Origin of the sequence: Synechococcus sp. SynAce01 (assembly GCF_001885215.1) — a bacterium.
GTDB classification, from domain to species: domain Bacteria; phylum Cyanobacteriota; class Cyanobacteriia; order PCC-6307; family Cyanobiaceae; genus Regnicoccus; species Regnicoccus frigidus.
On the sequence record NZ_CP018091.1, the window covers coordinates 555,860 to 611,268 of the forward strand.

The 55,409-nt window shown below is 65.4% G+C and carries 57 protein-coding genes, 2 tRNA genes and 1 pseudogene (1 of these 60 cut by a window edge); 33 read left to right on the plus strand and 27 right to left on the minus strand.

Going from position 1 to position 55,409, the window contains the following annotated elements:
* The 4 genes from BM449_RS02900 to murA form a co-directional block, all read right to left on the minus strand.
* A protein-coding gene (locus BM449_RS02900; protein ID WP_071799996.1) for a Mur ligase family protein crosses the window boundary here: on the minus strand, window positions 1–961 show its 5' portion. It extends 347 nt beyond the left edge of the window; the window shows 961 of its 1,308 coding nt (coding positions 1–961); the start codon lies at window positions 959–961; the stop codon falls past the left edge of the window.
* On the minus strand, window positions 962–2,146 hold the full coding sequence (locus BM449_RS02905; RefSeq protein ID WP_071799997.1) for an aspartate aminotransferase family protein: 1,185 nt from the start codon (window positions 2,144–2,146) through the stop codon (window positions 962–964).
* A gap of 65 nt (window positions 2,147–2,211) precedes the next feature.
* Window positions 2,212–2,293, minus strand: a tRNA-Leu gene (locus tag BM449_RS02910).
* 28 nt (window positions 2,294–2,321) lie between these two features.
* Complete coding sequence (gene murA, locus BM449_RS02915) at window positions 2,322–3,623, minus strand: UDP-N-acetylglucosamine 1-carboxyvinyltransferase (RefSeq protein ID WP_071799998.1); 1,302 nt, start codon at window positions 3,621–3,623, stop codon at window positions 2,322–2,324.
* A gap of 221 nt (window positions 3,624–3,844) precedes the next feature.
* On the opposite strand from murA, the gene BM449_RS02920 reads away from it, so the two are divergent.
* From BM449_RS02920 to BM449_RS02945, 6 genes and pseudogenes are all read left to right on the plus strand, one after another.
* Window positions 3,845–3,928 (plus strand) — tRNA-Leu (locus BM449_RS02920).
* 77 nt (window positions 3,929–4,005) lie between these two features.
* The gene (locus BM449_RS02925; protein WP_071799999.1) at window positions 4,006–4,254 is read left to right on the plus strand and encodes a hypothetical protein; all 249 of its coding nucleotides are present in this window, start codon (window positions 4,006–4,008) and stop codon (window positions 4,252–4,254) included.
* A gap of 49 nt (window positions 4,255–4,303) precedes the next feature.
* Window positions 4,304–5,077, plus strand: a complete 774-nt coding sequence (locus BM449_RS02930) for an RNA methyltransferase (RefSeq protein WP_233831010.1) — start codon at window positions 4,304–4,306, stop codon at window positions 5,075–5,077.
* Complete coding sequence (locus tag BM449_RS02935; protein WP_071800001.1) at window positions 5,074–6,501, plus strand: dihydrolipoyl dehydrogenase; 1,428 nt, start codon at window positions 5,074–5,076, stop codon at window positions 6,499–6,501. The genes BM449_RS02930 and BM449_RS02935 overlap by 4 nt, the downstream gene beginning before the upstream one ends.
* A gap of 51 nt (window positions 6,502–6,552) precedes the next feature.
* A complete protein-coding gene (trpC, locus tag BM449_RS02940) occupies window positions 6,553–7,437 on the plus strand; it encodes an indole-3-glycerol phosphate synthase TrpC (protein ID WP_071800002.1) in 885 nt (294 codons plus the stop codon).
* Window positions 7,438–7,651: 214 nt separating this feature from the next.
* Window positions 7,652–8,464, plus strand: a pseudogene (locus tag BM449_RS02945) (amidohydrolase family protein).
* A gap of 129 nt (window positions 8,465–8,593) precedes the next feature.
* On the opposite strand, the gene rpsD reads toward BM449_RS02945, so the two are convergent.
* Window positions 8,594–9,202 carry a 30S ribosomal protein S4 gene (rpsD, locus tag BM449_RS02950; RefSeq protein WP_071800003.1) on the minus strand — a complete coding sequence of 203 codons (609 nt, stop codon included), beginning with the start codon at window positions 9,200–9,202 and terminating at the stop codon, window positions 8,594–8,596.
* 49 nt (window positions 9,203–9,251) lie between these two features.
* Here rpsD and yidD point away from each other — a divergent pair, with 49 nt between their 5' ends.
* The 4 genes from yidD to aqpZ all read left to right on the plus strand — a co-directional run bounded on the left by yidD (window position 9,252) and on the right by aqpZ (window position 12,343).
* Entirely contained in the window at window positions 9,252–9,566 is a 315-nt protein-coding gene (yidD, locus tag BM449_RS02955; RefSeq protein WP_083544360.1) for a membrane protein insertion efficiency factor YidD, read from the plus strand.
* A gap of 76 nt (window positions 9,567–9,642) precedes the next feature.
* Complete coding sequence (locus tag BM449_RS02960) at window positions 9,643–9,930, plus strand: glutaredoxin family protein (protein WP_071800004.1); 288 nt, start codon at window positions 9,643–9,645, stop codon at window positions 9,928–9,930.
* Between the two features lie 87 nt (window positions 9,931–10,017).
* Window positions 10,018–11,532 carry a UDP-N-acetylmuramoyl-L-alanyl-D-glutamate--2,6-diaminopimelate ligase gene (locus BM449_RS02965; RefSeq protein ID WP_071800005.1) on the plus strand — a complete coding sequence of 505 codons (1,515 nt, stop codon included), beginning with the start codon at window positions 10,018–10,020 and terminating at the stop codon, window positions 11,530–11,532.
* 70 nt (window positions 11,533–11,602) lie between these two features.
* Window positions 11,603–12,343 carry an aquaporin Z gene (gene aqpZ, locus BM449_RS02970; protein ID WP_255448074.1) on the plus strand — a complete coding sequence of 247 codons (741 nt, stop codon included), beginning with the start codon at window positions 11,603–11,605 and terminating at the stop codon, window positions 12,341–12,343.
* Between the two features lie 34 nt (window positions 12,344–12,377).
* Here the strand turns inward: aqpZ and BM449_RS02975 are convergent, their stop codons facing one another.
* Complete coding sequence (locus BM449_RS02975) at window positions 12,378–13,640, minus strand: aminotransferase class V-fold PLP-dependent enzyme (RefSeq protein WP_083544361.1); 1,263 nt, start codon at window positions 13,638–13,640, stop codon at window positions 12,378–12,380.
* A gap of 57 nt (window positions 13,641–13,697) precedes the next feature.
* On the opposite strand from BM449_RS02975, the gene BM449_RS02980 reads away from it, so the two are divergent.
* Window positions 13,698–14,114 carry a hypothetical protein gene (locus tag BM449_RS02980; RefSeq protein WP_071800006.1) on the plus strand — a complete coding sequence of 139 codons (417 nt, stop codon included), beginning with the start codon at window positions 13,698–13,700 and terminating at the stop codon, window positions 14,112–14,114.
* Window positions 14,115–14,939: 825 nt separating this feature from the next.
* Here the strand turns inward: BM449_RS02980 and BM449_RS14905 are convergent.
* The 10 genes from BM449_RS14905 to sppA all read right to left on the minus strand — a co-directional run bounded on the left by BM449_RS14905 (window position 14,940) and on the right by sppA (window position 21,614).
* Window positions 14,940–15,098, minus strand: a complete 159-nt coding sequence (locus tag BM449_RS14905; RefSeq protein ID WP_162922835.1) for a hypothetical protein — start codon at window positions 15,096–15,098, stop codon at window positions 14,940–14,942.
* Between the two features lie 88 nt (window positions 15,099–15,186).
* Window positions 15,187–16,689: an AAA family ATPase gene (locus tag BM449_RS02985; RefSeq protein ID WP_071800007.1), complete on the minus strand. Its 1,503-nt coding sequence runs from the start codon at window positions 16,687–16,689 to the stop codon at window positions 15,187–15,189.
* Between the two features lie 24 nt (window positions 16,690–16,713).
* A complete protein-coding gene (locus BM449_RS02990; RefSeq protein ID WP_071800008.1) occupies window positions 16,714–17,346 on the minus strand; it encodes a DUF177 domain-containing protein in 633 nt (210 codons plus the stop codon).
* Window positions 17,346–18,485: a membrane protein insertase YidC gene (gene yidC, locus BM449_RS02995; protein ID WP_071800009.1), complete on the minus strand. Its 1,140-nt coding sequence runs from the start codon at window positions 18,483–18,485 to the stop codon at window positions 17,346–17,348. The genes BM449_RS02990 and yidC overlap by 1 nt, the downstream gene beginning before the upstream one ends.
* A gap of 78 nt (window positions 18,486–18,563) precedes the next feature.
* Window positions 18,564–19,007, minus strand: a complete 444-nt coding sequence (locus BM449_RS03000; RefSeq protein ID WP_071801904.1) for a PH domain-containing protein — start codon at window positions 19,005–19,007, stop codon at window positions 18,564–18,566.
* Window positions 19,008–19,066: 59 nt separating this feature from the next.
* Window positions 19,067–19,456 (minus strand): ribonuclease P protein component, encoded by a 390-nt coding sequence (locus BM449_RS03005; RefSeq protein ID WP_071800010.1) that lies wholly within the window; start codon window positions 19,454–19,456, stop codon window positions 19,067–19,069.
* A 19-nt stretch (window positions 19,457–19,475) separates the two neighbouring features.
* Window positions 19,476–19,613 (minus strand): 50S ribosomal protein L34, encoded by a 138-nt coding sequence (gene rpmH / locus BM449_RS03010; protein WP_006170261.1) that lies wholly within the window; start codon window positions 19,611–19,613, stop codon window positions 19,476–19,478.
* Window positions 19,614–19,674: 61 nt separating this feature from the next.
* Complete coding sequence (locus tag BM449_RS03015; RefSeq protein ID WP_083544362.1) at window positions 19,675–20,331, minus strand: DUF2808 domain-containing protein; 657 nt, start codon at window positions 20,329–20,331, stop codon at window positions 19,675–19,677.
* Between the two features lie 93 nt (window positions 20,332–20,424).
* The gene (gene aroH / locus BM449_RS03020; protein WP_071801906.1) at window positions 20,425–20,805 is read right to left on the minus strand and encodes a chorismate mutase; all 381 of its coding nucleotides are present in this window, start codon (window positions 20,803–20,805) and stop codon (window positions 20,425–20,427) included.
* Window positions 20,802–21,614, minus strand: a complete 813-nt coding sequence (sppA, locus tag BM449_RS03025) for a signal peptide peptidase SppA (RefSeq protein WP_071800011.1) — start codon at window positions 21,612–21,614, stop codon at window positions 20,802–20,804. The genes aroH and sppA overlap by 4 nt, the downstream gene beginning before the upstream one ends.
* A gap of 53 nt (window positions 21,615–21,667) precedes the next feature.
* On the opposite strand from sppA, the gene BM449_RS03030 reads away from it, so the two are divergent.
* The 3 genes from BM449_RS03030 to BM449_RS03040 all read left to right on the plus strand — a co-directional run bounded on the left by BM449_RS03030 (window position 21,668) and on the right by BM449_RS03040 (window position 25,693).
* On the plus strand, window positions 21,668–22,627 hold the full coding sequence (locus BM449_RS03030) for a DMT family transporter (protein WP_071800012.1): 960 nt from the start codon (window positions 21,668–21,670) through the stop codon (window positions 22,625–22,627).
* A complete protein-coding gene (locus BM449_RS03035) occupies window positions 22,624–23,709 on the plus strand; it encodes a glycosyltransferase (protein ID WP_071800013.1) in 1,086 nt (361 codons plus the stop codon). Before BM449_RS03030 ends, BM449_RS03035 begins: the two co-directional genes overlap by 4 nt.
* 109 nt (window positions 23,710–23,818) lie before the next feature.
* Window positions 23,819–25,693 (plus strand): glycosyl transferase, encoded by a 1,875-nt coding sequence (locus BM449_RS03040; RefSeq protein ID WP_071800014.1) that lies wholly within the window; start codon window positions 23,819–23,821, stop codon window positions 25,691–25,693.
* Here the strand turns inward: BM449_RS03040 and BM449_RS03045 are convergent.
* On the minus strand, window positions 25,659–26,213 hold the full coding sequence (locus tag BM449_RS03045) for a DUF721 domain-containing protein (protein ID WP_071800015.1): 555 nt from the start codon (window positions 26,211–26,213) through the stop codon (window positions 25,659–25,661). The genes BM449_RS03040 and BM449_RS03045 overlap by 35 nt on opposite strands.
* A 94-nt stretch (window positions 26,214–26,307) precedes the next feature.
* Between BM449_RS03045 and BM449_RS03050 the strand changes: the two genes are divergently transcribed.
* From BM449_RS03050 to BM449_RS03070, 5 genes are all read left to right on the plus strand, one after another.
* Window positions 26,308–27,084 carry a PspA/IM30 family protein gene (locus tag BM449_RS03050; RefSeq protein WP_071800016.1) on the plus strand — a complete coding sequence of 259 codons (777 nt, stop codon included), beginning with the start codon at window positions 26,308–26,310 and terminating at the stop codon, window positions 27,082–27,084.
* Window positions 27,085–27,156: 72 nt separating this feature from the next.
* A complete protein-coding gene (gene trxA / locus BM449_RS03055) occupies window positions 27,157–27,477 on the plus strand; it encodes a thioredoxin (protein ID WP_071800017.1) in 321 nt (106 codons plus the stop codon).
* Between the two features lie 68 nt (window positions 27,478–27,545).
* A complete protein-coding gene (locus BM449_RS03060) occupies window positions 27,546–28,760 on the plus strand; it encodes an aminotransferase class I/II-fold pyridoxal phosphate-dependent enzyme (protein WP_120352816.1) in 1,215 nt (404 codons plus the stop codon).
* A gap of 73 nt (window positions 28,761–28,833) precedes the next feature.
* The gene (locus BM449_RS03065) at window positions 28,834–29,526 is read left to right on the plus strand and encodes a biotin--[acetyl-CoA-carboxylase] ligase (RefSeq protein ID WP_162922836.1); all 693 of its coding nucleotides are present in this window, start codon (window positions 28,834–28,836) and stop codon (window positions 29,524–29,526) included.
* Window positions 29,527–29,603: 77 nt separating this feature from the next.
* Complete coding sequence (locus tag BM449_RS03070; RefSeq protein ID WP_071800018.1) at window positions 29,604–30,863, plus strand: M23 family metallopeptidase; 1,260 nt, start codon at window positions 29,604–29,606, stop codon at window positions 30,861–30,863.
* Between the two features lie 32 nt (window positions 30,864–30,895).
* On the opposite strand, the gene BM449_RS03075 is transcribed toward BM449_RS03070, so the two are convergent.
* Window positions 30,896–31,609, minus strand: coding sequence for an ABC transporter ATP-binding protein (locus BM449_RS03075; RefSeq protein WP_071800019.1), 714 nt, complete (start codon window positions 31,607–31,609; stop codon window positions 30,896–30,898).
* Window positions 31,606–33,165, minus strand: a complete 1,560-nt coding sequence (locus BM449_RS03080; RefSeq protein ID WP_269466087.1) for an NAD(P)H-quinone oxidoreductase subunit N — start codon at window positions 33,163–33,165, stop codon at window positions 31,606–31,608. The genes BM449_RS03075 and BM449_RS03080 overlap by 4 nt, the downstream gene beginning before the upstream one ends.
* Before the next feature lie 151 nt (window positions 33,166–33,316).
* Here BM449_RS03080 and topA point away from each other — a divergent pair, with 151 nt between their 5' ends.
* The 5 genes from topA to BM449_RS03105 are packed head-to-tail and all read left to right on the plus strand — an operon-like array spanning window position 33,317 to window position 39,410.
* Window positions 33,317–36,055 (plus strand): type I DNA topoisomerase, encoded by a 2,739-nt coding sequence (topA, locus tag BM449_RS03085; protein WP_071800020.1) that lies wholly within the window; start codon window positions 33,317–33,319, stop codon window positions 36,053–36,055.
* Complete coding sequence (locus BM449_RS03090) at window positions 36,055–36,537, plus strand: hypothetical protein (protein WP_233831013.1); 483 nt, start codon at window positions 36,055–36,057, stop codon at window positions 36,535–36,537. The genes topA and BM449_RS03090 overlap by 1 nt, the downstream gene beginning before the upstream one ends.
* A 9-nt stretch (window positions 36,538–36,546) precedes the next feature.
* Window positions 36,547–37,200 carry a DUF2232 domain-containing protein gene (locus BM449_RS03095; RefSeq protein WP_071800021.1) on the plus strand — a complete coding sequence of 218 codons (654 nt, stop codon included), beginning with the start codon at window positions 36,547–36,549 and terminating at the stop codon, window positions 37,198–37,200.
* Window positions 37,187–38,329, plus strand: coding sequence for a nicotinate-nucleotide--dimethylbenzimidazole phosphoribosyltransferase (locus BM449_RS03100; protein ID WP_311134027.1), 1,143 nt, complete (start codon window positions 37,187–37,189; stop codon window positions 38,327–38,329). Before BM449_RS03095 ends, BM449_RS03100 begins: the two co-directional genes overlap by 14 nt.
* A 10-nt stretch (window positions 38,330–38,339) precedes the next feature.
* Window positions 38,340–39,410, plus strand: a complete 1,071-nt coding sequence (locus BM449_RS03105) for a hypothetical protein (RefSeq protein WP_071800022.1) — start codon at window positions 38,340–38,342, stop codon at window positions 39,408–39,410.
* 21 nt (window positions 39,411–39,431) lie between these two features.
* On the opposite strand, the gene BM449_RS03110 is transcribed toward BM449_RS03105, so the two are convergent.
* Window positions 39,432–40,493 carry an aldo/keto reductase gene (locus BM449_RS03110; protein ID WP_083544603.1) on the minus strand — a complete coding sequence of 354 codons (1,062 nt, stop codon included), beginning with the start codon at window positions 40,491–40,493 and terminating at the stop codon, window positions 39,432–39,434.
* A 64-nt stretch (window positions 40,494–40,557) separates the two neighbouring features.
* Window positions 40,558–41,154: a bifunctional nuclease family protein gene (locus BM449_RS03115; RefSeq protein WP_071800024.1), complete on the minus strand. Its 597-nt coding sequence runs from the start codon at window positions 41,152–41,154 to the stop codon at window positions 40,558–40,560.
* Between the two features lie 53 nt (window positions 41,155–41,207).
* On the opposite strand from BM449_RS03115, the gene BM449_RS03120 reads away from it, so the two are divergent.
* Together BM449_RS03120 and BM449_RS03125 are read left to right on the plus strand one after the other, a co-directional pair.
* The gene (locus tag BM449_RS03120; protein ID WP_071800025.1) at window positions 41,208–41,870 is read left to right on the plus strand and encodes a riboflavin synthase; all 663 of its coding nucleotides are present in this window, start codon (window positions 41,208–41,210) and stop codon (window positions 41,868–41,870) included.
* Between the two features lie 33 nt (window positions 41,871–41,903).
* Window positions 41,904–42,533, plus strand: coding sequence for a DUF308 domain-containing protein (locus BM449_RS03125; protein WP_083544604.1), 630 nt, complete (start codon window positions 41,904–41,906; stop codon window positions 42,531–42,533).
* A 32-nt stretch (window positions 42,534–42,565) separates the two neighbouring features.
* Here BM449_RS03125 and BM449_RS03130 read toward each other — a convergent pair whose 3' ends face one another.
* From BM449_RS03130 to BM449_RS03145, 4 genes are all read right to left on the minus strand, one after another.
* Entirely contained in the window at window positions 42,566–42,943 is a 378-nt protein-coding gene (locus BM449_RS03130) for an AbrB family transcriptional regulator (RefSeq protein WP_071800027.1), read from the minus strand.
* A gap of 197 nt (window positions 42,944–43,140) precedes the next feature.
* Window positions 43,141–43,665, minus strand: coding sequence for a cytochrome c oxidase subunit 3 (locus tag BM449_RS03135; protein WP_233831230.1), 525 nt, complete (start codon window positions 43,663–43,665; stop codon window positions 43,141–43,143).
* 212 nt (window positions 43,666–43,877) lie between these two features.
* Window positions 43,878–45,557 (minus strand): cytochrome c oxidase subunit I, encoded by a 1,680-nt coding sequence (ctaD, locus tag BM449_RS03140; RefSeq protein ID WP_071800028.1) that lies wholly within the window; start codon window positions 45,555–45,557, stop codon window positions 43,878–43,880.
* A gap of 51 nt (window positions 45,558–45,608) precedes the next feature.
* A complete protein-coding gene (locus BM449_RS03145) occupies window positions 45,609–46,481 on the minus strand; it encodes a cytochrome c oxidase subunit II (protein ID WP_071800029.1) in 873 nt (290 codons plus the stop codon).
* Window positions 46,482–46,657: 176 nt separating this feature from the next.
* Here BM449_RS03145 and BM449_RS03150 point away from each other — a divergent pair, with 176 nt between their 5' ends.
* From BM449_RS03150 to BM449_RS03175, 6 genes are all read left to right on the plus strand, one after another.
* Entirely contained in the window at window positions 46,658–47,596 is a 939-nt protein-coding gene (locus BM449_RS03150) for a COX15/CtaA family protein (protein ID WP_071800030.1), read from the plus strand.
* Window positions 47,589–48,602 (plus strand): heme o synthase, encoded by a 1,014-nt coding sequence (locus BM449_RS03155; RefSeq protein ID WP_083544365.1) that lies wholly within the window; start codon window positions 47,589–47,591, stop codon window positions 48,600–48,602. The genes BM449_RS03150 and BM449_RS03155 overlap by 8 nt, the downstream gene beginning before the upstream one ends.
* 100 nt (window positions 48,603–48,702) lie before the next feature.
* Window positions 48,703–49,710 carry an ABC transporter ATP-binding protein gene (locus BM449_RS03160; RefSeq protein ID WP_071801914.1) on the plus strand — a complete coding sequence of 336 codons (1,008 nt, stop codon included), beginning with the start codon at window positions 48,703–48,705 and terminating at the stop codon, window positions 49,708–49,710.
* Between the two features lie 57 nt (window positions 49,711–49,767).
* The gene (locus BM449_RS03165) at window positions 49,768–50,622 is read left to right on the plus strand and encodes an ABC transporter permease (RefSeq protein WP_071800031.1); all 855 of its coding nucleotides are present in this window, start codon (window positions 49,768–49,770) and stop codon (window positions 50,620–50,622) included.
* Window positions 50,623–50,630: 8 nt separating this feature from the next.
* Window positions 50,631–51,797 carry a hypothetical protein gene (locus tag BM449_RS03170; RefSeq protein WP_071800032.1) on the plus strand — a complete coding sequence of 389 codons (1,167 nt, stop codon included), beginning with the start codon at window positions 50,631–50,633 and terminating at the stop codon, window positions 51,795–51,797.
* 77 nt (window positions 51,798–51,874) lie between these two features.
* Entirely contained in the window at window positions 51,875–52,585 is a 711-nt protein-coding gene (locus tag BM449_RS03175) for an N-acetylmannosamine-6-phosphate 2-epimerase (RefSeq protein WP_071801915.1), read from the plus strand.
* A gap of 9 nt (window positions 52,586–52,594) precedes the next feature.
* Here the strand turns inward: BM449_RS03175 and groL are convergent, their stop codons facing one another.
* A complete protein-coding gene (groL, locus tag BM449_RS03180) occupies window positions 52,595–54,250 on the minus strand; it encodes a chaperonin GroEL (protein ID WP_071800033.1) in 1,656 nt (551 codons plus the stop codon).
* Between the two features lie 143 nt (window positions 54,251–54,393).
* Between groL and BM449_RS03185 the strand changes: the two genes are divergently transcribed.
* Window positions 54,394–54,621 carry a hypothetical protein gene (locus BM449_RS03185; RefSeq protein WP_071801916.1) on the plus strand — a complete coding sequence of 76 codons (228 nt, stop codon included), beginning with the start codon at window positions 54,394–54,396 and terminating at the stop codon, window positions 54,619–54,621.
* On the opposite strand, the gene fabG is transcribed toward BM449_RS03185, so the two are convergent.
* Window positions 54,622–55,380, minus strand: a complete 759-nt coding sequence (gene fabG / locus BM449_RS03190; protein WP_071800034.1) for a 3-oxoacyl-[acyl-carrier-protein] reductase — start codon at window positions 55,378–55,380, stop codon at window positions 54,622–54,624.
* Window positions 55,381–55,409 lie beyond the last annotated feature (29 nt).

A 55,409-nucleotide genomic window follows, 5' to 3' on the forward strand; every position in this document is an offset into this window, starting at 1 on the left:
ACGCCCCGGATCGGGGCACCCGCTGATCCAATTCCGCTCGCAGGGCCACGGCGGCCGGAACGTTATGGGCCCCATCGAGCAGCAGGGGTAGGCCGCGCCACCAGGCCGGCTGCAGCCGGGCCGGCCAGCGGGCCGCAGCAAAACCCGCGGTGATCGCCTGGTCGGGAATCGTCCAGCCCTTCTGCCGCAACGTCTGCAGCATGCCGAGGGCAACGGCGCTGTTGAGGCGCTGCACCTGGCCGGGCAAACCACTACGCCAGTGCAAGTTCCCCGCACAAAGCTCATCACCGCAGACCTCAAGCGGATCCACCCAGAGCAAGGAACACCCCAGGGCTGCCGCCCGCTGCTGCAGGGCGGCAGCCACCTCCGGGAGCTGGGGCGCGCTGACTGCGGCGGCGCCGGGGCTCAGGGCTCCGGCCTTTTCGCTGGCGATCAGCCCGAGGGTATGGCCGAGATACTCGGCATGGTCGATGCCGATCGTGCTGAAGCCCACCACCTGCCGATCGGGGTGCACGCTGGAGGCATCGAGCCGGCCTCCCAGTCCCACCTCCAGCACGACAATCTCCAGCCCGGCCTCGGCGAAGGCCAGAAACGCGGCGGCGGTGATCAGCTCGAACGGAGTGAGGGCATGGCGTTGGGCCAGGGGTTGCAGCCCCTGGAGCAAGAAGCGCAGCTGGGGCGCTGGGATCTCGCTTGGGCCCAGCCGGATCCGCTCGCACCAGCTCACCAGGTGGGGGGAGGTATAGAGGCCGCAGCGCAAGCCAGCGGCGCTGAGAGCGCCATGGAGAAGGGAACAGATCGAGCCCTTGCCGTTGGTGCCGGCCACCTGCACGGCCGCAAAGCGACGTTCGGGATGGCCGAGTTCGGCCAGGGCGGCCTGCAGACGCTCCAGGCCCAGGTCAATGCCGCGGCGGCTGAAGGGCTCGATCAGATCTGCAAAGCTATCGACGCCGTTTGGCACTCAAGCGGCGGCGATCGCCTGCAACGCCTGCTCCAGGCGTGACACGGCCAGGTTCAGCTGGCGGGGCTTGATCACCAGGGGTGGCACGAAGCGCACCACCCGCGGTCCAGCGGGCACAACCAGCAGGCCGAAATCGATCGCCTTGCGCACCACCTCAGGTGCTGCCGGGCCATCGGCCCGCAGCACCAGGCCCTGCAGCAAGCCCCAACCCCTCACCCCTTCGAGCTGCTGGGGGCGGCGGCTGACCAGATCAGCCAGCAGTTTCTGCAGCAGCACACCCATCTGCTCCACATGCGGCACCAACAGGCGGCGTTCCAGTTCCTGGGCCACGGTGAGCGCAGCGCGGCAGGCGAAGGGATTGCCGCCGAAGGTGCTGGCATGGTCGCCGGGGCGGAAATGGTCGACGGCCTGCTTGACGGCAAGCGCCCCGATCGCGATGCCACCGCCAAGCCCCTTGGCCAGGCTGATCGCATCGGGCTCCACCCCAAGCTTCTCGTAACCCCAGAGGCGTCCGCTCCGGCCCATGCCGATCTGCACCTCATCAAAGATCAACAGGATGTTGCGCTCATCGCAGAGCTGGCGCACCCGCCGGAAGAAGGCCGGATCGCCGGGGTTTACCCCCCCTTCACCCTGCAGGGGCTCGAGCATCACGGCAGCTACCCGGGGGCCACTGGCTTCGGCTTCGGCAAGCAAAGCCTCAAAAGCCTCAGGGTCGTTGTAAGGAAAGAAGCGGAATCCTTCCACCATCGGCTCGAAGCCCTGGTGGTAGCGGGGCTGACCGGTGGCGCTCACCGCCGCCAATGTGCGGCCGTGGAAGCTGGCCTGGGCCGTGAGGATGACCGGCCGCTCAATGCCTCGCACGAGATGGCCATGCTTGCGGGCCAGCTTGATCGCCGCTTCGTTGGCCTCGGCTCCGGAATTACAGAAAAAGACGCGATCGGTGCAGCTGCGGCTGGTGATCCAGGTGGCGAGCAGTTCCTGTTCCGGGATCCTGTACAGGTTGGAGACATGCTGTAGGCGCCCGAGCTGGCGGCTCAGGGCCCGACGCATCACCCGATCGCTATGGCCAAGAGCGCAGGTGGCGATGCCGGCGACGCAATCGAGGTAGCGATTTCCGCGACTGTCCTTGACCCAGACCCCCTTGCCCTCCACCAGCTCAAGAGGAAACCGGGTGTAGGTGTCCATCACCGCACTTTGTGGCGGCGTGGCGGACTCGCCTGGGCGAGCCAGGGCTGTGCGGCCAGGTGCAATGGGAGCGGTGGGACTCGAACCCACAAACCCGAAGGCGCTCGATTTTGAGTCGAGTCCGTCTACCAATTCCGGCACGCTCCCATGGGCAAAACTTTAGCCGCGCCTGTGCTCAGACTTCAACGCGACGGATCGCGGCGCCGACACTGTTGAGCTTGCCTTCGAGGTCGGAGTAGCCCCGATCGAGGTAGCAAAGGCCCTGCACGGCGGTGGTGCCTTCGGCCGCCAGGCCCGCCAGGACCATGGCCGCAGAGGCGCGCAGGTCCGTGCCTTTCACTGGCGCTCCGCTGAGCTGGGGGACGCCCTCAACCAAGGCGGTGTTGCCGTTGAGACGAATGTTGGCCCCCATGCGCTGCAGTTCGGCCACGTGCTGGAGGCGGTTCTCGAAGATGTTCTCCACCACCATGCTGGTGCCAGGGATCGTGGCCAACAGGCTCATAAAAGGCGCCTGCAGGTCTGTGGGGAACCCGGGAAAGGGTTGGGTGCAGATGTCAACGGGACGCAGGTCGCCTGGATGGATGGTGAGGCCGGCTGCGGAGTCCGTGAACGAACAGCCGGCATCTTCGAGCTTGGTGATCACAGCGCTGAGATGGTCGGTCGCGATCGGGCCAACGGTCAGCTCCGAGCGGGTGATCGCAGCAGCCAGCAACAGGGTGCCCGCTTCGATGCGATCGGGGATCACGGCGTAATCGGCTCCATGCAGGGCCTTGACGCCAACGATGGTGATCGTCGGGGTGCCGGCGCCATGCACTTCTCCGCCCATCGCCACCAGAAGACCGGCGAGATCCACCACCTCAGGTTCGAGGGCAGCGTTCTCGATCACCGTCTCCCCATCGGCCAGGGCGGCGGCCATCATCAGGGTTTCGGTGGCCCCAACGCTGGGGCAATCCAGGCAGATGCGTCCACCTGAGAGGCGATTGCCGCGGCCTGGAACGGCCGCTGAAACGATTCCGTGCTCAATGACCACCTGAGCCCCGAGTGCTTTCAGGCCCTTGACATGAACCGCGACGGGCCGCGAGCCGATCTGGCAGCCCCCTGGCATGGGGATCTTGGCTACACCGAGCCTGGCGAGGAGAGGGCCGATACAGAAAAAGCTGGCACGCAGGCTGCTGACCAGCTCGTAGGGCGGCATGGCCCGGCTCAGGTGGCTGGCGTCGAGCTCGACCCAATCAGGGCCGCTTTTCACCTTGACGCCAAGGGCCATCAGGATTTCCCCCATGGCCGCAATGTCGGTGAGAGGGGGAACGTTGCTGAGGCGCAGAGGTTCTTTGGTGAGCAGGCAAGCCGCCATCAACACCAGAGCGGAGTTTTTGGCCCCGTTAACGCGTACTTCACCAGCCAGGCGACGACCACCGGAGATCTCCAGCTGGGGTGTAAGCAAAAGCTGGGGAGCCACGGTGGCGGTCAGGGGCATGGCTCTAGGGCATGGATTTGTTTGGGCATCTTGACAACCAAGCCACGGATCGTCTAGGCGTCCGCCCAAGAAACTGTCTTATCTAGTCACAAATTCAATTTCAGGAGGTTCAGCGGCAGGTGAAACAGCTTCGGCAACCCAGCCTTCAGCCCCCGCCGGGAGATGGGGGGATGGGGCACCACGATGTTTTATGGTTTGGAGCCCACTTCGGTGGCGGGCCAGCGGATGTGGCGGAATTGGTAGACGCGCTAGTTTCAGGTACTAGTGGCAGCAATGTCGTGGGAGTTCAAGTCTCCCCATCCGCATTTTTCACTCCAGCTCCAAACGTGGCTACTGTTTCTGCCCGGTGTTGGGTCCCATGCACCGCTGAACCAGATTTCCGATGATCGTCCTCAAGATCACCAATGCGTCCGATGTGGTGGCGGGAAAAATCGGCAAATTCCTCGAAAGCCTCACCCCCGACGCCTTCGATCAAATCACCATTGAAGACATCGTGGTGAAGAAGTTGGTGGAGAATCTTCAACAGGAAGGCCTGAAAGGAGAAGTGGCCTCGATCCAGGGCATTGACCTGGTAGAGGCGAATCTGGTCCTGGAAGAGTCCACCATGGTTCGTCGCCATCAGCACTTCTGAGCCGCTGATCACCAGCCGGCGCCATCCGCTGGTGGCCCGATTCCGGGCCTTGCAAAAATCTGAGGGCAGGCGTGAGCAGGGCCTGCTGCTGCTTGAAGGCACCCATCTGCTCGAAGAGGTCATCAGCCTTGGCCTGGCACCCAGAGAGGTGCTGGCCACCCCGGCCTGGCTGCAGCGGCATCCTGCCTGGAGCCCGATGCCGGCCCTTCGCCCCGTGTCCGAGTCGGTGCTGGCCGCCGTCGCCACCACGGCCCATCCCGACGGGGTGGTGCTCAGCCTGCCCTGGCCCGATCCGGCCGCTGAGGGGCCAATCGGCTTCGTGCTGGCGCTCGATCATCTGCAGGATCCCGGCAACCTCGGCACCTTGATGCGCACGGCCCTGGCCGCCGGGGTGGAGGCTCTCTGGCTCGCTGGCGGGGCTGATCCCTGGCAACCCAAGGTGCTGCGGGCCTCCGCAGGCGCGGCCCTGGCCCTGCCGCTGCAGCGGTTTGAGGCCCTGGCTTCGCGGTTGCAGCAGGCGCGCCAGCAGGGGGTTCAGGTGGCGGCCAGCGTGGTTCCAGCAGGCGACGCGATGGCAGCCGCCACCCCAGCCACTCCGTATTGGCAGCTCGATTGGACCCGCCCCACCGTGCTGCTGCTCGGCAATGAAGCCGCAGGGGTGGCGCCCGATCTACTGGCTTGCTGCAGCCACCACGTCACCATTCCCCACAGCCGCGCCGTCGAGTCGCTGAACGTGGCGGTGGCGGCCGCTCCCTTGCTATTGGAGCGCTGGCGCCAGCAACAGGAGAGAATGCCGGCTATTAGCAGCAACGCACCACTGTGAGTTTCGACTTCGATGTGATCGTGATCGGGGCCGGCTACGGCGGCTTCGATGCCGCCAAGCACGCGGCCGATCACGGGCTGCGCACCGCCATCGTCGAATCACGCGACATGGGCGGCACCTGCGTGAACCGAGGCTGTGTGCCCTCCAAGGCCCTGCTGGCCGCCAGTGGCCGGGTGCGGGAACTGGCCGACGTTGAGCACCTCAGGGGGTTTGGCATCCATGCGGCACCGGTTCGCTTCGAACGCCAGGCAATCGCCGACCACGCCCACCAGCTTGTGGCCGCGATTCGCGCCAACCTCACCAAAACCCTGGAGCGCTCCGGCACCAAGATCCTGCGCGGCAAGGGTCGGCTCGATGGCGCCCAGCGGGTGGCGGTGCGCGAGGCCAGCGGCGTCGAGAAGGTTTACAGCGCCAAGGAGGTGATCATCGCCACCGGTTCCGACCCGTTTGTCCCACCCGGCATCAACACCGACGGCCGCACCGTTTTCACCAGCGATGACGCGATCAACCTGGAGTGGTTACCGCGCTGGATCGCGATCATCGGCAGCGGCTACATCGGCCTGGAATTCGCCGACGTCTACACCGCCCTGGGCTGTGAGGTCACGATGATCGAGGCCCTCGATCGGGTGATGCCCACCTTCGATCCCGACATCGCCAAGATCGCGGCCCGGCGGCTGATCGATGGCCGCGAGATCGACACCCGTGCCGGCCTGTTGGCCCGCAAGGTGGAGCCGGGTTCACCGGTGCGCATCGAGTTGGCGGACATGGCCAGCAAGGAGCTCGTGGAGGTGCTGGAGGTCGACGCGGTGCTGGTTGCCACCGGCCGGGTGCCGATCAGCAAAGATCTCAACCTGGCCAGCGTGGGGGTGCAAACCCAGCGCGGCTTCATCCCGGTCGACGACGCCATGCGCGTGCTGGCCAACGGCGAGCCGGTGGCCCACCTCTGGGCCGTGGGCGATGTGACCGGGAAGATGATGCTCGCCCACACCGCCGCTGCCCAGGGCTCTGTGGCGGTGGAGAACATCCTTGGCCACAGCCGCCTGATCGATTACCGCTCCATCCCCGCCGCCACCTTCACCCATCCGGAGATCAGCTCGGTGGGCCTCAGTGAAAGCGACGCCAGGGCGCTGGCCACCAGCGAAGGGTTCGAGCTCGGCCTGGTGCGCAGCTACTTCAAAGCGAACACCAAGGCCCTGGCCGAACTCGACAGTGATGGGCTGATGAAACTGCTGTTCCGCAAGGACAGCGGCGAAGTGCTCGGTGCCCACATCTACGGGCTCCACGCCGCCGACTTGATCCAGGAGATCGCCAACGCCGTGGCCCGCCGCCAGGGGGTGCGCGAACTCGCCAGCGAAGTTCACACCCATCCCACCCTCAGTGAACTGGTGGAGGTGGCCTACAAGCAGGCCGCCGCCCAGCTCTAAGAACCAGAGCAACCCATCGATTCCTACGATCAGTACCCTTGCCACCGGCCTTTGGAGATTCGCCGCCGTCCCCCCAATCCACCGGTGAAGGTGGCCCACCTTCAGTACGGCATCCCCCACAGCGAAGCCGAACCCCGTCACATCCTCGAAAAGATTGTGTGGGCGAAGGATCGTGAGATCACCGCCGATAAAGAGCGCGTCAGCCTGCTGCAACTGAGGCAGCAAGTGGAGGCTCTGCCGCCCACCCGGGATTTCGTGTCGGCCCTGCGGGCCAGTTGCCGCAAGCCGGCCGTGATCGCCGAGATCAAAAAGGCCAGCCCGAGCCAGGGGGTGATCCGGGAGGATTTCGATCCGGTGGCGATCGCCTCGGGCTATGTGGCCGGTGGGGCCAGCTGCCTGTCGGTGCTCACCGACAAGACCTTTTTCCAGGGAGGGTTTGAGGTGCTGGTGGCGGTGCGGCAGGTGGTGGAGCTGCCCCTGCTCTGCAAAGACTTCATCCTCTCCCCCTATCAGCTGTATCAGGCACGGGCTGCCGGCGCTGATGCGGCCCTGCTGATCGCCGCGATCCTCAGCGACCAGGATATCACCTACCTGCTCAGGGCCGCCCGCAGCCTCGATCTGGCCGTGCTGGTCGAGGTGCATGACGAGCTGGAACTCGAACGGGTGCTGGGCCTAGATGGGGTGGAGTTGATCGGGATCAACAACCGCGATCTCACCACATTCACCACGGATCTGGCCACCACCGACAGCCTGATGGCCCGCTTTGGCGAGCGCCTGCGCCAGAAGGGAGCCCTGCTGGTGAGCGAATCAGGCCTGCACAGCCGTGGGGATCTCGACCGCGTTGTGGAGGCCGGTGCCGATGCGGTTCTTGTCGGCGAGGCCCTGATGCGGCAAGCCGATGTGACGGCGGCCCTGGAGCAATTGATCAGCGGTTGAGGGCTGCTCCCTCCGGGAATTTTTCTGTTGGATCCGGTGATATGGACGTGGAAACCCCATCAGGCCAAGGGTCATGAACAAAATTGCCCTGGAGGAACACTTCAGTGCCCCGGGTCTTGAGCCCTCCATCAAGGATGTGGCGTTCTTCGATCCCGACATTCTTGGCGCCATTGAGGCTGCCTTGCCTGATCTATCAGAACAGCGCCTCCAAGCCATGGATCGCGCTGGGATCTCCATGGCCGTCCTTTCCCAGACGGCGCCTGGTGTGCAATCCATCAAGGATGCGACCCTTGCGGTGGAGCTTGCCCGTCGCGCCAATGATTTTCTGCATGTGCGCACGGCGTTCGCTCCTGAACGGTTTCGCGGTTTCGCTTGTCTTGCTCTGCAGGATGTTGACGCTGCCTGTGATGAACTCAAACGTTGCGTTTCAGAGCTCGGTTTCGTGGGGGCCTTGGTGAATGGTTCCACCGGTGGTGCCTACCTGGATGAACCCCAATTCGCTCCTTTTTGGCACACGCTCGAACAGCTTGATGTGCCGCTTTATTTGCATCCTGGGTTGGTCAGCGGAGAGTCTCAGGCCTTCAACGGTCATCCTGAGCTGGAGGGCGCCGTCTGGAGCTGGACCTGTGACACCGCCACCCACGTCCTGCGGCTGGTGTTCTCCAGGGTGTTTGACCGCCATCCTCAGGCCTCGGTGATCCTTGGCCATATGGGTGAAACCCTGCCTTACATGCTCTGGCGGCTGGACAGCCGTGCCGACGTGACAACTATCGGTCGGACGTTGAGTCGATCTCCGTCAGAGACGCTGAAGAGCCATGTGATGGTGACCACATAGGGAGTGTGTGCGGATGCCCCCCTCCGGTGTGCCCTGGAGACAATGGGCGATCAGGCGGTGATGTTTTCCACCGATTACCCGTATGAAGACATTCAGCTTGCTGCCGATTGGATCGAGAACGCCGCCATCCGCGAAGACCAGCGGATCAAGGTCTGCTCCACCAATGCCCAGCGCGTCCTGCGCCTCGGGTAAAGAACCAAAGCTGGCACAGGATCTGCCCATCTCGGCCTGTTGGCAGCAGCCCCCTTCCCATCAAAAAACCCCGCCAAAGGCGGGGTGATGAGAAGCAAGCAAAGGAGCTGAGTGGAAAGGTCCCGAGGATCAGACCTTGCGGCTGTAGAACTCCACCACCAGCAATTCGTTGATTTCCAGGGCCACCCATTCCCGCTCGATCCGGGCATTCACCTTGGCGGAGAGCTTGGTCTTGTCGAGCTCCAAATTGGGGGGAATGTTGGCCAGACCGGGGAATTCCAGGTTGCCTTCAGCGAGTTGGCGGCTGGCCTTGCGATCGCGAACCACGATCAGGTCGCCGGGGCGGCACTGGTAGCTGGGGATGTCAACCACACGACCATTCACAGTCACGTGACCATGGTTGACCAGTTGGCGAGCACCGGGAACCGTGGGCCCGAAACCGAGGCGGAAGCAGATGTTGTCGAGGCGATTCTCAAGCAGTTTGAGCAGGTTGGTTCCTGTGGAGCCGTCCTGGGCGCGCGCTTTCTTCACGTAGCGCACGAGCTGGCGCTCGGAGATGCCGTAGTTGAAGCGAAGCTTTTGCTTTTCTTCGAGGCGGATGGCGTATTCGGAGCGCTTGCGACGGGCTTGGCCGTGCTGACCGGGGGGATAAGCCCGCTTGGCGGACTTACGGGTGAGACCGGGAAGGTCTCCCAAGCGCCGCGTCACCCTCAGGCGAGGACCGCGGTAGCGAGACATGAAGGAAGGGGCAAAGGGCAGGGAAAGGTGGGGCTCTGCTGCAGGCAGGATGGGGAACGTCTCCCCATGCCTGCCTGCAGTGCCGCACCAATCGGAGATCCTATCGGTTGGCTCTTCAGGAGACCGGCCTGCCTCTGGCTTCAGCAGGCTTCTGAGCGCCCTGCTGCTGGGCCTGATCGCGGCCTACCGCCGCTGGATCTCACCCTTGCTGGGCCCCCGCTGCCGCTTCATCCCCAGCTGCAGCGCCTATGGGATCGAGGCGATCGAGCGCCATGGCCCCTGGCGTGGCGGCTGGCTCACCCTGCGCCGCCTGTTGCGCTGCCATCCCTTCACCCCCTGCGGCTGCGATCCGGTCCCGGACTGAGCCCGGCTGGCCCTGCTCAAGCGGGCCCCACACCCCTCCACAGCGCCCTCTCCATAACACCCTCTCGCCGCGCACCATGGCTGCCCTCCCCCCGCTCACCCTGTTCAGCCGTGAAGGGTGTTGCCTGTGCGCAGGCCTGGCTGATCGCCTGGCCGCCCTGCCGCTCCCGCCACAGCTGCAGGTGGTCGACATCGACACCGATCCAGCCCTGAAGGCTCGCTATGACCTGGAGGTGCCGGTACTGGCCGTGGGCCGAAGCAGCGGCCTGATCGAGCTGCCGCGGGTTCCTCCCCGGCTGCGGGGTGATGGCCTGGAGCGCTGGCTGGGCAAAGCGCTTGCTGCCCTTTCCCCCCCACCAGCCTGATCCTGCCGAGCAAACTGGCCCAGCTCCGGCTCGCCCCGGCTCGCCCCGGCTCGAACCATCCACACCGCCGCCCGCTTCCAGCCCGCCATGCCCCCAACGCTCCACCCCCTGCTGCTTCAGGCCGGTCTTGCCATTCCCACTGGCCTGCCAGACGGGGAGGTCAGCGGCGTCAGCTCCGATTCGCGGCGGATCAGCCCTGGCACCTTGTTCATCGGCCTGCCCGGCGGCCAGGTCGATGGCGGCAGCTTCTGGCCCAAGGCCTTGGAGGCCGGTGCCGTGGCCGCGGTGATCGGGGTGGAAGCGGCGGCGGCGCAGCCCCCCCAGCCGGGCGATCCAGTGCTGGTGCTGGAAGGGCCACTGGCCCCCTGGCCCGGACGGCTGGCGGCCGCGTTCTGGCAAAATCCAAGCCAGAAGCTGGCCTTGATCGGTGTCACCGGCACCAATGGCAAAACCACGACCACCCACCTGATCGAGCACCTGGCCGCCGCGGCGGGCCAGACCACGGCCCTGTTCGGCACCCTGGTCAACCGCTGGCCCGGCCATCGCGCCACGGCCAGCCACACCACAGCCTTCGCCGACCTGCTGCAGGGCCAGCTGGCTGAGGCCGTTGCGGCGGGCAGCGCCCTGGCGGCCATGGAGGTGAGTTCCCACGCCCTCGACCAGGGGCGGGTGGCGGGCTGCCATTTCGCCGGAGCCGTGTTCACCAACCTGAGCCAGGACCACCTCGACTACCACCCGTCGATGCAGGCCTATTTCGAGGCCAAGGCCCTGTTGTTCGCCGAACCGTTGCTGGCGGGCTGTGCGGTGGTGAACATCGATGATCCCTGGGGGGCGAAATTGGCGGACCACCTGGCCGGCAGCCTCGGCGAGCGCCTCTGGCGCAGCTCCCTCAACGCAGCCGACGCCGAGCTGCGGATGGGGGAGCTGAGCTTCAGTGCCGATGGGGTCAGCGGCAGGCTGCATACGCCGCTGGGCCATGGCCCGTTCCGATCACCCCTGGTGGGCCGCTTCAACCTGATGAACCTGTTGCAGGCGGTGGGGGTGCTGCAGCAGCAGGGCGTGGCATTGCCCCGGCTGCTGGAGGCCATCCCCTCATTCCCCGGCGTGCCCGGGCGCATGGAGCGGGTGCGGCTGGCTGAACACTCGGCTGGCACGGAGGCCTTGCCGGCTGTGCTGGTCGACTACGCCCACACGCCAGATGGCCTGGAGAACGCCTTGGCCGCCTGCAGACCCTTCTGCAGCGGGCGACTGATCTGTGTGTTCGGCTGCGGTGGTGACCGGGATCGGGGCAAGCGGCCCCAGATGGCGGCCATTGCCGCTCGCCTGGCCGACCGGGTGGTCGTCACCTCCGACAACCCACGCACCGAAGATCCGGGGCGCATCCTTGACGACGTGGCGGCCGGCATCCCCGCCGGCACGGATCTGCTGGTGGAAGGGGATCGGGCCAGCGCCATTGCCCTGAGCATTGCGGCAGCAACGGCCGGTGATCTGGTGCTGATCGCCGGTAAGGGCCACGAGGATTACCAGATCCTCGGCACCACCAAGATCCACTTCGACGACCGGGAGGAAGCGCAGCAGGCCCTGCACCAGCGCCTGGCTTGATCGCTCCAGGAGCGGGAAGGGGTGATTGTTATCCTTACAACGCCTTTCTTCGACCCAACGGTTTCAATTCATGTCCCAAAGTGTGCCGATGCCCAAAAAGTTCCTAGCCGAACTGATTGGGACCTTCTGGCTTGTCCTCGGTGGCTGCGGCAGCGCCGTGCTGGCTGCCGTCTTTCCCTATGACAACGCCGCCGCCAACCCCCTGGGCCTCGGTTTTCTCGGCGTATCGATCGCCTTCGGCCTCACCCTGTTAACGATGGTTTATGCCATCGGCCATATTTCCGGCTGCCACATCAATCCCGCCGTGAGCTTCGGCCTCTGGGCCGGCGGCAAGTTTCCAGGCTCCGGGCTGCTGCCTTACATCGTCGCCCAGGTGCTCGGCGCCGTGATCGCCGGTGGCGTGATCAAGCTGGTCGCCAGTGGGCGCCCCGGTTTTGAACTGACCGGCAGCAATCCTTTGGCCACCAATGGCTTCGGTGCCCACTCCCCCGGTGGCTACGGCTTGCTCTCTGCGCTGGTGATCGAAGTGATCCTCACCTTCGTCTTCCTGCTGGTGATCCTCGGCGCCACCCACAAACAGGAGCTCGGCGCCATCGCCGGCGTGCCGATTGGTCTCTCCCTGACCCTGATTCACCTGATCAGTATTCCTGTCACCAACACCTCGGTGAACCCTGCCCGCAGCACCGGTGTGGCGCTCTGGGTCGGAGGCCAGGCCGTGGGCCAGTTGTGGCTGTTCTGGCTGGCCCCAATCGTGGGGGCTCTGCTGGCCGGTTGGGTCTTCAAGGCGATGTTCGATCCCGAAACAGCCTGACTGACGACCAGGCCTGACACCCATCCGGGCACTGCTAGTGGAGAAAGGAGTTGAGGGCGGCCAACAGCTGCTCCACCTCCTCGCTGGTGGTGGTCAGGTGGGTGCAGGCCCGCAGACAGTGGGGGTGATCAAGGCTGCGCAGCCAAACTCCCTGCTGGCCCAGTTGTTCCACCAGAGATTCCGGCGTGTGGCCCCGGCCATCGCCCTCCAGTTCAACACTGACCAGACCAGCTGGCGGCGGCTCCTGGAGCAGGGTCTTCAGCCCTGGGATGGCCTGAAGACCAAGCCAGAGCTGGCTGCTGCGCTCGCGGATCAAGGCCAGACGAGCCGGCGCCCCTCCGACCGCATCCAGCAGTTCAAGCGAGCAGCGCAACCCGGCCATCAAAGGAGCGCAGGAGGTGGCTACCTCGAAGCGGCGACCATCGTGGTGCCACGGATCATGGCCACCACCCGGGCCATCAAGGCCGGCATCGTTCTCATTGGCCAGGCTGCGCCATCCCCCCAGCGTCGGTCTTGATGCGCTGAGGATTCGCTCCGACAGGGCCACACCCCCCAGGCCCTCTGGACCGCAACACCACTTGTGGCCGGTGAAGGCGTAGATATCGGCCGCCGAGGCTGCCGCCGCCACCGGCAGGGACCCCACCGACTGGGCGGCATCGACCAGCAACCAGGGATGGCGAGGGTGGTGCTCCAGCCGCTGGGCCACCGCTTCGATCGGCATCACCAGACCGGTGTTCCAAAGCAGGTGGGAGAGCACCACCAGGCGGGTGCGCGGAGTGAGGGCCTGATCAAGAGCGTCAAGCACGGCCCCATCGCTGGCCACGCCTGAACCCGGGCGGATCGAGCCCACCGCCAGGGTGCTGAGCGTGAGCCCTTCACGGTGGGCCAGCTCCCGGCAGGCCGCCACCACACCGGGATGCTCGCAATCACCGATCAACAGTTCATCGCCGCCCTGCCAGGGCAAACCCCAGAGCGGCAGCACGCAGCCACTGGACACATTTTCGGTAAGCGCCAGCCGATGGGGCGGCACGCCGCAGATGACCGCCAGATCAGCGCGCAGACCCTGGGTCTGAGCCGCCAGCCACGGCCAGATGGATCCCGTGAAGGGCCCCAGCTCCTGGATACGCTGCCAGCTCTCGGTAATCGCCGCCAGCGACGGCGAAGGCAGTGGCCCCTGGCCGCCATAGTTGAAGTAGGTCTTGTTCGCCAGGGCTGGCATCAGCGCCCGAAGCTGGGCAGGGCTCAGCGGTTCGCCGCGCAGCGTCTGGGGATCGGCAGGGATGATGGCGCTCGACATAACGTTTCTAGGGGAAGAAATGAACCTTGATAGGCTTGAGCCAGGGGAGCGAAGGGATTGGGTCAGCTCGGACTGAACAGCAGGCTATGGATTGATCAGGAACCAGAGCAAGTTGAAGCGAGAATCACACAGATCAACGATCCAATCCAGGTTGAAGCCCTCAGGCAATTGGCTCGCGAGGGTTACTGCCTGCTCAAGTCCAGTATTCCCCATTCAGCTATCGATGCCTATCTTGCTATCATCCATTCAGACAACCAACCCTTCCCACTTAAAGCCAGTTTAGGGCGTGACATCTTTTCCTTCGCCAGCCTTGATCCAAACCAGCCCCTCGTCAAGATTCTCGATAGTCATTTTGCTTTTGCAGAAGCTCGGGCCCTAGGCCTGGCCGCACCAATCAGGAGCCTGCTCGCGCTGATCTTCAAGGAAGCACCAGTCACCTTTCAAACCCTGTATTTCCAAGTGGTTTCCCTCTAACATGGCTAAAGTTTTTTCCAAAATAAACAATAACACGAGCTTCTTCGAATTGCTCATACCAATCTAAAATGAATTCGATAGCTTATTGAGTGCTCAAATTGCTCGCTACCGATGATGTACTACTCACCCCCGCCAAAATTTTTGATCTCGCGATTCAACCCTGCATGGACATAGGCTCCTGGCTTGCCTGCCAAGCCCTAAACGGTATCGTGATTACCATAAATAAAGTGCCCGTCTTCAGGTATGCCGCACTCTGGATACAGCCAACAGATTTTTTTTAGCGCTTCTTTGTCGAATTCAAAATAGCGCCGAAGGGTTGTAATACTGTTTTATGCGTTCCAAGACAGAAAAACAGTTTCCGCTATTTCTTGCGAAAGCGCAATCTGTTCTGGTCACTATGTCCTGTCCATCAATAGACTGTAGGTTGTCATCTTCCCCACTAGTCTCTTTGCCTGCTGCCCAGAGGGTGGGACAGAATAGTTGTGTAGTGTACCAGCTTTCAGTTGGCCAAAAAGAGGCATTTAACAGGGCCTGAATCAGGGAAGATCCACGCCACTTGCAACTGTCTGGACCATTGGCTGAATCAATTGGCTGGATTCAATAGTCAACAGCCAAGACCCCTGACAGCTTCTCCCAAGGCCATCTACATTGCCACTGAGAGCAAAGCCGTTGCCAAAAACAACTCAGGCCAGGGAGACCCGAGCGAATCGGGTCTTAGTGAGCACGGATCAACGGTTCGAGCACGTTCAAACGATCTAGATGCAGACAAGACAACACCTTCAGTCAGGTCCGTGAACTAGGCGCTCAAGTGGGATCCGGCCTGGCTCAGAGCACCTGGCCGACCATGACCGCGGCGAGGGCGGAAAAGACCGTGATTCCAAGGGCGGTGATGGGATTCTGGCCCTGGGCTACTGCAAAGCTGGTGATCACGCCGGCGCCGAGGAAGGCCACAGCCAGTTGGGTGGTAGCGGAAGGACGGTCCAAGGTGGGCTGGCAACTGCAGGCACCGTAGGGATCAACACCCTGGCCCCAGCTGGATTTCCGCTGTTTCGTTACCCGGTGTCGGGGTTCGTTACCGGGAGTCTGTTTTCGTTACACCCCGCAACCTGGAGGCAGGCCTGGCGCGGCCGCTGCTGGCCCACTGCTTGAGGGCATCCATCTGCTCCCGTGCCGTTCGCGACAGCGGTACAAGATCGCTGGCAGCCCGGATCAGGTCCGCTTCTGAAAAGTCACGGTGGGCACCGAAGCCGAGGTGCATGGCCTCCACCACGATCTGCTCGAGTTCGGCGCCGGAGAAGCCATCGGTGCGATCCACCAGCACCTCCAGGGGGATCGCATGGGCGGGACGGCGGCGGCGCAGCTGCAGATCCAGGATGGTGCGCCGCTCGGCCGCATCGGGCAGATCGAGCAGAAAGATCTCGTCGAAGCGCCCCTTGCGCATCAGCTCCGGCGGCAGGTTGGCCACACCGTTGGCCGTGGCCACCACGAACACCGCCGTGGTCTTCTCGGCCATCCAGGTGAGCAGGCTGGCCAGCACCCGCTGGCTGGCTCCCCCATCGCTGCGGCTGTCGCCCCCGAAGCCCTTGTCAATCTCATCGATCCAGAGCACGCAGGGTGCCATCGCTTCGGCCCGGCGGATCATGTCGCGGGTGCGCGCTTCGCTCGCTCCCACCAGACCGGCAAACAGCCGACCCACATCCAGCCGCAGCAGGGGCATCGCCCAGCTGTGGGCAATCGCCTTGGCTGTCAGTGACTTGCCCGTGCCCTGGGGCCCCACCAGCAGCACCCCCCTGGGCAGGGGCAGGCCATAGCGCTCGGCTTCGTCGCTGAAGGCCAGGCGGCGCTGGTCAAGCCATTGCTTGAGGGCCTCCAGCCCGCCGATATCCGCCGGGCTCGCCTCAGTGGGGCAGTACTCCAGCAGCTCGCTGCGGGCGATCGACTGGCGTTTTTCCTCGAGAACCTCAGCGAGATCGGCCTCACCGATCTGGCCACGGCGGGCTAAGGCCCGGGCGGCCACCTGGCGGATCCGTTGTTCAGTCAGACCGCTGCAGGAATGGACGAGCTGCTCGAGGGCATCGGCAGGGGGGCGATGCCCACTGGCCTGGGCGATGCTTTCGAGCAGGTCGCGGATCTCCCGCGCCGTGGGCAAGGGCAGATCGAGCACGGTGATGCACTCCTCCAGCTCCCTGGGCACCTGCCAGTCGGGTGCAGTGATCACCAGGGTCTGGGGCTGGCGGCGCAGGCTGATCGAGAGATTGCGCAGGCGCCGGCAGATGCCCGGATCATCGCAGTAGCGATGGAAATCGAGAAGCAGAAGAATGGCAGGCTGATCCTGGGGCAGGCTTTTGAGGCTGTCGAGGGCCGCCAGCGGATTGCGGATGGCCTCGGCCGAGCGATTCGGCAGCCCGGCGATCCCATCAACGAAATCCCAGCGAAACAGGGTGCGCTGTCCGAGCCGAGCCGCGGCCAGGCCCAGCAGGGTCTCAATCCGCTCCTCCTCCAGGCTGCGGATCCAGAGGATCGGAGCACGGGCACGGATCAGCAGGTCGAGTTGGTCCGACCAGGATTCAGTCATGGGCCAGCCTCCATCGCCATCGCCTCAACGCAGTTGGCCGAGCCGCGCCCAGCGCGGATCCAGCGGTGGCTCCGAGCTGGACGAACTGGGGCCTGTGGCCGATAGTTCCGCTGTGCTCCAGACGGCCGGGCCCGGGCAGGCAGCCCCACAGTCGTTGCGGCACGGCAACTGGAGGTGGAGCTGCTCGAAGATCCAGTGACCTGGATCAAACAGGCCCAGGGGGTCGAGGCACTCACTGGGGCTATCGGTCTCAATCGGCCAAAGGCCAGAAGAATCGAGATCACCAGCGCCTGAACCGCTGAAGTTGAGCAGCTGTTGCGCAAGGGATTCGGGCGTTGACGCGTCTGGCTCCAAAACCTCGTCGCCATCAGTGCCCAGAGCGATCAGCTCCTGACAGCGAAAGTGGAGGGGATGGTCGTAGTCCGCCAGACAGCGATCACAGCGCAAGCTGATGGTGGCGCTGGCCTCGCCATTCAACTGGAGTCCATCTCCCATCCAGAGCGCCCGGAGTTCCCCGCGCACCGGGGAAAGGGTTTCGATCTCGGCGAGATGCTGGTCCAGGGCCCAGTGCGCACCGGCCTGGAGCAGGCGCAACTCCTGCAGGGGGATGGGCTTGAGCGGCAGAGACTCCGGAATAGGGGGCCTTCGCCGCTCCATCACTTCTTACCCTTGGGCTCGAAGGGAAGACGCTCCATGCCGCCGCCGGCGGTGGCGGCCACCGCGACGGTCTGCTGGGCCAGCTGCTGATCGAGAATGACCTGGAGATTATCCGGCAAGGTTTCGCGGGTGAGCAGAAAGGTCTGCAGCCCCTGGAAGATGTTGGCCACCACCATGTAAAGAAGCACCCCGGCCGGCAAGGGGAAGAAGAGAAACATGCCGGTGATCATCACCGGGGTGATCTTGTTGGCCGTCGATTGCTGCGGATTGGGCGGCATGCCCATGCCCGAGAGAATCTGCGAGATGAACAGGGTGGCACCAAAGCCCCCCACCAGGATGGCGATGTCCCAGTTGATCGCGCCGTCGGTGTAGAAGCCCACCTGGCCAAGGGCCTTGATAAACAGGAAACCGCTACGGGCCGCCAGACCAGGAACCTTGGCCTCGATTGTGGCTTCACCGGTGCTGAGCGCTTCGATCTGGCCTGTCTCGCTCACCTTGATCACCCCATCCCCCTTGGTGATGCTCCAGGAGGGGGTGTAGGCCGTACCGTTCTCCACCCCTTGGAGCAGGCTGGTGAAGGACTCACCGCTCTTGGTGTGGAAGTTGATCTGGGCCACATCGCCAACGCCCAGCTTGGTGCCCTGCTCCAGGCTGGCGATCACCGGCACATGGTTGGTTTCGGTGATGAAGATCGAATGGCTGGCGCTGTTGAACGGCTTGGTTTCGACCGCTGCGATCTGGTCAGCCGGCAGAACCTTCAGGTTCAAGGTGTAGGGCACATCGGCAAAGGGGGACCCACGCAAGGTGGCAAAGAGCGCGAACAGGATCGGCATCTGCACCAGCAGCGGCAGACAACCGGCCAGGGGGCTGCCGAATTCCTTCATCAGCTTGCCCAGCTCTTCCTGTTGCTTCTTTGGATCGCTGGCGTGGCGCGCCTTGATTTCGGCCTGCCGCTTCTGCATGACCGGCTGGGCGATCCGCATCCTCCTGGCACTGCGGATTGAGCCGGCGCTGAGTGGAAACAGGGCAAGCCTGATCACCACCGTCAAGGCGACGATCGCCAGCCCGTAACTCGGCACCAGACCGTAGAAAAAGTCGAGGATCGGGAGCAGGAGGTTGTCGGAGATGTAGCCGATCACGGCGGGGTAGCGGCGGGGGTGGAAGGGGTATGGGAATCAGTGTGCCCCAGCAGGGAGGCAATCGCGCGGGTCAGCGGTTCAGGCGCTGGAAGCCTGGGAGACGCCGAATCCTTTGCTGTCGGGGCCCGCAAGACCGGCGACCGCACCCGAGGGGCTCCTGGCAGCAAGCCGCTCGAGGATGTAAGCCTCGGTTTCGCGGAACCGTGGAACCGAGCGCATCTCCAGCTTGAAACCGTCATTAAGCACAAGGACCATGTCTCCCCAGGCACCGAAGCCCCGGGAAACAGAGCGCACCTCTCGAATTTGGCCATAGCTGATCTGGCTGCGGTCGCGGCCGAGCCAGCCACCGGTCACGGAGATCCGGCGGCTGGTGATCCGATAACGCAGCCAGAGGGCCCGAACGATGGCCCCGACCGCGAAGGGAAGGCCGATCAGGGTGAGCCCGAAGACCAGGTTGAAAATCAGATCGCCGCGGGCCGGCCCGCCCTCATAGAAGACAGGCTCCGCGATGGGGCTGGGGATGGCCTGACCCGAACCAGTCGGGAGAGTGCTTGCGTTTGGCCCTTCAGGCCCTTGACCCGTCATTGGCTCAGACCCGCCTTCTGAAACAGCAACTCACATTCTCCCAGCAAGAGCTCCTCAGCGGCCTCGGCGCTGCCGGGCTTGAGGCTGAACAGCAACCACTGGCCGCTCAAGGGCTCAGGCAAGACCCTGCAATGGTTCTGCATCCAGCCATGGATCAAGCGCCGCAGCCGGTTGCGGCAGACGGAGCGTTTGCTGACCTTCGTGCTCACCACAACTGCGCCGCGACAGGGGCTGACTTTTGCAAACGCAGAGCCTTTGCTCAGCAGAGCCTCATCGGCTTCAAGGGTGCGTAGCACCATCCAGGAGCCATGGAATCGACGACCTTTGCGATAGAGGTGATCGAAAGCCCGATACCCCCTCAGGCGCAGGTCCGGCGGCAGGGCCATCGAACCGACCGTTGCGCGATCAGACCGCCAGGCGAGCCCGTCCGCGGCGGCGGCGGGTGCGGATCACGCGCCGACCGGTGTGGGAGCGCATGCGGACACGGAAGCCGGACACCCGCTTGCGCTTGCGGCTTGTTCCTTCCAGGGTGCGCTTGGTCATGGGGCGGCTCTGCTACTCGCTCTGGGTCGATGAACCAACGTATCAGTCAGGGGGCGGGTGGTTAGTTGGTGGCCGTTTCAATCTGAATCAGCCAGCTGCCCAAGTAGCCCGCGAAAGGCACATCTCCAGGCGCCTGGGCCAGGGCATTGAACTGATACATGCCGATGTTGAACGGATTGAAGATGTTCATATACACCCCGATGGTGCGATCGTCAGGGATGGGTCGATCGGGAAAGATGTCGATCGACTGACCGCCTTTGGAGATTTCCACCGTGGCTGGAATCTTCTCCAGGCAGCGGGTTCGCGACATCATGCCGCCTTCCTGCATGTAGCAGAGCTGAATGTCATTGGCCTCGATCTTGGCCTCGAAATTGTCTGGCACCGTCACGCTCAGCTTGAGAATGGCCGTGTTGCGGTCCTTGGCGCGCAACATCAGGTAGTACTCGGAGCGCTTCAGGCGTCCGGTATCCGTCATGAAGTAATAGAGCCGTTTGTAATCGCGATCGTTCTCCCAGCGGAACTCCACCAGGCCAGGAGTGCCCTGGGCTGAAGCTGGCTGCGGCGCCACGGCACCGCCCACAACGGCACCAACCAGGCCGGCACCGAGCCCCCCCAGGGCCAGGCCGGCCGCAGCAACGGCGAGTGCGGGCTGGCCGATCGGGCCGGGCCGCCGGAAGCGTCGCCGGCGAAGCTGGCGAAGAAGGTTGGGGAAGGGCATGGAATCGGAGCCGGGGTGGGTGGAAGGAGCAGCAACCCCATTCTCTGGCCAGACCCGCAACAGGGGAGTGGCGGGAGGGCAGCCGCCCAGCTGTCAGATGTGACCGGATCTGTCCGGACGGAGGAAGGCTGCCTGGCGCAAATAGGGATGCACGGGCGGACGGCCGGGTTCCATCCAGGCATGGGCCAGCAGCCGGATGCAGCGGGGCAGGTCTCCATCGACGGCCATCTGCTGGCAATCAAGCAGGGCCACCCCGTCCCAGCCGGTGTGGCGGCGGGCAATGGCGGCGGGGAAACAGGCCGTCAGATCCGCCGTCACCGAAAAGGTGACCGACAACACCTGGGCTCCCTGCAAGCTGTTGTGCTCGATCAAGGCATCGAGAAGCTCCTCCACCGAGGCCGCGATGGCAGCCACGGTGTTGGCTTCGGCGGTGGTGGCACCTCGCAGGGCCCGCAGATGCTGCCCCTCGCTCATGGCCGCCAGAGCCAGAGCGGCTGGCCGCACCAGGCCAGCTCCAGGCTGACGGCCTGGTGCAGCTGGCCCAGCAGGTTGCGGCCAGGAATCAGGAAGGCCAGTCGTTTCGGCGGCTTGCCATAGGTGGTGGGTCTGATCGTGTCTTCGTCCAATCCCGTCAGTCGGGCCAGCAGGCGGCGGGCGCTGTCCTCGTCGCCCAGTTCATCAACCAGGCCGAGCTCTTTGGCCTGGGCGCCGCTGAAGACCCGGCCATCGGCGAAGCCTCGTACCTCCTCCTCGCTGAGGCGGCGGCCCGTGGCGACGGCGGCCACGAACTGGCCGTAGCTGGAGTCGATCAACGCCTGGAGCAGCTGGCGCTCCGCCTCGGTGAGGGCGCGATCCGGCGAGAGAATGTCTTTGTAGAGGCCGCTCTTGACGGTTTCAAAACTGATGCCGATCCGCTCCAGCAACCTCGAGAGGTTGTTTCCGCGCAGGATCACGCCGATCGAGCCGGTGATCGTGCCCGGATTGGCCACGATCTTCTCGGCCGCCACGCCCAGGTAGACGCCACCGGAGGCGGAAATATTGCCGAAGCTGGCCACCACGCGACAGCCCTTTTCGCGAAGGCGCAGCACGGCCGCATGGATCTCCTGGCTGTCGCCCACCGTGCCGCCCGGGCTGTCGATGCGCAGCAGCAGGGCCGGGTATTCCCGCTCCTCCACCTTGCGCAGGGCCTTGAGCACCCGCTCGCGCGTACCCCCGGCGATCGCCCCCTCGATCGCGATGCGCGCCATGCTTTTACGAGACTTGCGGCGCCAGGGCCAGGGCATTCGCTGCGGTGCGTAGTCGCTGGATCTTAAAAAGGTGGTTGACGGCGGCTCCAATGACCCCAGCTTCACGTTGGCTGCTGATGCTCCTGCCCTTTGCGCTCTGGGGTACGGCGATGGCGGCGATGAAGCCACTGTTGGCCGGCGCAGGCCCACTCAGCGTGGCCTGGCTGCGCCTGCTGCCCGCCGGGCTGGCGGTGCTTCTGGCCGCCGTGGTGATGGGCCGATCCTTGCGGGTGGCCCCGGCAGACCGGCTCTGGCTGCTCGCCTTTGCCCTGATCGACGGCAGCCTGTTCCAGGGGCTGCTGACCCGGGGGTTGGGCAACACCGGCGCTGGGCTGGGCTCAGTTCTGATCGACTCCCAGCCCCTGCTGGTGGCGCTGCTGGCGCGCAGTTTGTTCGGCGAGGCGATCAATCCGGTCGGTTGGGTGGGGCTGCTGGTGGGGCTCGCCGGCATCGTCTGCCTCGGCCTGCCCGCTCCGCTGCTGCAGCACCTCTGGTTGGAAGGCCCCTCCACCCTGGGCGTCGAGGCCTGGAGCCATGGCGAACTCTGGATGCTTGGGGCCGCCGTGGCCATGGCGGTGGGCACCGTGCTCTGCCGCTTTGCCATGGCCCACAGCGATCCGGTGGCGATCACCGGCTGGCACATGCTGATCGGCAGCTTTCCTCTGCTGGGAGGCTCGGCGATGGCCACCGTTCTCGATCCCGGCGCCGCGCCGTTCTGGCCGGCCTGGAGCCGCATCGACTGGGGCCTGATGACCTACGCCAGCCTGCTGGGCAGCGCCCTGGCCTATGGCCTTTTCTTCTGGTTTGCCCGCCAGGGGGATCTCACCGGCTTCACCGCCCTCACCTTTCTGACCCCCGTGTTTGCCTTGCTCTGCGGGGTGTTGCTGCTGGATGAACGGCTGTTTCCCCTGCAATGGCTGGGTGCCGGCCTGGCCCTGGGGGCGGTGGTCTTGATCAACCAAAGGCAACGGCTCTGGGAAGGGCCCAAGGTGGCGGAGGCGAGCCCATGAGCCGATCGCCCCGCAGGCTGCTGGTGGTGAGCACGGCGGTGGGAACCCTGGGCAGTGGCAAGGGTGGTGGTGTGGAAGTGACCCTGGCGGGCTTGGTCGCCGGCTTGATCGACCGGGGCCACAGCCTCACCGTGCTGGCTGCCGAGGGTTCCAAGTTGCCGCCAGGCTGCGAAGCCGCCACCCTCTGGAGCCAGCCGGGGGTGGATCAGCCCAGCTGGCAACACCAGCCGCGCCAGGGGGGCGTTCAACTGCCGGCCGGCAGCCTGCTGGCCGGCCTCTGGGAAACGGCGCTGAATCGCCAGGGCGACTTCGACGCGATTCTCAACCTGGGCTACGACTGGCTGCCCTTCTGGCTGACGCGCCATCTGGCCACGCCGCTGTTCCACCTGGTGAGCATGGGATCGGTGGCCACGGTGATGGATGAGGTGATCACGGCCGTGGACCGCTGGAACCCGGGCAGGCTTGCCTTCCACAGCGCCGCCCAGGCCGGTGACTTCCGCCTGGGCAGGCCAGCGAAGGTGGTGGGCAACGGCTTTGACCTGGCGAGCTACGTCTTCCGCCCCCGGGCCGATCCCGAAGCCGGGCTGGGCTGGGCGGGACGCATCGCCCCGGAGAAGGGTCTGGAAGATGCGGCCGCCGTGGCGGCCCAGCTGGGGCGCCGGCTGTCGGTCTGGGGGTTGCGGGCGGATCCCGCCTATGCCCTGGCGGTGGAGGCTTCCGTCCCCGCCGGCACCATCGACTGGCGGGGATTCCTTCCCAGCGAACGGCTTCAGGCCGAACTGGGGGGCTGCGCGGTGCTGCTGAACACGCCCAAGTGGAACGAGGCTTACGGCAACGTGGTGGTCGAGGCGATGGCCTGCGGGGTGCCGGTGGTGGCCTACCGGCGGGGCGGCCCGGCCGAGCTGGTGCAGTCGGGGCTCACCGGGATGCTGGTGCCCCCTGACGACGGCGAGGCCATGGCCGGGGCCGTCGCGGCAGCCGAGCAACTCAACCGCTACGACTGCCGCCGCTGGGTGGAGCAGCACTGCTCCCGGGAGGCGTTCGCGGCCCGGATCGAGGCCTGGTTGAGCGAGGGCCTGTAGGTTCTGGGCGCCTGATCTCTGTTGCGTGCCCTTCGCCCGTCCGCCGGCTTCAGCACCACCAAGCTCCCCGGTCTGGCGGGCGCCCCCCTGGCTCGCAAGCCAGCGGGCAGTGCTGCTGATCGTTCTGGCGATTGGTATCCCATTGTTCCTCTGGCAGCTCGGGGCAACGGGCCTGGTCGATGAGACCCCACCCCTGTTCGCTGGCTCAGCCAGGGCCATGGCGGAGAGCGGCAACTGGCTGACCCCCTGGGTCAATGGCCTGCCCCGCTACGACAAGCCGCCGCTGGTCTATTGGCTGATGGCTCTGGTCTATGCCCTGCCTGGCCAGGAACAGTGGAATCCGCTCGGTACCTGGGCCGCACGGCTGCCCTCTGGCCTGGCCTCGATCGGGGTGATGCTGAGCCTGGCCTTCACGCTGTTGCGCTGGCCCCAGCCGGGCGATCAGTCAGGGGAACAGCCAACCGGGACCATGCCGTCGAGGCCACAGGTGGCCCTCACCGCCTTGACAGCCGCCCTGGCCTTCGCGCTCTCCCCCCTGACGCTGCTCTGGAGCCGCATTGCCGTCAGCGATGCGCTGTTCAGCGGCTGCCTTTCGGTGGCGCTGTTGTTGTTCTGGCAGTGCTGGGCAGAACCGCGCCGGCCCTGGTGGCCGGGATGGCTGGTGCTGGGGCTGGCCGTGCTCAGCAAGGGTCCAGTCGCCCTGGTGCTGGCAGGACTGACTCTGCTGGGCTTCGGCTGGAGACAGGGGGCCCTGGCGGCCCTGTGGCGACGGCTGAGGCCCGTGCAGGGCCTGGGCCTCAGCCTGCTGGTGTCCCTGCCCTGGTACGCCGCCATGCTCGTGGTGGAAGGGCGTCCGTTCTGGGACAGCTTCTTCGGCTATCACAACCTGCAGCGCTTCAGCTCGGTCGTCAACGACCACCTGCAGCCTTGGTGGTATTTCCTGCCGGTGATGGTGGTGGCCAGCCTGCCCTTCACCCCCCTGCTTGGTCTGGGCCTGGCCAGGGGCCTGAGGGACGGAGCGCGGCAAGGGACCACCCGGGGAGAGGGTGGCAGCGAGCGCCGGCCTGCTTCAGCCTCATTGCGCAGCTTCGCCGCCTGCTGGCTTCTGGCGGTGCTGGTGTTCTTCACCCTGGCGGCCACCAAATTGCCCAGCTACTGGTTGCCGGCCACGCCGGCTGCCGCCCTGTTGATAGCCCTAGCCGCCCAGGACAGCGCCGGCGGGCGCTTGTCCGGAGGGCGCCTGTTGTGGCTTGCCCAGGGACTCACCCTCTCGCTCACCTTCACCCTGGCTGTTGGGCTCTGGATGTCAGCGCTATGGGTGCCCTTGATCAACGATCCGGAGATGCCCACCCTTCCGGCGGAACTGCTGGCCAGCAGATTGGTCTACCGAGCAGCGTTCTGCTTCTCGATCGCCACAGTGGCCGGTCTCTGGCCATGGCTGCGGGGCTGGAGCTCCACTGGTTGGAGCCGGGGGCTCGCGGGCTGGTTGCTTGGCCTGCAACTGCCCCTCGTGGCCTTTCACCTGTTCGCCGTCCTGCCGATGTGGCAGCTTGGCGATGGCGTGCGGGGGCTGCCCGTTCGGGAAATGGCCGCGGCAGCCCGGCGGGAAGTCAGGCCCGGTGAATCCCTGGCGATGGTCGGGGTGCTGAAGCCATCGCTGCACTACTACAGCCGTCAGGTGGTGCTGTATGAGGGCCTCTCGGCCAGTGGTCTGGTGAACCTGAGTGACCGGCTGGACAACGAAACGCGCCGAGGGCAGCGGCCCGCAGCGGCGACGAGCTCGCCGACCGTGCTGGTGGTGATCGACGCCTCCACCAGCCAGCTGCCCTACTGGCAAAACCTTGGTGCGACGCCGTTGGCCAGCAACGGCATCTACCGGCTCTGGCGGGTGGAGCGCGCTCGACTGGATCAGGAAGCCGAGCGTCTGCAAGCTGCGGGCAAAGCCAGGATCAGCTGGAGGGATCCCCGCCCCGAGCGCTACTGAGGCCGCCGTCCTGGCGATGACAGAAGCTGCATTGCCCCCAGCGGCCCAGTTCTCCTGCTGGCGCCGGGCTGCCGCAGCGCGGACAAGCGGAGACACCGTGAACGTCGACCCGGCTGGGGTGAACGGCCCAGACCAGCGCCTCCGCTTCGGCCCCAGGAGTGGGCACCAGGCCGGGAAAATGCTGCTGAAAGCGGAGATCGCGCACCGAGAAACCAGCGCCGCGCAGGGCTCCAAGCAGTTGGTGGCGGTTGTAGCGCAGGGCTTGTAACCACTGGGGATGGCTGGCGCCGACGCTGAGCACCCCGGCCTGGAGATGGAGAGGCTGGCAGTGGGGAGCGAGCTGGCTGCCGGCGATGCGCGGCCACGCCTGCCAGAGAGCGACCAGATTGCCGTCCCGTTTCCACTGTCCCTGGAGAACGGCGAGGCAGTCGCCCAGACCGACGGCGGCAGGCCGGGGGGGAGCCGCCAGCACCTGAATCGTGCCGATCTGCCGGGTCTGATCGCGGGGAGCGATGGCCATGGCGAAATGTTAGGTGCGGCCCACGAAGTGCGGCCAACCGCCAGCCCACACCGCTTGACCGCCGCTACCCTCAGATCCGACCCCACAGTGATCCATGGGCTTCTTCGATCGGCTCAGCCGCCTGCTGCGGGCCAACCTCAACGATCTGGTCAGCAAGGCTGAGGATCCCGGCAAGATCCTGGACCAGTCGGTCACCGACATGCAGGCCGATCTGGTGAAACTTCGCCAGGCCGTTGCCACGGCGATCGCCAGCCAGAAACGGATCAAGAATCAGGCCGAGCAGGCCGACGCCCAAAGCAAAACCTGGTACGAGCGCGCCGAGCTTGCGCTGAAGAAAGGCGAGGAAGACCTGGCCCGCGAGGCCCTTAGCCGTCGCAAGACTTACCAGGACACCGCCACCGCCCTCCACAGCCAGCTCAACAGCCAGTCGGGCCAGGTGGAAACCCTCAAAAAGAGCCTGCTGGCCCTCGAAGGAAAGATCGCCCAGGCCAAAACCAAAAAGGACATGCTCAAGGCCCGCTCCCAGGCGGCCCAGGCCCAGGAACAGCTGCAGAGTGCCGTCAGCAGCATGGGCACCAACTCGGCCATGGCTGCCTTCGATCAGATGGAGGAGAAGGTTCTCCAGCAGGAGGCGCGCAGCGAAGCGGCTGCCGAACTGGCCGGAGCCGATCTCGAAAGTCAGTTCGCCTCCCTGGAGGGCGGCTCAGACGTGGACGACGAACTCGCGGCGTTGAAAAATCGCCTGGAAGGCGGCCCCTCGGCCTTGCCCCTGCTCTCCGCCGACACCCCCACCCCGGTTCTCGAACCGGTCAAGGTGGCCGAAGTGAATGCCGAACTCGAGGAACTCAAGCGCTCGATCGACAAGCTCTGAACCCGGGTCGCCACTCCTCTGATCCGCTCCGCCTCAGCGGATTCATACAATCGCGGCACTTGATCCAACCCCGTGGCTGTCGCCGTCTTCACCGATTCCAGCTTCCAGCTCGACGTGCTGGAGGCCAGCGGCACCGTTCTTGTTGACTTCTGGGCTTCCTGGTGTGGCCCCTGCCGCCTGATCGCTCCCCTGATGGACTGGACAGCGGAGCACTATGCGGGTCGGCTCTCCGTTGGCAAGATCGAGGTGGACGCCAACCCCAGCAGCCGCGACCACTACAAGGTTCAGGGCATCCCGGCCCTGATTCTCTTCCGGGACGGCAAAGAGCTGGCCCGCCACGAGGGTGCCCTGGCCAAACCCCAGCTGCAGGCCTTCCTCGACGCCCATCTGTGACGACCCGCCATGATCGGCCGCAGTAGTGGGCCGCGCTGATGGCCAGTTCTGACGGCGAAGTCATGCCGTTGCCAAGGTCCCGGCGTTCCAGCCAACTCGGCAGTGGTGTCTTCGCCCGCAACGACGGGCGCAAGGCGACCTACCGGCAGCAGGCCTCGGCTGCCCCTGCAGGAGAGCCCCCACGGCCCGGCCTGCTCGATCTCTCCCTCGGCTCCACCGATCTGCTGCCACCACCGGCAGCGATCGCGGCGATGGCCGCCGCCCTCGCCCAGCCCAGCAGCGCCACCTACTGCCTCCATGACGCCACGGGTCCGTTTCGGCGGGCCGTGGCCGACTGGGCCCAGAGGCGTTTCGGCGTGGCGGTGGATCCGGAGTCGGAGGTGCTGCTGCTGGTGGGATCCCAGGAGGGCACCGCCCACCTGCCCCTGGCCGTGCTCAACCCAGGCGAGTCGGCCCTGCTGCTCGATCCCTATTACCCCTCCCACCTCGGCGGTCTGCAGCTCGCTTCGGCCGTTCCCCTGCGGCTGCCGTTGCAGAGCGAAGCCGGCTGGCGGCCCGACTTCGGCCGTCTTCCCAGCAGCCAGTGGGATCAACTGAAGCTGATGGTGCTGGGGTTCCCCCACAACCCCACCGCCACGGTGGGCTGCCAGGAGTGGGTGGATGAGGCGGCGCACCTGGCTGCGCGTCACAACATCGTCTTCGCCCACGACAATCCCTACGTGGATCTAGCCCTGGAGGGTGAGGCTCCGGCCCTGTTACGAAACCCGCACTGGCGCCGGTGCGGGATTGAGTTCTTCTCTTTTTCGAAGAGCTGGTGCCTGGGTGGATTCCGGCTGGCCTTCGCGATCGGAGCAGCCCCGCTGATCCTGGCCTTGCGCCAGGTGAAGGGAGTGATTGATTTCAACCAGTCGCTGGCCCTGCAGGCCGGCGCGATCGCCGCCCTTGAGCAGGCCCCCGAGTGGCCCGATCGGCTCAAGGCGGTGTACCGGCAACGGCGGGACCGCATGGCGCTGGCCCTGGAAGCGGAGGGATGGCCCGTGAGCAAGCCTTCGATGGCCCTCTATCTGTGGCTGGCCCTGCCACCGGCGGCGCGGGCGGCAGGGCTGGGATCGGAGGCCTTCTGCGCCGCCTTACTCGAGCACACCGGCGTGGCGCTTACGCCTGGCAATGGCTTCGGCCCCGCTGGTGAGGGCTGGGTCAGGCTGGCGCTGGTCCATCCAGAAGGGGCGCTGGCTGCCGGTGCCAGTCGAATCGGGCGCTGGCTGCAAACGCTCTCGCCGTGATGCCGTGATCGGGGCGATTGCGGCTTCACGGCAGCGGCTGCTCCACGCCCGTCATTCACCGGCACTGGCTTCCATGGCGCTGTCCTGGCGGCTGCATGGCCTGCCGGTGTGTGGCAGTACCGAGGTCGTTCTCAATCAACTTCTTGCCGCCGGCGCCAGCGCGCCCCTTGCCGTGTTCAGCCGGCGGCAGCGCTATGGCCATGGTCAGCGGGGGAGGGTCTGGCTCTCGTCCCCTGGCGGCGTGTGGCTGAGCGCGGCCCTGCCCTGGCCCCAGAACCCAGCCACCGCCGCAGATCCCGGCCTGGCGGTGGCTGTCGGCCTGGCCCTGCAGCTGGAAAGCCTCGGACTGAAGGCGGAAATCAAGTGGCCCAACGACCTGCTGCTCGACGGACGCAAGCTGGCGGGGTTGCTGCCGCGCTTGCGGCTGAGATCCGGGCGCATCCGCTGGGCCCAGGTGGGATTGGGGGTCAATGGCCGCAACCGGGTACCCGAGGGAGCGATCAACCTGGCCGAAGCGCTGGGACGTCGATGCCAGACCAGCGCGGTGGAGGCCCTCTCCGCCCGCATCCTCTCGGCCCTGGACTGGGCGGCGGGCCATGCCGGCGATCCGGACGGCGTTGTGATCGAAGCCCGTCAACGGCTACACCTGCCGCCCGACCCCCTGCGGATACGGGGAGAACCGTGGCAGGCCGTGGGACTGAACCGGGACGGCAGCCTCGCGCTGGCCCTCGGTGAGCGGCGCCTGGCCTGGCATCGCACGTTTTGATTCTGAAGAGCGTTTGTTTCTGAAGACCGTTCTTGACCTCAGTCATTAAGATCTTTACGCCATAGCAGCGGCTTCCCTTGCATCGCCAGCCTTACCGACACCTGCCTGGCCTGCTGCTGGGCCTGGTCTCGACGATGGTCACGCCGTTGGCCTTTGCTCAGCTCGGCGAGCCAAGCGGTGCAGGCCAAGCGGGAACGGAATCCCAGAGCCCTGCACCGACGGCGACAGAACCTTCAGCCCCTACGCCCTCCCGGGCAACCCCCGCAACGGCGGCCCCATCGGCCATGACGCCGCCAGGCAGCCTGAAGCAGGGTGCAGGCAGCCCATCCCTGCGGCTCCCAGCCGGCATTCCACCGGCTCCACGTCGCCCAGATCCAGCCCAGCTGAGGCAGGCGAAACCCCAGTCCTTCGACCGGGCCCTCGATCAACTGGACCTCGATCAACTGGTCAGAGATCGAACCGTCAGTCCAGCCGAGCGGGCCAGAGTCCGTTCGGCTGGCGTCCTCCAACCCAGTGCCCCCCTGGCTCACCGCAAGGCCTGCGCGGCCGGGGCCCTCTCCGCCAGCGAATGCCGCGGCGTTCAGGTGCGCTGGCCCGGTGGCTCCGGACCGTTGGCTGCCGGAAGTGGCGATGAAACGGGCAGCGGCTTTGCTGGAGGTGGCTTCGCTGGTGGCGGTGCCGTTGCGGGCCTCACCCCGTTACCCCCGCTGACCGTGCCCGTTTCAGCCCTGTTGACTGGAGCCGGGGGCAGCTTCCGACTCACCGATGTTTTCCGGGTGACCCCGAGGCCGGCCCCCCTGGCTGGCAACGGCAACCGCAGCCTGCTGTTTCCCCTGATCGGTTCAGCTGTCACCAGCAGTGATTTCGGTTGGCGCCTGCACCCGGTGCTGGGCAGCTGGTTGATGCATGCCGGCCGCGACCTGGCCGCTCCTGAAGGCACCCCGGTGGTGGCAGCCCTGAGCGGCCGGGTGGTCAGCAGCGGCCTGGCCGGCGGCTACGGCCTGGCCGTCGAACTGGAGCACCAGAGCCCCAAACGCCGCACGCTCTACGGCCACCTTTCCGAGCTGTTCGTCAAAGAAGGGGAATGGGTGGAGCAGGGCACGGTGATTGGCCGCGTGGGCAGCACCGGTCTGAGCACAGGCCCGCATCTGCACTTCGAGCTGCGCCAGCCCGAGAACGGAGGTTGGGTGGCTGTGGATCCTGGCGAACTGGATCCGGGCCGGAACCTCGCCGCAGGCAGCGACGCCATCGCTTTGCTGATGGGCCAACTGCTGGAGAGCCTGGAGCGGCCCCAAGCTCTGCCAAAGCCGAAGAGCAGCCCGGCGGCAGCAGGCTGACGCCGCCTACGGCGGGCCCGGCAAGCAGCGGCTCAATCAGCCACACGGCCATCGCGGAAGTGGACAATTCGCCCAGCCCTGGCGGCCACGTCGTCTTCGTGGGTGACCATCACCACGGTCATACCTTGATCATGCAGTTCATCGAAGATGGCCAGCACTTCCTGGGTGGTGTGGGAATCAAGGGCGCCAGTCGGTTCGTCGGCTAGCAGCAAGGCAGGCTGGTTGATGATCGCCCGGGCGATCGCCACCCGCTGCTGCTGCCCGCCGGAGAGTTCATTCGGCTTGTTCTCGAGCCGGTGCCCGAGGCCCACGCGCTCGAGCGCCTCTTGACCCCGCTCTCGCCGTTGGCGAGCGGGCAAGCCGGCGTAGACCATCGGCAACATCACGTTGTCCATGGCGCTCATGTTGGGCAGCAGGTGGAACTGCTGAAAGACGAAGCCCAGCCGGCGGTTGCGCAGGTCGGCCAATTCGTCGTCAGAGAGATCCTGAACCGGGGTGCCGCTGAGCAGGTAGCTGCCGCTGGTGGGCCGATCCAGGCAACCGATGATGTTCATCGCCGTGCTTTTACCTGATCCCGAAGCCCCCATCACAGCCAGGTAGTCACCGGATTCCACGGTCAAGCTGAGATCGTCGAGGGCGCGAACCTCGGTATCGCCGGATCCGTAGACCTTGCTGATGTGGCTGAGTTGGGCCACCGGCTCCAATTGGCGGTCCGTGGTGGACCGGAGCCGGGCGGTAGTGGTCATCCCAGGGCAGCAACAGTGGCCGAACCGAGTGCGATCGCCTTCTGCAGCATCGGCGTACCGGCGACGGCCCCATTGGCCCAGTTGAAGAGGGGATTGGAGAGCACACCGCCCACAGCCGTGATCAACACGCAGGCCACCAGGGCAGCCCGCAGCGGCTGCATCCCAGCGAGATTCCAGGTGATCGCCGGATAGGCCTTGACCACATCAGAGGCTTCCTGAGGCTCTTTCACCACCATCATCTTGATCACGGAAATGTAGTAGTAGATCGAGACCACAGAAGTAATCAGACCGACGACGACAAGCAGATATTGATGATCAGCCCAGCCGGCGAAGAAGAGGTAGATCTTGCCGAAGAAACCCAGCATCGGCGGAATGCCACCAAGCGAGAGCAAACAAAGGCTCAACCCCAAGGTGATCAGCGGATCTTTCTGATACAGACCAGCATAGTCGGAGATGCGATCACTGCCCGTGCGCAACGAGAACAGGATGATGCAGGCGAAGGCGCCCAGATTCATGAACAGATAGGCGGCCAGATACAGCACCATGGCGGCGAAGCCTTCCTCTGTTCCACAGACCAGCCCGATCATCACGAAGCCGGCCTGGCCGATCGAGCTGTAGGCCAGCATGCGCTTCATCGAAGTCTGAGCCAGCGCCACCACATTGCCCAGGGTCATGCTGAGGATGGCCAGCACGGTGAACAGCACCTTCCACTGGGCATCAAAGCTGTCGAAACAACCGACCAGCAAACGTAGGGCCAAGGCAAAGCCTGCTGTTTTCGAGCCCACCGAAAGAAACGCGACCACCGGCGTCGGCGAGCCCTCGTAGACGTCCGGGGTCCACTGGTGAAATGGCACAGCGGCGATCTTGAACGCCACCGTGGCCAGAACAAACACCAGGGCGAGGGCCGTGACGGGGGTGGCGCTGGTCTGCAGGGCCAGGCCAACAGCCTCCAGGCTGGTGGAGCCACCGGTGAGGCCATAGAGCAGCGAAGCTCCGTAGAGGAAAACGGCGGCTGCGGAGGAACCCACCAACAGATATTTCAGTGCGGCCTCGCCGGAGCGGGCATCCCGCTTCATGTAGCCCGAGAGCAGGTAGCTCGACACCGAGAGAGTTTCCAGGGCCACAAAGATGCTGACCAGATCAGTGGCACCGCACAGGAACATGGCCCCGAGGGTGGCGGCCAACAAAATCGCCGCGTACTCCCCCACGGGCGTGCCGCTCTGCTCCACATAGCGCCAACTGATCAACAGCGAAAGCAAGGTGGAGGCGGCGACCACGGCGCGGAAGGCCACCGCCAGGTTGTCCGCCAGGAACGAGCCTAAAAAGGATGGCTCGACCGGGGCATCCCACTGCAGCGCCAGAAGCACCAGAGACGTGCCCAGGCCCGCATAACAGATCGATGGCACCCAACGGCTGGCGGCCTTTTCGCCGGCCAAATCAACCAGCAAGCAGAGGAGCAAGGCCACCAGAACGGCGCTCTCCGGTGCAATCGCACCGGCATTGAGCTGAAGAGCCGTGACGCCCAAACCAGGGGCGGAGGTGGCGGCAGAACCCAACTCGGCGAGCAAGGTGGAAGGGGCGTCGAGCGGGTAGGTCAAAGCTGCAAAAAGACCGCCTGTTGCAGCGGACTGTAGCGGCGTTCGGCTGACTTCAGGCGCAGCCCGGCCCGCCGATGCGATAAAGAGGGGAGCGGTTTAACGCCTGCCTGTGGCGCACACCCTGGTCATCGTCGAGAGCCCCACAAAGGCGCGAACCATCCGCGGCTTCCTGCCGAAGGATTTTCGTGTCGAAGCGTCGATGGGGCACGTGCGCGATCTCCCCAACAACGCCAGCGAGATTCCGGCGGCCTACAAGGGCGAGAAGTGGGCCAACCTCGGCGTCAACACAACCAAAGACTTCGAACCGCTCTATGTGGTGCCGAAGGACAAAAAGAAGATTGTCAAGGAGCTCAAGGACGCTCTCAAGGGCGCCGAGCGTGTGTTGCTGGCCACAGACGAAGACCGGGAGGGGGAGAGCATCAGCTGGCACCTGCTCCAACTCCTCTCGCCGAAGGTTCCCGTCAAGCGGATGGTCTTCCACGAGATCACCAAGGAAGCGATTGGCCGGGCCTTGGACCAGACCCGCGAACTCGACATGGAGCTCGTCCATGCCCAGGAGACCCGGCGGATCCTGGATCGGCTGGTGGGCTACACCCTCTCGCCACTGCTCTGGAAGAAGGTGGCCTGGGGGCTCTCGGCCGGCCGGGTGCAATCGGTGGCGGTGCGGCTGCTGGTGCAGCGTGAGCGGGCCCGGCGGGCCTTCCGCAGCGGCAGCTACTGGGACCTCAAGGCCCAGCTCGCCAAAGGCACGGCCGGCTTTGAAGCCAAGCTGACCCACGTCAAGGGGGAACGGATCGCCGGCGGCAGCGATTTCGATGAAACCACCGGCGCACTCAAAGCAGGCAGCAAGGTGCGCCTGCTGGCCGAAAGCGAGGCCCTGAACCTCCAGGCCACGCTCCGCTCCCTGCCCTGGACGGTGACGGACGTGGAGGAAAAACCAACCGTGCGCAAGCCGGTTCCTCCCTTCACCACCAGCACCCTGCAGCAGGAGTCCAATCGCAAGTTGCGGCTCTCGGCCCGCGACACAATGCGCACGGCCCAGGGGCTCTACGAGCGGGGCTTCATCACCTACATGCGCACCGACTCGGTGCACCTCTCCGATCAGGCGATCACGGCGGCCCGCAGTTGCGTGGCTGATAAATATGGCCAGGACTACCTCTCCCCGGCCCCCCGCCAGTTCACCACCAAGAGCCGCAATGCCCAGGAAGCCCATGAGGCGATCCGTCCGGCCGGTGACCGCTTCCGCACGCCCAAGGACACCGGGCTCGATGGCAAGGATCTCTCGCTCTACGAGCTGATCTGGAAGCGCACGGTGGCCAGTCAGATGGCCGACGCCCGCCTGACCATGCTCAGCGTGGAGCTGCAGGTGGGTGAAGCCCGTTTCCGGGCCGGCGGCAAGCGCATTGATTTTGCCGGCTTCTTCCGCGCCTATGTGGAAGGCAGCGACGACCCTGATGCCGCCCTCGAAGGCCAGGAGGTGCTGCTGCCGGCCCTCGTTGTGGGCGATACCCCCGCTTGCAAGCAGGTCGATGCCCTCGGCCACCAGACCCAGCCTCCAGCGCGCTACAGCGAAGCCGCGCTGGTCAAGATGTTGGAGAAAGAAGGGATTGGCCGGCCTTCCACCTACGCCAGCATCATCGGCACCATCGTTGATCGCGGTTACGCCACGCTCGCGAACAACTCGCTCACCCCCAGCTTCACCGCTTTTGCGGTGACCGCGCTGCTGGAGGAGCACTTCCCGGATCTGGTGGACACCCGCTTCACGGCCCGGATGGAAACCAGCCTTGATGAGATCTCGACTGGCAAGGAGCAATGGCTCCCTTACCTGAACAACTTCTTCAAAGGAGACCAGGGGCTTGAGACCCTGGTGCAGCAGCGCGAGGGCGACATCGACCCCACCGCGTCGCGGACCATCGCCATGGAAGGTCTGCCCTGTGTGGTGCGGATCGGCCGGTTCGGGGCCTATCTGGAAGCCAAGCGCGTGGCTGAAGACGGAAGCGAAGAACTGATCAAGGCCACCCTGCCGATCGAAATCACCCCCGGCGATCTCGATACCGAGCACGCCGAGCTGATCCTCAAACAGAAGACCGAAGGGCCTGAGAGCATTGGCGTCGATCCCGAATCAGGCGAGGCCATTTATCTGCTGTTCGGGCAGTACGGCCCCTACCTGCAACGGGGCGAGGTGGGTGAGGAGAACCTCAAGCCGAAGCGGGCTTCCCTGCCCAAGGGCCTCAAGCCTGAAGACCTCAGCCTTGAGGCCGCCCTCGGGCTGCTGCGCCTGCCCCGGCTGCTGGGCGAACACCCCGATGGCGGCAAGGTGCAGGCAGGACTGGGCCGCTTCGGCCCTTACATCGTTCATGACAAGGGCAAAGGCGAGAAGGATTACCGCTCGCTCAAGGCCGAAGACGACGTGCTCCTGGTGGCCCTGCCCCGGGCGATCGAGCTGCTCGCCATTCCCAAGAAGGGTCGCGGCGGCCGCACCGCCTTGAAGGATCTCGGCAGCCCGGGCGGCGAAGGAGAGTCGATCGGGGTGTTCGACGGCCCCTACGGGCTGTATGTGAAGCAGGGCAAGGTGAACGCGTCGCTGCCCGAAGGCAGCACGGCAGACACGATCACCATCGAGGAAGCGGTTGCCCTGTTGGCGGCCAAGGCCGCCACAGGCAAAGCCAAGGCCAAGGCCCGCAAGCCTGCCACCGCCAAGAAAGCCGCTGACGCCAAGCCGACGACCACCAAAGCGGCAGCAACCAAAACGGACAAAGCCGGCGCCAAACCCGCCAAACTCCCCGCCAGCAAGACAGGCCGCCCCCGGGCCAGTGCGGTGCGGATCATCAAGGCCGCCTCGAGTTGATGCCGGCCCCGCGCGCGCCGATGCTGAGCAGCGCGCTGACGCTCGCCCTGCTCATGGGCGGTTGCAGCGGCAACCCCGTCGCTGAACAGCTGGCGGCTGGCTTCGAGTCGCCAGCCTCCCCGGCCACACCGCCGGCCCCAACCCCGGCTCCCCCCGCAACAGCGGAAACCCCGGCCAGTCCAGCAACCCCGGGGCCAACGACCCCAGCAACAACAACGGCCACAACCACCGCGCCGACGGCAACACCGGCCCCGGCAACACCGGCCAAACCCGTGGCCGGAGCCATGCCTTATCGCATCACCATCCAACTGAGCGGGGTCGATCCGGCCGCCCCCGCTGAAGCGGTGACCGCCGCCCTACGCAAGGCGGGGGTCCGATTTGAAGTGGAAACGATCGAGCGGATCCCCCAAGCTGGCGCCGAAGCCAAGCCATCAGGCCCGGGCCAAGCAGCAACCAGCTCAGCCGCACCGGCCCCCCGGTGATCCGCAACCATGGACCCGTCCTCCCGCAATCTGAGCCGGCGCCAGGCCCTGAAGCTGGTTGAAACGGCCTACCTGGCCGCCGCCACCGCCCTGCTCTGGGCCGGCCTCTATTACCTGCCGGTGGGTGGAGCCCTGTTCCGACTGGCCCTGCCGTTGCCCCTGGCCTTGCTGCAACTGCGCCAGGGCTGGCGCTGCGGTTGGGAGGGCACGGCTGTGGCAGCGCTGCTGCTGGTCGCCCTGATGGGCCCGATCCGCGGGCCCTTGGTGCTGTTTCCCTACGGCTTGCTGGCGCTCTGGCTGGGCTGGGGCTGGAGCCATTCGAGGAGCTGGTGGCTCACCTGGGGAGTGGGCCTGCTGATCGGCAGCGCCGGTTTTCTGGTGCGGGTGGCGGTGCTCTCCCTGTTGCTTGGCGAAAATCTCTGGGTGTTGATCACCGCTGCGGCTGCGGCCCTGCTGGAGCGGCTGAGCGGGGTGCTGCAACTGGGCGTCGCCCCGGATCTGCAGCAGGTTCAGATCATGGCGGTGCTGCTGGTGCTGGTTCAGAACCTGATCTATGTGCTGGCCCTGCATGCCGTGGCGTACTGGATCTTTCCGCGGCTCCAGGCGCCGATCACGGAGCCGCCATCACAATTGCGGGCCCTGGTGAGCCTTGATCCGCTCTGAGCACGACCCCGGCGGCGGAGCGGCAGAGATCTGGGCAACGCACGTTCGGCTGGGCGCTCCCAATAGCCTGCTGCTGCTGCTGCTGGCCGGCACCGAGACTGCCGAGGTTCCCGGCATCTCCGCCGCCGGGGCGACGGCGGCCTCCCGGCGCTGGACCGCCGCCGCCGATGCGGAGTTATTGCTGCTTGGACCGGGCGGTCACCGCCCCCATGCCCTGCCGCCACTGCCGGCAGGCGTCAGCCCCGCCTTGATCTCCCACGTGGTGCGCAAGGAATTGGCGCTCCTCACCCTGGTGGTGGACCTGGGCTGCCCGGTCGCACCGGCCGTTGCCCACCTGCAACTGGCCGAAGCGCCAGCCCGCTGCCTGAGCACGGGGGCCGCCATGGCCCCCGAGAGGGTCAGGGGTCTGCTGGCCCTGGGCCGGCGCTGGGGCCAACGCTGGGGACGCCAGCGCGGCACACCGCCCCCGCTGCTGTTGGCGGAATGTGTTCCGGGCGGAACCAGCACGGCCCAGGCGCTGCTCTGCGGCCTGGGCATCGGGGCCGCCGGGCTGGTAAGCGGCAGCCTCAAACAGCCGGCCCATGGCTTGAAAGGCGCCTTGGTGGAGCGGGGCCTGCGCGCCGCTGGTCTCTGGGACCAGGCCAAAGCCGGCGGAGCCGATCCCCTGGCGGTGGTGGCCGCGGTGGGGGATCCGATGCAGCCGCTGGCCGCCGGTGTGCTGCTGGCCGCCGCCGAGGGCGGGCTGCCGGTGCTGCTCGCCGGCGGCAGCCAGATGGCGGCGGTGCTGGCGCTGGCGCTTGCCTTGGCACCAGCTGGCCTGCGGCCGCAACTGGCGGGCCTGGCCGCCCTGGCCACCACCGCCTGGGTGGCGGGGGAGGCGAGCAGCGACCTGGAGCTGTTGCTGAAGCGAATCGGCGATCGCTGGCAGGTGGAGCCCCTGGCCTTTGCCAGCAGCCTGCGTTTCGGTGGCTGCCGCAGCGCCCCCCTTCGCGACTACGAGCGTGGCTATGTCAAGGAGGGGGTGGGTGCCGGCGGGCTGGCCCTCCTCTGGGAACTGAGCGGCCGCCGGCCAGAGGCCCTCGCTGAAGCCTGTGATCTGGCCTGCGAACAGCTGCAGGGCTGCTCCTAGGGTCCAGGCCATGCAGGTGCTGCCCCCCTCCCAGCTCAGGCTCAGCCGCCGCCAGCTGCTGCGCTGGGGCGCCATCGGTGGGCTCGGCCTGATGGGCTCCTGCGCCAGGCCGAGCTCAGCCCAGCTGCTCTACAGCAGCGGTCAGATGCCAGCGGCCTGGTTGAAGCGGTTGCCGGATCCCTGGCGCGGCGAGGCCAAGGAGGGGCCCGGCGAGCTGCTCAGCCAGCTCTCCAGCGCCGATCTGCTGCAGTGGCCGGAGGGGTGGATTGGCGATCTCAGCGGCGAGCAGCTGCAGCCCTTTGCTCCGCCTGACACCCCCGAGGCCACCAGGCTGTTTGCCGATCTGGCCCCCTTCGCAGGGCCGATCAGCCATCTGTTCGGCGATCCGGCCGCTGCACCGATCGCCTATCCCTGGGCCTTCGGCACCTGGTGGTTGGTGCTGCGCAACCGTCAGGACCTGGCCGAACGCCGCGCCGAGGGCTGGTCTCTGCTCCTGGATGCCAGCCTCAAGGGCCTGCTCGTGCTGCCCTCCAGCCCCCGGGTGGTGATTGAGCTCTGCCTGCGCCAACTGGGCCTGGCCAGCCAAGACGAGGGCGCCCTGGCTGATCCGCGCTTGCTGCCCCAGCTGCGCCGGTTGCGCGGCCAGGCCCTGGCCTTCGATGAACGCGATGGCCTCAACCTGCTGTTGCGGGGCAAGGCTGAAGCGGCCGTGGTGGCCAGTCAGCGGCTTTTGCCTTTGCTGCGCAGTGATCTGCGCCTGACGGCCCTGCTGCCGGCCAGTGGCTCACCGCTGTGGTGGAACCTGCTGCTGCGGCCGGCCCGCAGCCGCGAACCGGCGCCCTTGGCCTGGCTTCAACAAGCTCGCGAGCCCGCCCTGCTCAGCCGGCTGCTGGCTGCGGGTTGGGTGCCACCGCTGCAGCGCCAGGCCCTGGCTGCAGCTTTGCAGAGCTGGCCCCAACCCATCGCCTCGCTCCTGTACCCGGAGCCGGCGGTGCTGGCCAACTGCAACAGCCTCTCCCCGCTCAGGGGCGAAGCGCGTGCCCGCTACCAGACGCTCTGGGACCAGGCCGCTCCGGCTTGAGCGCAACCCACGCCTGAACCCCTAGCCCCAGAGCCGGCGCCGCGGTGGTGCCGCCAGCAGGGCGTGGGTGTGGGCGAGCAGATCAGGAATCGCCAGGCCATGGGGACAGCGGGGCAGGCAGGCGCCGCAACGCTCACAGGCCCTGGCATCGAGCTGTTCCCACCAGTGGCCCGCCCGGCCGATCAGGTTGTAGCGCTCGGTGGCAAAAGCCTCCATGCCATGGCCGAGCGCCAGGTTGCGCAGGCGCAGCAGTTCGGGAATCGGCACGGCCTGCGGGCAGGGCAGGCAGGCGCGGCACTGGCCGCAACGGCCTGGGCCGAGGCGCCGGGCCGCCGCGGCGGCAAGCCGTTCGAGAGCCTCCGTTTCAAGCCGTGTGCGCGTGCCATCGGCGGCGGCGAGACGCTCGGCCCAGGCCAGATCACCTGGCTGGGCGGCCCCGAGGCTGAGGGTGCTGATCCCTTCGCTGATCAAAAAGCGATAGGCCAGCTCCAGGGGAGCCAAAGGGGCGCAGTCGGCGCTGAGTTCCGGCGGTGGGTCGTAGAGACGCCCGCCCTTGTCTGCAGGGGAGATCGCCATCACGCCAAGGCCGGCGGCGAGGGCCCGGCGGGCCAAGGGCAGGCGCTCCTGATCAAAGAGATGGAGATGAAGGCTGCAGAAACCGAAGCAACCGCTGCCCAGGGCCGCTTCGATCAGTCCGCTGCTGCCATGGCTGCTGAAGCCCAGTTGGCCCACCAGCCCTTCGCTGATCGCCCAGTCGAGCAGCTCCTTGCCCTCCCCCTCTAGGGCCCAGTCGAGATGCTCGGGCCGGTTGAGGCCATGCACCGCCAGGTTGTCGAGCCGCTCCACCCCCAGGCGCCTGAGGCAGGCCCGCAGCTGCTGGCGGCCTTCGATCAGGCCCACACCAGGCAGGATCTTGCTGGTGATCACCAGCTGGTCGCGGCGGAGCGCCAGCTTGGCCATCGCCTCGCCCAGGTAGGCCTCGGCCGGTCCGTAGGCGGGTGCGGTTTCGAGATGGTTGATGCCGCAGGCGAAGGCGGCGGCCAGCACCCGCTCCATCTGAGCGGCGGAATCAACCGCCCGCATTGTGCCCAACGTGAACAGCGAGACAGCCGGCCCTCGGCCAAAGGGCCGCCGGGCGGGCGCTTGCTCAGCGGGGGGCACCGGACGGGTCGCCAGGGGGCGCCGTTGGAGGGGGAGGGCCGGGCTCCTCCGGATCGCCACCGGGCTCGGGCTTGCCATCCGCCTGGCGCTGGGCAAGGCGGACATTGCGGATCAGTTCGGCCGGGCTGAGCTGATCGAGAAAGCGGCGAAAATCCTCCTGATCCTCCGCATCGGCCTCGGCATCGACCGGGATCGAGGCATCGGCCACCACCTCCTCCAGCATCCAGATGCTGGAGGAGGTGCGCAGGGCCAGGGCGATGGCATCGCTGGGGCGGCAGTCGATCTCAGTGGGCTCACCAGCGGGCGAGGTGAGTTTGAGAACGGCGCGGAAGGTGCTGTCTTCGATGGCATGGATGATCACCCGCTCCAGCCGCAAACCACCGGCCGCCAGCAGGGTGGCCATCAGATCGTGGCTGAGCGGGCGGGGGGGTGGCTCGCCTCCCAGGCCGGCCAGGATGTTCTGGGCCTGGGCCTGGTCGATCCAGATCGGCACCTGGCGCCGGCCGCAGGGATCGCGGAGCAGCACGATCGGGCTGCGACTGGCCGCGTCGAGGGCGATGCCGAGAACGCGCATTTCCACCATGGCCTTGCTGCGCCTGACCGTTGTCCATTATGGGCAGGAGCTCCAGGCCGACGATGTTCACAGGGTTGGTCCAGGCCGTGGGGCGATTGCGGCGCCAGCCCAAAGGCGTGCTGGTGGAGGGGCTGGGCCGTCACTTCGCCATTGCCCTGGGCGACAGCGTCGCTGTCGACGGCGTCTGCCTGACCGTTGCTGAACTGCACAGCGATGGCTTCCGCGCCGATGTCAGCGAGGAGACCCTCAACCGCAGCACCCTGGCCACCAAGGCGGCTGCGGGCGCGCCGGTGAATCTCGAGCCGGCCCTGCGCCTCGCCGACCGGCTCGGTGGTCACCTGGTCAGCGGCCATGTCGACGGGCTCGCCCATGTGGTCGCCATCAGCCAGCAACCGGCCTCCTGGAGGCTGGAGCTGCAATGGCAGGATCCGGCCTATGGCCGCTACATCTGCGACAAGGCCAGCGTGGCCGTCGATGGCATCAGCTTGACGGTGGCGGGATCCAGCGGGGCCGGGGAGCGGTTCTGGATCGCCGTGATCCCGCTCACCTGGACCAGCACCACATTGCGACAGCGCCGGGTGGGCGATGCGGTCAATCTGGAGGCCGACCTGCTGGCCAAATACACCGAGCGGTTGCTGGCGGCAACAAGCGCCCCAGGCGGGGGAACTCCGCCGCCCATGGCCGGGATCGATGGCTCATGGCTGGCCGAACACGGCTGGGCCTAGCGTTGAAGCCGTGATTGTTCGGGATCGATGAGCATGACGGGGGAGCACGCACCGATCGCCGCCCTGCGCACCTTCACCATCGCCGAGGGGATCGTGATGATCGTGCTCGGCAGCCTGGCCCTGATCTTTCCGGTGGTGGCCTCCTTCTGGGTCACGGCCGTTGTGGCGCTCGCCTTTCTGGTGGGAGGGATCGTCGGCCTCGTCGACAACCTCTACCGCGCCAGGCATCTGAGCCGCCGGCATGCCTTCGCTCGGCTGGTGGTCTCGACCCTGTTCCTGGTCACCGGCGCCTGGATGATCAGCCAATTCCGTGGCGGCCTTGGCAATGCGGCTTCCCAGGTAGCTTCGCTGGCCTTGGCGATCGGGGTGGTCTTTGTGATCGAGGGCTTGGTGGCCATTGCTGTTGCCGCCAGCCACAAGCAGGCCGTGGGTCGGGGCTGGGGACTGGCCAACGGCCTGATCACCCTGCTGCTCGGCGTCTTGATCCTGACGATGAAGTTCTGGAGTCAGCTCTCAGTGATCGGCGTGCTCGTTGGCGTGAGCTTCCTGTTCAGCGGCATCGACCTGCTCGCCTTCAGTGCCCATCTCCATGGTCCTGGAGATGGCAAAGACTCAGCCCCATCCGCCCTACGCGAAACCAACGAAGCCAACCCCAGGACCTGATTGGCACTGGCAACAGCGAAGCGAAAGGCCGGTTAGGGCAGTTCCGGCTCGTCGTTGAGGGGGAGCAACCAGATCGAACCGGTTTCCGCGTGGATCTGGATCTGAAACTCCTGGCCGGGCTCGAGCCCCATGCGGCGGGTGTAGGCGTTGCCGATCATCAAGTTGCCATTGCCATGCACCCGGGTGCGGAATTCAGCCTGGCGTCCCTTGCTGCCACTGCCCTGGCCATGGCTTGCCTGGGCGTTGTTGCCGCCGAGACGGTAACCCTTGGCTTCCACCAAGGCCCGGTAGAAACCCTTCTTCAGTAGACGCCCACCTGGGCTGACATAGCCACAGGCTCTGGCAATCTCATCTTCTGAACAACTGCTGAGGGTTCTCGCCTTCTCAAGCAGGGCCTTTCCCACAAGCATCGCTTTTCAGTCCAGCAAGGCTTTTCCCTCTACCAAGGCTCTTAACTCCAGCAAGAATTTTCCTTCTGGAATGGGTGGGGCGGGATGATGGCGTCCAACGCGATGGCCTGACTTTAGGCCGGTCTCGAAGCAGATGACTGCTCGGTGGATGGGGAGCTATGCAGGACCTCAGCGTCCCGGAGAAGCCGCTGACAGGATTAAAGGATATAGAGGATGCCGAAGAGAATCAACCAGATCACATCCACGAAGTGCCAATAGAGTTCGGCTGCTTCGACGCCGAAATGGTGCTCAGGTGTGAAGTGACCCGGCTTGCGTGCCTGCCACCAGACAATCAGGATCATCATGGCGCCCAGGGACACGTGCAGCCCGTGGAAACCCGTGAGGGCATAAAAGGTGCTGGCGTAGAGGTTGTCGGTGAGGCCGAAGGGCAGTGAAAAATATTCGACCATCTGACCAGCCAGGAAGGCCACCCCAAGGGCCGCCGTCAGCAGCAGCCAGCGGCGGAAGGCAGATGGCCTGTCCTGCTTCAGTTCGCTGGCGGCACGGTGGAACGTGAAACTGCTCGCCACAAGCAGGGCGGTGTTGATCGTGGGCAACACCAGTTCCAGTTCGTAGATCGCTCCCAGTGGCAGGGGATTCACCGCCCGAAACGTGAGGTAAGCGGCAAAGAATCCGGCGAAGGTCATTCCATCGGCCACCAGGAAAGTGGTCAGGCCGAACATGCGCACGTCGCGATGGCCTTCCTCGTCCTCCTCAGCGGGCAGTGAAGCTGGGGACTCAACGATGCTGGCAGCAACGGTTGCGGAGGTCAAGGTTTCTGTCGCCACAGCGGCAGCACTTGATGACGGTTCGGGGCGGGGTGTCAGGGCGGCCATGGTGTGGGTCTGGGCGAATCGACAATCGGGGAAGCAGCGAGGTGGGGCAAGCCCCTGGATCATCGACCCCGAGACCAGAGCTGTTGGCCCGTGGTGGACTTGAGGTCGATCTGGTCTTCAGCGACGCCGTAGCCGTAGGGGTGGGTCACCAACGGCGCAGGGCCGATCCAGTTCTCCACCGGTGGAGGAGAACTGGTCAACCATTCCGGAGTCAACGCCCTCCAGGGGTTGTCACCAGCCACCGGGCCGGCGAAGGCACTCCAGGCCACATTGATTAGGAATGGAAGGGTGCTGATCGCCATCAGCAGGGCTCCCACACTGCTGACCTGGTTCAACATGGTGAACTGCGGGTCGTACTCAGCCACGCGGCGGGGCATGCCATTGAGGCCAAGCCAGTGCTGGGGGGCAAAGCAGAGGTTGAAACCAATGAAGGTGAGCGCAAAGTGCAGGCGGCCCAGGTGTTCGTTCAGCATCCGGCCCGTGAACTTGGGGAACCAGTGATAAATCGATCCAAACACGACGAAGACGGTTCCGCCATAGACGATGTAGTGAAAATGCCCGACAACGAAGTAGGTGTCGTGGACATGAATATCGAAGGGGACCTGGGCCAGTGCCACCCCGGTGATGCCACCGAAAACGAAGTGAACGATGAAGGCACAGCTGAACAACATGGCGCTGTTCAGTGCGATTTTGCCGCCCCAAAGTGTGGCGAGCCAGTTAAAGAATTTGATGCCGGTTGGTACGGCGATGAAGGCCGTGGCAATCGTGAAAAACAGGCGCATCCAGGGGGGCGTACCGCTGGTGAACATGTGATGGGCCCAGACGATCAAGCCGAGGAAAACAATCCCAAGAATGGAGTACACCATCGTGGTGTAGCCGAACAGGGGCTTGCGGGCATGAACCGGCAGAATTTCACTGACCAGCCCAAAGGCCGGAAGAACCATGATGTAAACCGCCGGGTGGGAATAGAACCAGAAAAGGTGTTGATACACCACCGCATTGCCTCCCAAGGCCGGGTTGAAGAATCCGGTGTGGGCGATGATGTCGAAACTGAGCAACACCAGCGTTCCTGCTAGCACCGGTGTGGCGAGAACCACAAGGAAACTGGTGCCCAGCATCGCCCAGCAGTACATGGGCAGTTGCATCATCTTCAGCCCCGGGCGACGCAGCTTCAAGATGGTGGCAATGAAGTTGATGCCCCCAAAAATGGAACTACCGCCCAGGAGCAACACACTCAAGATCCAAACCACTTGGCCGGCAGCGGGAGTGGTGAGGCTGAGCGGCGGATAGGCCGTCCAACCGGACTGGGCCGCACCGGCAATGAAGTAACTGGCAATCAGCAAAAAACCAGCCGGTGGAATCATCCAGAAAGCCACCGCATTGAGCCGGGGAAACGCCATGTCCCGGGCTCCTACATAAAAAGGAATCAGATAATTACCGAAGGCTCCATTCACCACAGGCACGATCCACAAAAAAATCATCACCGTGCCATGCAGGGTGAGCATTTCGTTGTAGGTTTCCCTGGGAACAAAATCGGATATCGGACTCAACAATTCCACCCGAATCACGCCGGCCAGGGCGCCTCCCACCAGATAGAAAAAGAACCCGGTCACCATGTATTGCAGACCGATCACTTTGTGATCGAGGCTGAAGCTGAGATAACGAAGCCAGCCTTGCGGCTGTAACCCCGGAGGGAGGCTTTGCGGTTGGGAAGTCTGGGGGGGGAAAGCCAGGGTCATCGCCAGGGGGGCATGGGGTTGAAGGGAATCAAAAACGCTCTGGAGCCGACCTCAGCCGGTGGGAGCTCCGGCTGCCGAGGCCACCGTTGCCGGAAGGTTGGAATCCAGCCAACGATCGAAGGCCTCCGGCTCGTGGACCACCACGGTGGAACGCATCCCGCCGTGGTACGGGCCGCAGAGTTCGGCGCAGATGATCGGATACCGGCCCGGCAGGGTGGGGGTAAAGGTCAACACGGTTGGCTGCCCGGGGATCACGTCCTGCTTCAGGCGGAACTCAGGCACCCAGAAGGCATGGATCACATCGCGCGCCTCCATCCGCAACTCCACCGTCTGGCCGCTTTTGACGTGAAGTTCGCCGCTGATGAAGTCGCCTTCGGGGTAATGGAAAAGGAAGGCGAACTGAAGAGCCGTTACATCGACAGGCAAGACGCCGATGCTTCCACCAGAAGCAGCACCGATTCCTCCCCAGAGGCGGGGGGTTCCAGCCTCTCCTTCTGATGACCGGACACTGGCTTGAGCGACTGGAGAGTCCATCGTCCCATGCATGGAATGGGGATCGGCGAGGGGGATCATGCCGCCCATCCGGTCATAGATGTCGTAGCTGTAGATGCCGACAAACAACACCACGATTGCGGGGATGGCGGTCCAGAAGATTTCAAGCTGAAGATTTCCTTCCACAGCCACACCATCACCAGAATCACCATCCCGCCGCCTGAAACGCACCAGGCTGAAGATCAACAGGCCAAGAATTCCTAGAAAAAGGATTGTGCCGATCGTGAAAAGTACGGCGAAGAGTTCGTCATACAAAGGGGCGTTCGAACTGGCGGCTGCTGGCAGGAGGTTGATATTCTGGCCAACCCAAAGCCCTGCCAAGACGAGGATCATGCCCACCACCAAGGTGAGAATGGCGGAGGGTATGGGCACGGACCGCATGTCGCTGGATTCCCACCTTATGGGGATCGAGGATCCGGCAAGGGCCATTGGCGCAAACCACTTATCAACTCCGATCCAAGTGCGCGATTCCACACAGGGGCTGCCCCTGTAGAGCCCAGTCCAGGCAACGGACTTCAGGGTGAAGCTTGATCGCTAGTTTGGCTGGCATGGTGCCTGGAATGCTCTTTCTCACATCCCATTTGGTGGTGGCCCTGGTGGCGCTTGTCGGCATCGGTGGCGCCACCCGGGTGATGCAAGCCGGCTTGGCCTGCCCCGACTGGCCGCTCTGCTATGGCAGCTTCCTGCCTGGTGGCCAGATGAATCTGAAGGTGTTCCTCGAATGGTTTCACCGCCTTGATGCCTTTCTGGTCGGCATCGGTTTGCTGGTCTTGCTCGTGATCAGTTTGCTGAAGCGGTCCTCGCTGCCTGCTTGGCTGCCATGGGCCAGCGGCACGGCCCTTCTGCTGGTGGCTTTCCAGGGCGCCCTCGGTGCCCTGACGGTGACCCAGCTGCTGCGATTCGACCTGGTCACGGCTCACCTGGCCACGGCCCTGGTGCTGGTGGCCCTGCTCAGCGCAATCCATCAGGGCTTGGCCTTCCGTCCCGAACCAGCCTCTTCGCTCCAGCCACCAACAAGCAGTGTTCGGCCTGGCTGGCCAGCGGCCTGGTGGATGGCCCCCGCCTCAGCTGGTTTGGCTGTGTTCATCCAGGCCATCTCAGGAGCCCTGATGGCCAGCCAATGGGCTTCAGGCCGTTGCCTTGCCAGCGGAGAAGCCTGCCAGTGGTTAGCCCTCCATCGCCAGCTCGCCACGCCTGTGGCCACAGCGGTGATTGCGCTGAGCCTGGTACCAATCCTGCTGCGCGGTTCGCTTCGGCGACAGTGGCCGCTCGCAGCAGCAGCCGTGATGCTCGTGACCTTGCAAGTTCTGCTTGGCGTGTTCACCCTTCGCCTCGCCCTGGCCGTGCCCCTGATCACCGTGGGGCACCAGATCACGGCAGCTTTGCTTGTGGCCGTACTCGCCGCCCTGGCGATGCGGACCTGGCGATCCAGCCTTCCCAGCGCCGACCTCGGCCGATCCCCTCGTATGCAGACCTCCCATGGTTAGCGCCAGTGTGACCACGGCCCCTTCGCCCCCCCCGTTGGGCGTGGACAGGCCGGTAGCCGCTCCAGCCAAGGCGCGCCTGCCCGCCTGGCTGGAAATCGCCAAACCTCGGCTGATTCCCCTGCTGCTGGCCACCACCCTCGGCGGCATGGCCCTCTCCGAAGGCTGGCCATTACCCACCTCAACCCTGGCCTGCACCCTGGGCGGTGGCGCCCTGGCCGCTGCCGCTGCCGGCGTTTTCAACTGCCTCTGGGAAGAGAATCTCGATGGCCGGATGGGGCGCACCAGTGGCCGTGCCCTGCCCTCCGGTCGGCTTTCTTCCACCACGGCCTTCTGGGCGGCGGTCGCCCTCACCCTGGCCTCGTCGCTGCTGTTGATCGTCGGGGTGAACAGCCTGGCGGCCGCTCTCTCGTTGCTCGGGCTATGCAGCTATGTGCTGCTCTACACAGCCCTGCTCAAACCCCGCACCACCCAGAACATCGTCATCGGTGGCGTCGCCGGTGCGATTCCGCCCCTGGTGGGAGCGGCCGCTGCCAGTGGGCATGTGGGTCTGGGTGGTTGGTGGCTGTTCAGCCTGGTGATGCTCTGGACACCGGCCCATTTCTGGGCCTTGGCCCTGTTGCTTGCGGAGGATTACCGCTCGGTGGGCATTCCGATGTTGCCGGTGATCAAAGGTGCCGCCCACACCACCCGGGCGATCGGCCATTACGCCAGGGCCACGGCCCTGATCAGTGGCTTCGGAGTGCTGGCCTTGCCCACTGGTGGACTGCTCTACGGGCTGCTGCTGCTGCCATTCAATTCCAGGCTGCTGCAGATGTCACGCTCCTTGGCCCAGGCCCCGGAAGACCCCATGGCCGCCAAAGGGTTGTTTCGCTGGTCGATCCTCTACCTGTTCGGCATCTGCCTGTTGCTGCTGATGGCCCGCTTACCCGGAGCCAACGTGTTCAGCCAGCAGAGCTGGGAACTGCTGGTGGCTGCCTACCCGTTCCTGCCTGCTGCAGCGCTCTGAGCGCCAGGGTTGGCACTCTCCTTGGCAGTGTTGCTCCCTTTCTAGATTAAATGAACCCATCGGCCTGGCAGGAGTGTCACAAACGGGAGAAGAAGCCACGGTGATCGAGCTCATTGAGCTACGCAGGAACTACGGCCCGGTCACGGCCCTGGCCGGCCTCTCCTTGACCGTGCCCAAGGGCTGCCTGTACGGGCTGCTGGGCCCCAACGGTGCGGGCAAGACCACCGCCCTGCGCATCGTCTGCACCCTGCTGGCCCCCGACAGCGGCAGCGTCAGGGTGGGCGGGCTCGATGCCCTGGCCCAGCCCAGGGCCGTGCGTGAACTGCTCGGCTATGTGGCCCAGGAGGTGGCGATCGACAAGATCCTCACGGGTCGGGAACTACTGGAGTTGCAGGGGGCGCTGTACCACCTCAACGCCAAGCGCCTGCAGGCGCGGATCCTTGAACTCAGCGGCCTGCTCGGCATGGACGACTGGCTGGATCGGCGCTGTGGCAGCTACTCCGGCGGAATGCGCCGCCGGCTGGACCTGGCCAGCGGCCTACTTCACGATCCAGCTGTGCTGGTGCTCGATGAACCCACCGTCGGCCTTGACATCGAAAGCCGTGCCGCGATCTGGCAGGTGTTGCGCCAGCTCCGCGATCAGGGCACCACGGTGCTGTTGAGCAGCCACTACCTCGAAGAAATCGATGCCCTCGCCGATCGGCTGGCGATCATCGATGGTGGACAGGTGATTGCCGAGGGAACGCCCACCAGCTTGAAGAGCGCCCTGGGGGGCGATCGGGTCACCCTGCGGGTACGGGAATTCAGCAACGCCCCTGAAGCTGAACGGGTCCGTGAGGTGCTGGAGCGCTGCCCGGGCGTTCGCCAGGTGGTGGTGAACCTGGCCCAGGGCCATTCGCTCAATCTCGTTGTTGAGAATGCAACGGTGATTGAACCGCTGCGGCGCCAGCTGGCCGCGGCCGATCTGCCAGTGTTCTCTCTCTCCCAAAGCCGCCCCAGCCTGGATGATGTCTATCTCCAGGCCACCGGCCGCACCCTGATGGATGCGGAGCTGCAGGTGGCCGGTAGCCGTGATCCCAAGGCGGAGCGCAAACAGGCGATGCGTTGATCCCATGTCTCGAGCCCTTTCCTTCCCTCTGACCCGGCGATGACCAGTGCACCCTCCATGACCTCCACCGTTGCCAAGCCTGGGGCGTCAATCTCCGGGAATTCAGCCCTAGCCGATCAGGGCCAGGAAATCCTCGCTCTGACCAAACGGCTGTTCCTGCAATTGGCCCGGCGGCCCTCCACGCTTGTGGCAGGGGTGTTGCAGCCCCTGATCTGGCTGGTGTTGTTCGGCGCCCTGTTCGCCAAGGCGCCTGAGGGTCTGCTGCCCGATGGCATGAGCTACGGCCGCTTCCTCGGGGCTGGGGTGATTGTGTTCACGGCGTTCAGCGCGGCGCTCAACGCCGGACTTCCAGTGATGTTCGATCGGGAATTCGGCTTTCTGAACCGGTTGCTGGTGGCACCGTTGCGATCGAGAAGTTCGATCGTGATTGCCTCGGTGCTCTACATCACCAGCCTCAGCCTGGTCCAGAGCCTGGCGATCATGGGAACGGCGGCCCTGCTCGGATACGGCTGGCCAGGGGTCTACGGCCTTGTGCTGGTCCTCGTCACCCTGCTGCTGCTCGTCTTCGCCGTGACCGGACTGAGCCTGGGCCTCGCCTTTGCCTTGCCGGGACACATCGAATTGATCGCCGTGATCTTCGTGGTGAACCTGCCGCTGCTGTTCGCCAGCACCGCGCTCGCGCCGATTTCGTTCATGCCCACCTGGTTGGGGTGGCTAGCGGCCCTGAATCCACTTACGTTCGCTATTGAACCGATTCGTGCCGCCTACGCCGGCCAAGTTTCCCTGTCAGCCGTTGTCCTCCAGGCTCCCTACGGCGCCTTAACAGGCGCCCACTGCCTGCTGGTTCTTGCAGTGCTGGCTGCGGGCCTGTTCCTCCTGATCCGGCCATTGCTGGATCGCAAACTCAGCTGAGTGCCGCCGTGCCCCTCCCTTTTTCCCCCTCGGACCTGACCCTCGCCGCGCCTGCTGCGGAACAGGGACCACTGCGCCAGGAACTGATCGCGGCCCTGCGCCGTCAGGATCCAGGCAGCATTGCCAGGCTTTCAACGCGCTGGGTCCATCGCCATGGCGTCGATGCGCTCGACCAGCTGATCCGTGAGCAGGCCGCAGAAGCCCCCGCAACCCAGGCCAACGCCCTGCAGCTGGAGTTGAACTCCCTCGCAGGCACCCTGGCAAAACCGCTGGCAACCGAGGCCGCTGTTCTCGAAACGCCGCCCCCCAACCCTGCTGAATGGGAGATCAAAGCGATCGATCCCCCTGCCACAGTCCAGGCCGTCGACACCGCCAACCCATTCGAGACGCCCTCCTTGGCTGCTGTGGCGTCCAAGCCAGAGCTGTCTACCGAGGATCCGTTCCAGGCCAAAGCGTCGATTGGCGATCCATTCGCCTCCGATCCGCCTGCCGCCCAACCAATGGCGGCGACTCCGTCTGCCCTGGATTCCTTCACGGCTGATTCCTTCATGCCTGGTTCCTTTGCTTCAGAACCATCTCCGGCGGAAGCGGCCATGGCCTCAGACCCGTTCGCCCCATTGGACCCTGGGCCGAACCCATTTGATCCAGCCCCCTTGGCGGCGGTGGCTTCGGAAGCTTCAACCGCGACAGCTATTAGCGTCACAGCCAACGATCCAGCTCCAGGCGCCGAGACCGAAACCAACCCTGCAGCGATCCCTGAGGAGGGGCACCCCGGCAGCGGCAGCGACGGCAGGCCCCAACGACGCAGCCCGATCCGGCGCTTCAAGAACTTGGTGCGCTACTGCATCGACGAGGTGGCCAGCACCTTTCAACAGGACGCCGATCTTGAAGCGAGCGGGCCCGGAGCCACTGTCCAGCCACCAGCGGCCAGCTGGCCTCTCCCCCCAACGCTGCCCTCTCCCCAGCCCGAATCAGCTAGAGGTCCTGCCGCCACTAGCCCAGCTGTTAGCAGAAGATCGTTCAGCAGCCAACCACCAGCTGAGCGGCAGCCGCGTCTCACCACGACGCCCGAGACCCCAGGGGCAGCGGCTGCGCCGCCGGTCCACCCCGATCTGGCGGCCTTGCGCTCGTGGTTGCCGGATCCACGGGACGACGAAGAGCGCCGGGCTTCTTGACCCAGCTATTCGACAAAATCCTGACGAAACCGTCCTGACCGCCGGCATCATTGCTGCGGCTTTTCTGCCCCCCCTCCTTGCCCAAGTCGTCCCCAGCCCACCGGCTCAGCCGTGCCTCCCTGCAAGGGGGGTTGATCGTCTCGGTGCAGGCGCCGGAGGGTTCGCCGATGCGGCAATGCGAGGTGATTGCCGCCATGGCGCAGGCCAGCCTGGCCAATGGGGCGATCGGCGTGCGGCTGGAGAGCCCCGAGCACATCGGAGCGGTTCGGAGACGCTGCCCGGCAGCCCTGATCATCGGACTGTGGAAACGCAGCTTTGCCGATAGTTCCGTCTACATCACGCCGGGATGGGAGGACATCAAGGCCGTCTGGGCCGCCGGCGCCGATGTGGTCGCCATCGATGCCACCGACCGCGTCCGACCGGGCGGCGAGGAGCTGACCGCACTGATCGATCGGGCCCACACCGAGCTCGGCGCCACGTTGATGGCCGATGTCGACAGCGTGGCCAACGGGCTGAAGGCGGCGGCCCTTGGCTGCGCCTGGGTGGGAACCACGCTGTATGGCTACACGCAGGAGACGGCCGCTTGTTGGCCTCCAGCCTGGGATCTGCTGGCGCCCCTGCGTGCCGCCTTGCCCGAAGGGGCGGTTCTGATCTGTGAAGGCGGGATCGCCACGGCCGGCGACGCCAGGCGGGCCAACCGCCTGGGAGCCGATGCGGTGGTTGTGGGAACCGCCATCACCGGCGTGGATCTGCAGGTGGCCGCCTACGTCAAGACGCTGGCAGGTTGAGCGAGTCGCTCACATCATTCCCGGCATGCCCATGCCGCCCATGCCAGGCATGCCCATTCCTCCCATTCCACCTGGGGAAGGTGGGGCCTCAGGTTCGGCCTTGTCGGCGATCACCACTTCGGTGGTGATCAACAAAGCAGCGATCGAAACCGCATCCTGCAGGGCCAGCCGCACCACCTTGGCGGCATCGAGAATGCCAGCGGCGATCAGGTCTTCGTATTCGCCTGTGAGGGCATTGAAACCTTTGCCGGAGCTCAGCGCTTCAGCCACCACAACCACGCCGTTGGCGCCGGCGTTATCGGCGATCTGGCGCAGGGGAGCCGAGAGGGCGCGCTGGACGATCTGGGCACCGGTGCGCTGATCGCCGTTCAGCCGGGCGATCAGACCATCAAGACCGGCAGCCAGTTGCAGCAGGGTGCTGCCGCCACCGGGGACAATGCCTTCTTCGACCGCCGCGCGGGTGGCGTTGAGGGCATCCTCAATGCGCAGCTTGCGGTGGCGCAGTTCGGTTTCGGTGGGGGCCCCGACCTTGATGACGGCCACACCTCCGGCCAATTTGGCGATCCGCTCATTGAGCTTTTCCTTGTCGTAGTCGGAGTCGGTGACCTCCAGTTCGCGTTTGATCGAGGCGACGCGTTCGGCGACGGCATCGCGATGCTCATCGCTGCCGATGATCGTGGTGCTGTCCTTGCTGATCGTGATCCGACGCACCTTGCCGAGGTCGGCCAGGCTGACGCTGTCGAGAGCCATCGCCCGGTCCTCGCTGATCAAGGTGGCGCCAGTGAGGATGGCGATGTCCTGCAGGGCGGCCTTACGGCGCTCACCGAAGGACGGAGCGCGCACCGCTGCCACCTGCAGCACACCACGGTTCTTGTTCACCACCAAGGTGGCCAGGGCTTCACCGTCGACCTCCTCGGCCAGGATCACCAGGGGCGAGGAGCCGGCCTTCGCGACCATCTCCAGCACGGGCAGAAGATCGGCGATCGCACTGATCTTGCGGTCGGTGACGAGCAGCAGGGCGTTCTCGTAGTCGCAGACCTGACGGTCGGCGTCGGTGACGAAATAAGGAGAAGAATAGCCCCGGTCGAAGGCCATGCCCTCGGTGATCTCAAGTTCGGTGGCCAGAGAGCGGGATTCCTCGACGGTGATCACCCCATCGGTGCTCACCTTGTCCATGGCGTCAGAAACCATCTGGCCGATCTGCTCGTCGCCACCGGCACTGACCGTGGCGACCTGGCGGATCGCCTCACCGGCCACGGCCTCAGACAGGCGGGCGATGCCGGTCACGATCTCGGCGGTCGCCGCTTCCATGCCGCGTCGCAACCCCACCGGATTGGCACCCGCCGCCACGTTGCGCAGACCTTCCTGCACCAGGGCCTGGGCCAACAGGGTGGCCGTCGTGGTGCCATCGCCGGCCTTGTCCTTGGTTTTGGTGGCCACCTGCTGCATCAGCTTGGCGCCGATGTTTTCGAACGGATCTTCAAGCTCGATTTCCTTGGCGATGGTGACGCCGTCATTGACGATGTCGGGAGCACCGAACTTCTTCTCGATCACCACGTTGCGACCCCGCGGCCCGATTGTGACCTTCACCGCATCGGCAAGGGCATTCACGCCGCGCTCCAGAGAAGCGCGGGATGCATCCGAGAAACTGATCAGTTTGGCCATCGGTGGGGGGTGGACAGACCGTGGGGCTGCCCGATAGACGTCAACGATCAGGCTCCCACGGCGGGGCGGGCGATGTCAGCGATGTTGTAGTGGGGAAAGCCGAATCAGACACCCCGGCTCGATAGGGTCTTGCCATGGAGGAGATGATCACCACGAGCCTGGCTGACGCTCTAAGCGATGGCAGCGCCGATCCGGGGACGGGTCCCAGTGCGATGGCCTTCTTGATCATCACGGGCCTCGGCCTGGCCATGGCCGTGGTCTACGTGCCGATCCGGCTGTTTCTGACCATGACCGTGCGCAGCCGACGGCTGAAGTTGCTGCAACGTATTCGCCGCCTGCGCGAAGAACTGGGACAACCGATCGAGGGCTGATCAGCTCATCAACATGCCGCCATCCACCTGCAAAACCTGGCCAGTGATGTAGGCGGCGGCAGGATCGGCGGCCAGAAAGCGCACGGCGCCGGCCACATCCTCAGGCTGGCCGAGCCGGCCGAGGGGAATCGCCTTGAGAATGGGCTCCACATTCAGGTCCTGGGTCATCTCGGTGGCAATGAAGCCCGGCGCCACGGCATTAACGGTGATGCCGCGGCTGGCGAATTCGGCGGCCGTGCTGCGGGTGAAACCGACCACACCAGCCTTGGCGGCGCTGTAGTTCGTCTGGCCGGCGTTACCGGTCAGGCCGACCACCGAGGTGATGTTGATGATGCGGCCGCGGCGGGCCTTGAGCATGCTGCGGCTCGCAGCCCGGGTGCAGAGAAAAACGCCGGTGAGATTGAGATCGATCACCGCCTTCCAGTCCGCGGTCTTCATGCGCAGGAGCAGGCCATCGCGGGTGATGCCGGCGTTGTTGACCAGCACGTCGAGTCGGCCGCAGCGCTCGAGCACCGCCTGGATCAGCCCGTCCACCTGCCCTTCTTCGGACACGTCCGCCTGGAGGGCATGGGCCCGGCCGCCGGCGGCCTCGATCTCGGCGACCACGGCCTCAGCGGCGCTGGCGGAATTGGCGTAGTTGACCACCACCTCAGCGCCGTCGGCCGCCAGGGCCAAGGCGATGGCACGGCCGATGCCACGGCTCGCCCCGGTGACCAGGGCGGTCTGACCCTGCAGTGGAATGGCTGCGTGAGCGGACATCGGTGGCGAAGCACTGGGCGCCCGCGATC

Excerpts from the sequence above, each read along its gene's own strand:
- BM449_RS02905 (WP_071799997.1), bottom strand. The coding sequence starts at position 2,146 with ATGGACACCTACACCCGGTTTCCTCTTGAGCTGGTGGAGGGCAAGGGG.
- murA (WP_071799998.1), bottom strand. The coding sequence starts at position 3,623 with ATGCCCCTGACCGCCACCGTGGCTCCCCAGCTTTTGCTTACACCCCAG.
- BM449_RS02925 (WP_071799999.1), top strand. The coding sequence starts at position 4,006 with ATGATCGTCCTCAAGATCACCAATGCGTCCGATGTGGTGGCGGGAAAA.
- rpsD (WP_071800003.1), bottom strand. The coding sequence starts at position 9,202 with ATGTCTCGCTACCGCGGTCCTCGCCTGAGGGTGACGCGGCGCTTGGGA.
- yidD (WP_083544360.1), top strand. The coding sequence starts at position 9,252 with ATGGGGAACGTCTCCCCATGCCTGCCTGCAGTGCCGCACCAATCGGAG.
- BM449_RS02960 (WP_071800004.1), top strand. The coding sequence starts at position 9,643 with ATGGCTGCCCTCCCCCCGCTCACCCTGTTCAGCCGTGAAGGGTGTTGC.
- BM449_RS02965 (WP_071800005.1), top strand. The coding sequence starts at position 10,018 with ATGCCCCCAACGCTCCACCCCCTGCTGCTTCAGGCCGGTCTTGCCATT.
- aqpZ (WP_255448074.1), top strand. The coding sequence starts at position 11,603 with ATGTCCCAAAGTGTGCCGATGCCCAAAAAGTTCCTAGCCGAACTGATT.
- BM449_RS02975 (WP_083544361.1), bottom strand. The coding sequence starts at position 13,640 with ATGTCGAGCGCCATCATCCCTGCCGATCCCCAGACGCTGCGCGGCGAA.
- BM449_RS02985 (WP_071800007.1), bottom strand. The coding sequence starts at position 16,689 with ATGACTGAATCCTGGTCGGACCAACTCGACCTGCTGATCCGTGCCCGT.
- BM449_RS02990 (WP_071800008.1), bottom strand. The coding sequence starts at position 17,346 with ATGGAGCGGCGAAGGCCCCCTATTCCGGAGTCTCTGCCGCTCAAGCCC.
- BM449_RS03005 (WP_071800010.1), bottom strand. The coding sequence starts at position 19,456 with ATGGCCCTGCCGCCGGACCTGCGCCTGAGGGGGTATCGGGCTTTCGAT.
- rpmH (WP_006170261.1), bottom strand. The coding sequence starts at position 19,613 with ATGACCAAGCGCACCCTGGAAGGAACAAGCCGCAAGCGCAAGCGGGTG.
- BM449_RS03015 (WP_083544362.1), bottom strand. The coding sequence starts at position 20,331 with ATGCCCTTCCCCAACCTTCTTCGCCAGCTTCGCCGGCGACGCTTCCGG.
- aroH (WP_071801906.1), bottom strand. The coding sequence starts at position 20,805 with ATGAGCGAGGGGCAGCATCTGCGGGCCCTGCGAGGTGCCACCACCGCC.
- sppA (WP_071800011.1), bottom strand. The coding sequence starts at position 21,614 with ATGCCCTGGCCCTGGCGCCGCAAGTCTCGTAAAAGCATGGCGCGCATC.
- BM449_RS03030 (WP_071800012.1), top strand. The coding sequence starts at position 21,668 with ATGACCCCAGCTTCACGTTGGCTGCTGATGCTCCTGCCCTTTGCGCTC.
- BM449_RS03035 (WP_071800013.1), top strand. The coding sequence starts at position 22,624 with ATGAGCCGATCGCCCCGCAGGCTGCTGGTGGTGAGCACGGCGGTGGGA.
- BM449_RS03045 (WP_071800015.1), bottom strand. The coding sequence starts at position 26,213 with ATGGCCATCGCTCCCCGCGATCAGACCCGGCAGATCGGCACGATTCAG.
- BM449_RS03050 (WP_071800016.1), top strand. The coding sequence starts at position 26,308 with ATGGGCTTCTTCGATCGGCTCAGCCGCCTGCTGCGGGCCAACCTCAAC.
- BM449_RS03065 (WP_162922836.1), top strand. The coding sequence starts at position 28,834 with ATGGCGCTGTCCTGGCGGCTGCATGGCCTGCCGGTGTGTGGCAGTACC.
- BM449_RS03075 (WP_071800019.1), bottom strand. The coding sequence starts at position 31,609 with ATGACCACTACCGCCCGGCTCCGGTCCACCACGGACCGCCAATTGGAG.
- BM449_RS03090 (WP_233831013.1), top strand. The coding sequence starts at position 36,055 with ATGCCGGCCCCGCGCGCGCCGATGCTGAGCAGCGCGCTGACGCTCGCC.
- BM449_RS03095 (WP_071800021.1), top strand. The coding sequence starts at position 36,547 with ATGGACCCGTCCTCCCGCAATCTGAGCCGGCGCCAGGCCCTGAAGCTG.
- BM449_RS03105 (WP_071800022.1), top strand. The coding sequence starts at position 38,340 with ATGCAGGTGCTGCCCCCCTCCCAGCTCAGGCTCAGCCGCCGCCAGCTG.
- BM449_RS03110 (WP_083544603.1), bottom strand. The coding sequence starts at position 40,493 with ATGCGGGCGGTTGATTCCGCCGCTCAGATGGAGCGGGTGCTGGCCGCC.
- BM449_RS03115 (WP_071800024.1), bottom strand. The coding sequence starts at position 41,154 with ATGGTGGAAATGCGCGTTCTCGGCATCGCCCTCGACGCGGCCAGTCGC.
- BM449_RS03120 (WP_071800025.1), top strand. The coding sequence starts at position 41,208 with ATGTTCACAGGGTTGGTCCAGGCCGTGGGGCGATTGCGGCGCCAGCCC.
- BM449_RS03125 (WP_083544604.1), top strand. The coding sequence starts at position 41,904 with ATGACGGGGGAGCACGCACCGATCGCCGCCCTGCGCACCTTCACCATC.
- BM449_RS03130 (WP_071800027.1), bottom strand. The coding sequence starts at position 42,943 with ATGCTTGTGGGAAAGGCCCTGCTTGAGAAGGCGAGAACCCTCAGCAGT.
- BM449_RS03135 (WP_233831230.1), bottom strand. The coding sequence starts at position 43,665 with ATGTTCGGCCTGACCACTTTCCTGGTGGCCGATGGAATGACCTTCGCC.
- ctaD (WP_071800028.1), bottom strand. The coding sequence starts at position 45,557 with ATGACCCTGGCTTTCCCCCCCCAGACTTCCCAACCGCAAAGCCTCCCT.
- BM449_RS03150 (WP_071800030.1), top strand. The coding sequence starts at position 46,658 with ATGGTGCCTGGAATGCTCTTTCTCACATCCCATTTGGTGGTGGCCCTG.
- BM449_RS03155 (WP_083544365.1), top strand. The coding sequence starts at position 47,589 with ATGGTTAGCGCCAGTGTGACCACGGCCCCTTCGCCCCCCCCGTTGGGC.
- BM449_RS03165 (WP_071800031.1), top strand. The coding sequence starts at position 49,768 with ATGACCTCCACCGTTGCCAAGCCTGGGGCGTCAATCTCCGGGAATTCA.
- groL (WP_071800033.1), bottom strand. The coding sequence starts at position 54,250 with ATGGCCAAACTGATCAGTTTCTCGGATGCATCCCGCGCTTCTCTGGAG.
- BM449_RS03185 (WP_071801916.1), top strand. The coding sequence starts at position 54,394 with ATGATCACCACGAGCCTGGCTGACGCTCTAAGCGATGGCAGCGCCGAT.
- fabG (WP_071800034.1), bottom strand. The coding sequence starts at position 55,380 with ATGTCCGCTCACGCAGCCATTCCACTGCAGGGTCAGACCGCCCTGGTC.